General features: G+C 74.2%; 53 protein-coding genes and 1 riboswitch (1 of these 54 cut by a window edge). Of the genes, 26 read left to right on the plus strand and 27 right to left on the minus strand.

What is annotated here, in order from left to right:
- Window positions 1-135 precede the first annotated feature (135 nt).
- Window positions 136-1083 (minus strand): ROK family protein, encoded by a 948-nt coding sequence (locus J5Y04_RS17060; RefSeq protein WP_209412895.1) that lies wholly within the window; start codon window positions 1081-1083, stop codon window positions 136-138.
- 353 nt (window positions 1084-1436) lie between these two features.
- Between J5Y04_RS17060 and J5Y04_RS17065 the strand changes: the two genes are divergently transcribed.
- The gene (locus J5Y04_RS17065; RefSeq protein WP_245204951.1) at window positions 1437-2708 is read left to right on the plus strand and encodes an extracellular solute-binding protein; all 1272 of its coding nucleotides are present in this window, start codon (window positions 1437-1439) and stop codon (window positions 2706-2708) included.
- A 25-nt stretch (window positions 2709-2733) separates the two neighbouring features.
- Here J5Y04_RS17065 and J5Y04_RS17070 read toward each other — a convergent pair whose 3' ends face one another.
- Window positions 2734-3078 (minus strand): cupin domain-containing protein, encoded by a 345-nt coding sequence (locus J5Y04_RS17070; RefSeq protein ID WP_148643373.1) that lies wholly within the window; start codon window positions 3076-3078, stop codon window positions 2734-2736.
- Between the two features lie 66 nt (window positions 3079-3144).
- Between J5Y04_RS17070 and J5Y04_RS17075 the strand changes: the two genes are divergently transcribed.
- Together J5Y04_RS17075 and otsB are read left to right on the plus strand one after the other, a co-directional pair.
- Window positions 3145-3405, plus strand: coding sequence for a DUF3263 domain-containing protein (locus tag J5Y04_RS17075; protein WP_209412896.1), 261 nt, complete (start codon window positions 3145-3147; stop codon window positions 3403-3405).
- Between the two features lie 44 nt (window positions 3406-3449).
- The gene (otsB, locus tag J5Y04_RS17080; RefSeq protein ID WP_209412897.1) at window positions 3450-4292 is read left to right on the plus strand and encodes a trehalose-phosphatase; all 843 of its coding nucleotides are present in this window, start codon (window positions 3450-3452) and stop codon (window positions 4290-4292) included.
- Here otsB and J5Y04_RS17085 read toward each other — a convergent pair.
- Together J5Y04_RS17085 and J5Y04_RS17090 are read right to left on the minus strand one after the other, a co-directional pair.
- Window positions 4276-5817: a trehalose-6-phosphate synthase gene (locus J5Y04_RS17085; RefSeq protein WP_209412898.1), complete on the minus strand. Its 1542-nt coding sequence runs from the start codon at window positions 5815-5817 to the stop codon at window positions 4276-4278. The two genes, otsB and J5Y04_RS17085, sit on opposite strands and share 17 nt — an antisense overlap.
- A gap of 38 nt (window positions 5818-5855) precedes the next feature.
- Entirely contained in the window at window positions 5856-6863 is a 1008-nt protein-coding gene (locus tag J5Y04_RS17090; protein ID WP_307853157.1) for a glucosyl-3-phosphoglycerate synthase, read from the minus strand.
- Window positions 6864-7024: 161 nt separating this feature from the next.
- Window positions 7025-7160: riboswitch (SAM riboswitch) on the plus strand.
- A gap of 17 nt (window positions 7161-7177) precedes the next feature.
- Here J5Y04_RS17090 and thrC point away from each other — a divergent pair.
- From thrC to J5Y04_RS17115, 5 genes are all read left to right on the plus strand, one after another.
- Window positions 7178-8458 (plus strand): threonine synthase, encoded by a 1281-nt coding sequence (gene thrC, locus J5Y04_RS17095; protein ID WP_209412900.1) that lies wholly within the window; start codon window positions 7178-7180, stop codon window positions 8456-8458.
- 42 nt (window positions 8459-8500) lie between these two features.
- Complete coding sequence (locus tag J5Y04_RS17100; protein WP_148643367.1) at window positions 8501-8779, plus strand: ubiquitin-like small modifier protein 1; 279 nt, start codon at window positions 8501-8503, stop codon at window positions 8777-8779.
- Between the two features lie 573 nt (window positions 8780-9352).
- Window positions 9353-9556, plus strand: a complete 204-nt coding sequence (locus J5Y04_RS17105) for a cold-shock protein (RefSeq protein WP_030289665.1) — start codon at window positions 9353-9355, stop codon at window positions 9554-9556.
- Between the two features lie 324 nt (window positions 9557-9880).
- On the plus strand, window positions 9881-11503 hold the full coding sequence (groL, locus tag J5Y04_RS17110; protein WP_209412901.1) for a chaperonin GroEL: 1623 nt from the start codon (window positions 9881-9883) through the stop codon (window positions 11501-11503).
- A gap of 125 nt (window positions 11504-11628) precedes the next feature.
- Window positions 11629-11988, plus strand: a complete 360-nt coding sequence (locus J5Y04_RS17115; RefSeq protein ID WP_209412902.1) for a hypothetical protein — start codon at window positions 11629-11631, stop codon at window positions 11986-11988.
- A gap of 89 nt (window positions 11989-12077) precedes the next feature.
- On the opposite strand, the gene J5Y04_RS17120 is transcribed toward J5Y04_RS17115, so the two are convergent.
- A complete protein-coding gene (locus J5Y04_RS17120; protein ID WP_209412903.1) occupies window positions 12078-12719 on the minus strand; it encodes a hypothetical protein in 642 nt (213 codons plus the stop codon).
- Window positions 12720-12844: 125 nt separating this feature from the next.
- Here J5Y04_RS17120 and J5Y04_RS17125 point away from each other — a divergent pair, with 125 nt between their 5' ends.
- The 3 genes from J5Y04_RS17125 (at window position 12845) to J5Y04_RS17135 (ending at window position 14960) form a co-directional block, all read left to right on the plus strand.
- Window positions 12845-13192 (plus strand): PadR family transcriptional regulator, encoded by a 348-nt coding sequence (locus J5Y04_RS17125; protein ID WP_209412904.1) that lies wholly within the window; start codon window positions 12845-12847, stop codon window positions 13190-13192.
- The gene (locus J5Y04_RS17130) at window positions 13189-14121 is read left to right on the plus strand and encodes a hypothetical protein (protein ID WP_209412905.1); all 933 of its coding nucleotides are present in this window, start codon (window positions 13189-13191) and stop codon (window positions 14119-14121) included. Before J5Y04_RS17125 ends, J5Y04_RS17130 begins: the two co-directional genes overlap by 4 nt.
- Window positions 14122-14273: 152 nt before the next feature.
- On the plus strand, window positions 14274-14960 hold the full coding sequence (locus tag J5Y04_RS17135) for a copper homeostasis protein CutC (protein WP_209412906.1): 687 nt from the start codon (window positions 14274-14276) through the stop codon (window positions 14958-14960).
- A 118-nt stretch (window positions 14961-15078) separates the two neighbouring features.
- Here the strand turns inward: J5Y04_RS17135 and J5Y04_RS17140 are convergent, their stop codons facing one another.
- Together J5Y04_RS17140 and J5Y04_RS17145 are read right to left on the minus strand one after the other, a co-directional pair.
- The gene (locus J5Y04_RS17140; RefSeq protein ID WP_307853158.1) at window positions 15079-17130 is read right to left on the minus strand and encodes an ATP-binding domain-containing protein; all 2052 of its coding nucleotides are present in this window, start codon (window positions 17128-17130) and stop codon (window positions 15079-15081) included.
- A 182-nt stretch (window positions 17131-17312) separates the two neighbouring features.
- Window positions 17313-17867, minus strand: a complete 555-nt coding sequence (locus tag J5Y04_RS17145) for a hypothetical protein (protein WP_209412907.1) — start codon at window positions 17865-17867, stop codon at window positions 17313-17315.
- 132 nt (window positions 17868-17999) lie between these two features.
- On the opposite strand from J5Y04_RS17145, the gene J5Y04_RS17150 reads away from it, so the two are divergent.
- Both J5Y04_RS17150 and J5Y04_RS17155 read left to right on the plus strand, forming a co-directional pair.
- On the plus strand, window positions 18000-21944 hold the full coding sequence (locus tag J5Y04_RS17150) for a HEAT repeat domain-containing protein (protein ID WP_209412908.1): 3945 nt from the start codon (window positions 18000-18002) through the stop codon (window positions 21942-21944).
- Between the two features lie 128 nt (window positions 21945-22072).
- A complete protein-coding gene (locus tag J5Y04_RS17155) occupies window positions 22073-22273 on the plus strand; it encodes a hypothetical protein (protein ID WP_148643359.1) in 201 nt (66 codons plus the stop codon).
- Between the two features lie 13 nt (window positions 22274-22286).
- Here the strand turns inward: J5Y04_RS17155 and J5Y04_RS17160 are convergent, their stop codons facing one another.
- Both J5Y04_RS17160 and J5Y04_RS17165 read right to left on the minus strand, forming a co-directional pair.
- A complete protein-coding gene (locus J5Y04_RS17160) occupies window positions 22287-23924 on the minus strand; it encodes a DNA repair helicase XPB (protein ID WP_148643358.1) in 1638 nt (545 codons plus the stop codon).
- 97 nt (window positions 23925-24021) lie between these two features.
- Window positions 24022-24423, minus strand: a complete 402-nt coding sequence (locus J5Y04_RS17165) for a hypothetical protein (RefSeq protein WP_209412909.1) — start codon at window positions 24421-24423, stop codon at window positions 24022-24024.
- A 106-nt stretch (window positions 24424-24529) separates the two neighbouring features.
- Here J5Y04_RS17165 and J5Y04_RS17170 point away from each other — a divergent pair, with 106 nt between their 5' ends.
- Window positions 24530-24784: a hypothetical protein gene (locus J5Y04_RS17170; RefSeq protein ID WP_148643356.1), complete on the plus strand. Its 255-nt coding sequence runs from the start codon at window positions 24530-24532 to the stop codon at window positions 24782-24784.
- 8 nt (window positions 24785-24792) lie between these two features.
- On the opposite strand, the gene J5Y04_RS17175 is transcribed toward J5Y04_RS17170, so the two are convergent.
- Window positions 24793-27372: a helicase C-terminal domain-containing protein gene (locus J5Y04_RS17175; protein ID WP_209412910.1), complete on the minus strand. Its 2580-nt coding sequence runs from the start codon at window positions 27370-27372 to the stop codon at window positions 24793-24795.
- A 128-nt stretch (window positions 27373-27500) separates the two neighbouring features.
- Between J5Y04_RS17175 and J5Y04_RS17180 the strand changes: the two genes are divergently transcribed.
- Window positions 27501-28418 carry a hypothetical protein gene (locus J5Y04_RS17180; protein WP_209412911.1) on the plus strand — a complete coding sequence of 306 codons (918 nt, stop codon included), beginning with the start codon at window positions 27501-27503 and terminating at the stop codon, window positions 28416-28418.
- A 74-nt stretch (window positions 28419-28492) separates the two neighbouring features.
- Here J5Y04_RS17180 and J5Y04_RS17185 read toward each other — a convergent pair whose 3' ends face one another.
- Window positions 28493-29128, minus strand: coding sequence for an NAD(P)-dependent oxidoreductase (locus J5Y04_RS17185; protein ID WP_209412912.1), 636 nt, complete (start codon window positions 29126-29128; stop codon window positions 28493-28495).
- A 123-nt stretch (window positions 29129-29251) separates the two neighbouring features.
- Here J5Y04_RS17185 and J5Y04_RS17190 point away from each other — a divergent pair, with 123 nt between their 5' ends.
- Window positions 29252-30016, plus strand: a complete 765-nt coding sequence (locus J5Y04_RS17190; RefSeq protein WP_209412913.1) for an SDR family NAD(P)-dependent oxidoreductase — start codon at window positions 29252-29254, stop codon at window positions 30014-30016.
- A gap of 102 nt (window positions 30017-30118) precedes the next feature.
- Window positions 30119-30718, plus strand: coding sequence for a TetR/AcrR family transcriptional regulator (locus J5Y04_RS17195; RefSeq protein WP_209412914.1), 600 nt, complete (start codon window positions 30119-30121; stop codon window positions 30716-30718).
- A 36-nt stretch (window positions 30719-30754) separates the two neighbouring features.
- Here J5Y04_RS17195 and J5Y04_RS17200 read toward each other — a convergent pair whose 3' ends face one another.
- Window positions 30755-31360 (minus strand): TIGR03086 family metal-binding protein, encoded by a 606-nt coding sequence (locus J5Y04_RS17200; protein ID WP_209412915.1) that lies wholly within the window; start codon window positions 31358-31360, stop codon window positions 30755-30757.
- A 91-nt stretch (window positions 31361-31451) separates the two neighbouring features.
- Between J5Y04_RS17200 and J5Y04_RS17205 the strand changes: the two genes are divergently transcribed.
- The gene (locus J5Y04_RS17205) at window positions 31452-32246 is read left to right on the plus strand and encodes an AraC family transcriptional regulator (RefSeq protein WP_209412916.1); all 795 of its coding nucleotides are present in this window, start codon (window positions 31452-31454) and stop codon (window positions 32244-32246) included.
- Window positions 32247-32256: 10 nt separating this feature from the next.
- Here the strand turns inward: J5Y04_RS17205 and J5Y04_RS17210 are convergent, their stop codons facing one another.
- Window positions 32257-32598: a helix-turn-helix transcriptional regulator gene (locus J5Y04_RS17210; RefSeq protein WP_209412917.1), complete on the minus strand. Its 342-nt coding sequence runs from the start codon at window positions 32596-32598 to the stop codon at window positions 32257-32259.
- 166 nt (window positions 32599-32764) lie between these two features.
- Here J5Y04_RS17210 and J5Y04_RS17215 point away from each other — a divergent pair, with 166 nt between their 5' ends.
- A complete protein-coding gene (locus tag J5Y04_RS17215; RefSeq protein ID WP_209412918.1) occupies window positions 32765-33763 on the plus strand; it encodes a zinc-dependent alcohol dehydrogenase family protein in 999 nt (332 codons plus the stop codon).
- Between the two features lie 37 nt (window positions 33764-33800).
- On the opposite strand, the gene J5Y04_RS17220 is transcribed toward J5Y04_RS17215, so the two are convergent.
- The 4 genes from J5Y04_RS17220 to J5Y04_RS17235 form a co-directional block, all read right to left on the minus strand.
- Window positions 33801-34766, minus strand: a complete 966-nt coding sequence (locus J5Y04_RS17220; RefSeq protein WP_209412919.1) for an iron-siderophore ABC transporter substrate-binding protein — start codon at window positions 34764-34766, stop codon at window positions 33801-33803.
- Window positions 34767-34827: 61 nt separating this feature from the next.
- Complete coding sequence (locus J5Y04_RS17225) at window positions 34828-35649, minus strand: ABC transporter ATP-binding protein (RefSeq protein ID WP_209412920.1); 822 nt, start codon at window positions 35647-35649, stop codon at window positions 34828-34830.
- Window positions 35649-36695 (minus strand): iron chelate uptake ABC transporter family permease subunit, encoded by a 1047-nt coding sequence (locus J5Y04_RS17230; RefSeq protein ID WP_209412921.1) that lies wholly within the window; start codon window positions 36693-36695, stop codon window positions 35649-35651. Before J5Y04_RS17230 ends, J5Y04_RS17225 begins: the two co-directional genes overlap by 1 nt.
- Before the next feature lie 141 nt (window positions 36696-36836).
- Window positions 36837-37889 carry an iron ABC transporter permease gene (locus J5Y04_RS17235; protein WP_209412922.1) on the minus strand — a complete coding sequence of 351 codons (1053 nt, stop codon included), beginning with the start codon at window positions 37887-37889 and terminating at the stop codon, window positions 36837-36839.
- A 92-nt stretch (window positions 37890-37981) separates the two neighbouring features.
- Here J5Y04_RS17235 and J5Y04_RS17240 point away from each other — a divergent pair, with 92 nt between their 5' ends.
- Entirely contained in the window at window positions 37982-38614 is a 633-nt protein-coding gene (locus tag J5Y04_RS17240) for an HAD family hydrolase (protein ID WP_209412923.1), read from the plus strand.
- 75 nt (window positions 38615-38689) lie between these two features.
- Here J5Y04_RS17240 and J5Y04_RS17245 read toward each other — a convergent pair whose 3' ends face one another.
- On the minus strand, window positions 38690-38923 hold the full coding sequence (locus tag J5Y04_RS17245; protein WP_148643333.1) for a hypothetical protein: 234 nt from the start codon (window positions 38921-38923) through the stop codon (window positions 38690-38692).
- Between the two features lie 463 nt (window positions 38924-39386).
- On the opposite strand from J5Y04_RS17245, the gene J5Y04_RS43220 reads away from it, so the two are divergent.
- The gene (locus tag J5Y04_RS43220) at window positions 39387-39770 is read left to right on the plus strand and encodes a cold-shock protein (protein WP_148643332.1); all 384 of its coding nucleotides are present in this window, start codon (window positions 39387-39389) and stop codon (window positions 39768-39770) included.
- 70 nt (window positions 39771-39840) lie between these two features.
- Here the strand turns inward: J5Y04_RS43220 and J5Y04_RS17255 are convergent, their stop codons facing one another.
- From J5Y04_RS17255 to J5Y04_RS17270, 4 genes are all read right to left on the minus strand, one after another.
- Complete coding sequence (locus tag J5Y04_RS17255) at window positions 39841-40686, minus strand: 1,4-dihydroxy-6-naphthoate synthase (protein ID WP_209412924.1); 846 nt, start codon at window positions 40684-40686, stop codon at window positions 39841-39843.
- Window positions 40679-41425, minus strand: a complete 747-nt coding sequence (locus tag J5Y04_RS17260) for a futalosine hydrolase (RefSeq protein WP_209412925.1) — start codon at window positions 41423-41425, stop codon at window positions 40679-40681. The genes J5Y04_RS17255 and J5Y04_RS17260 overlap by 8 nt, the downstream gene beginning before the upstream one ends.
- Window positions 41426-41435: 10 nt before the next feature.
- Entirely contained in the window at window positions 41436-41969 is a 534-nt protein-coding gene (locus J5Y04_RS17265) for a hypothetical protein (RefSeq protein ID WP_209412926.1), read from the minus strand.
- Between the two features lie 117 nt (window positions 41970-42086).
- Window positions 42087-43763 (minus strand): MFS transporter, encoded by a 1677-nt coding sequence (locus J5Y04_RS17270; protein ID WP_307853159.1) that lies wholly within the window; start codon window positions 43761-43763, stop codon window positions 42087-42089.
- A gap of 297 nt (window positions 43764-44060) precedes the next feature.
- On the opposite strand from J5Y04_RS17270, the gene J5Y04_RS17275 reads away from it, so the two are divergent.
- Window positions 44061-44942, plus strand: a complete 882-nt coding sequence (locus J5Y04_RS17275; protein WP_148644826.1) for a DUF3027 domain-containing protein — start codon at window positions 44061-44063, stop codon at window positions 44940-44942.
- A 52-nt stretch (window positions 44943-44994) separates the two neighbouring features.
- Here the strand turns inward: J5Y04_RS17275 and J5Y04_RS17280 are convergent, their stop codons facing one another.
- Window positions 44995-45372 carry a hypothetical protein gene (locus J5Y04_RS17280; protein ID WP_209412927.1) on the minus strand — a complete coding sequence of 126 codons (378 nt, stop codon included), beginning with the start codon at window positions 45370-45372 and terminating at the stop codon, window positions 44995-44997.
- A gap of 154 nt (window positions 45373-45526) precedes the next feature.
- Here J5Y04_RS17280 and J5Y04_RS17285 point away from each other — a divergent pair, with 154 nt between their 5' ends.
- The gene (locus J5Y04_RS17285; protein WP_307853160.1) at window positions 45527-48832 is read left to right on the plus strand and encodes a sacsin N-terminal ATP-binding-like domain-containing protein; all 3306 of its coding nucleotides are present in this window, start codon (window positions 45527-45529) and stop codon (window positions 48830-48832) included.
- A gap of 54 nt (window positions 48833-48886) precedes the next feature.
- Here the strand turns inward: J5Y04_RS17285 and J5Y04_RS17290 are convergent, their stop codons facing one another.
- The 3 genes from J5Y04_RS17290 to J5Y04_RS17300 are packed head-to-tail and all read right to left on the minus strand — an operon-like array spanning window position 48887 to window position 52035.
- Window positions 48887-49111, minus strand: coding sequence for a hypothetical protein (locus J5Y04_RS17290; RefSeq protein WP_209412928.1), 225 nt, complete (start codon window positions 49109-49111; stop codon window positions 48887-48889).
- 19 nt (window positions 49112-49130) lie between these two features.
- Window positions 49131-51656, minus strand: coding sequence for an HAD-IC family P-type ATPase (locus tag J5Y04_RS17295; protein WP_209412929.1), 2526 nt, complete (start codon window positions 51654-51656; stop codon window positions 49131-49133).
- Window positions 51657-51708: 52 nt separating this feature from the next.
- The gene (locus tag J5Y04_RS17300) at window positions 51709-52035 is read right to left on the minus strand and encodes a DUF2530 domain-containing protein (protein WP_209412930.1); all 327 of its coding nucleotides are present in this window, start codon (window positions 52033-52035) and stop codon (window positions 51709-51711) included.
- A gap of 245 nt (window positions 52036-52280) precedes the next feature.
- Between J5Y04_RS17300 and J5Y04_RS17305 the strand changes: the two genes are divergently transcribed.
- From J5Y04_RS17305 to J5Y04_RS17315, 3 genes are all read left to right on the plus strand, one after another.
- Window positions 52281-53741, plus strand: a complete 1461-nt coding sequence (locus J5Y04_RS17305) for an NCS2 family permease (RefSeq protein WP_148643324.1) — start codon at window positions 52281-52283, stop codon at window positions 53739-53741.
- 116 nt (window positions 53742-53857) lie between these two features.
- The gene (locus J5Y04_RS17310; protein WP_209412931.1) at window positions 53858-54058 is read left to right on the plus strand and encodes a type II toxin-antitoxin system VapB family antitoxin; all 201 of its coding nucleotides are present in this window, start codon (window positions 53858-53860) and stop codon (window positions 54056-54058) included.
- Window positions 54055-54474: a PIN domain nuclease gene (locus J5Y04_RS17315; RefSeq protein WP_209412932.1), complete on the plus strand. Its 420-nt coding sequence runs from the start codon at window positions 54055-54057 to the stop codon at window positions 54472-54474. The genes J5Y04_RS17310 and J5Y04_RS17315 overlap by 4 nt, the downstream gene beginning before the upstream one ends.
- A gap of 172 nt (window positions 54475-54646) precedes the next feature.
- On the opposite strand, the gene J5Y04_RS17320 is transcribed toward J5Y04_RS17315, so the two are convergent.
- A protein-coding gene (locus J5Y04_RS17320) for a SitI3 family protein (protein ID WP_209412933.1) crosses the window boundary here: on the minus strand, window positions 54647-54670 show its 3' portion. 471 nt of this gene lie beyond the right edge of the window; only the last 24 of its 495 coding nucleotides appear in the window; its start codon lies beyond the right edge, outside the window; its stop codon occupies window positions 54647-54649.

Below are 54670 nucleotides of genomic sequence, written 5' to 3' on the forward strand. Positions count from 1 at the left end.
TGGCGCCGCCGAGGCCGGCGATCCGGGTGCCCTCGACCGAGAGGCGGTCGCCGTCGACGACACCGCCGGGCAGGACCAGCCGGGCGCCGGACAGGGCGGTACCCCGCGGCGAGGCCGCTGATTGAATCCGCGCGGTCACGCGGTCACCTCCAAGGAGAGCAGATCCCAGGCGAGCAGGCCCGCGCCCAGGGAAGCGGCGGTGTCTTTGAGCATGGCCGGTACGACCTCGGGGGGCATCTGGAAGGTCAGCCGCTCGGCGACGGCCGCGCGCAGGGGTGTGAAGAGGGTGTCGCCGGCCTCGGCCAGGCCACCGCCGACGATCACCGTGGACGGGTCGAGCAGGCTCTGGGCGAGCACGATGCCGTCGGCGAGGGCGTCCACCGCGTGCTGCCAGACCGCGATCGCGCGCGGGTCCCCGGCGTCCACCGCGACGGCGCAGGATGCCGCGTCGGCGTCGGGGTCCCCACTGCCCTCGGCCCAGGCACGGGAGACGGCCGAGGCGGAGGCGAGGGTCTCCAGGCAGCCCCGGGCGCCGCAGCCGCACTGCGGGCCGCCCGGCCGGACCACGACGTGGCCGATCTCGCCGCCGTAGCCGTGGGCCCCGGCCTCGATCCGGCCGTCGATGCCGATGGCGCCGGCGATGCCGGTGCCCAGCGCGATGAACAGGAAGCGTCCGACCCCCCGGCCGGCGCCGAGGCGGCCCTCGGCGAGGCCGCCCGAGCGCACGTCGTGGCCGAGGGCGACCGGCATCGCGACACCGCCCGGGCCGGCCAGGCGCTCGCCCAGCAGCTTGCGCAGCGGCAGGTCCCGCCAGCCGAGGTTGGCGGAGAAGACCGCGATGCCGTTCTTCTCGTCGATCGTCCCCGGGACGGCGACGCCCGCCGCCAGCGGGGCGACGCCGAAACGGCTGCGGCCCTCGTCCGCCAGGTCGGCGGCGAAGTCGAGGATGGCGGCGACGACGGCGTCCGTGCCGTGCTCCCGCCCGGTCGGTCGGCGTGCTTCGAACAGCACGGAGCCGTCCTGGGCGAGCAGCGCGGCCTTCATGCCGGTGCCGCCTACATCGAGTGCGATGACGTGCTTCACGGAGGACAGTTTCCCTTGGCTGGGTCGGAGAGGTCTAGTCCAGTTGTCGGATTGGTCTGGTCCAAAGTGGGTGAGCTTTGTCGCAGAACCTTGTGGAGTGCGGCATTTTGCGCTCGTCGCCGCCGGTTCCCCGGCCCCCGGCCCCCGGACCCGTTCCGGGCGGAATCGGGGCGGATCGGCGTCGCTCCATTGCGCATCGTGCAACGACCTCCGCACTTCGATAACTACCCGCCGGGTACGGCCCGGAGGTCTGGACCACTCTGCAGGGCTTTTGGCAGTGTGGCGCTCCCTCCTGCCGGATTCCACCCGTCCGGCTGCTTTCCTCTTCTTCACCCTCGAAGGCGGTACCCGCGTTGAACAGGCGCGCCCAGGCCCCCACCCGGCTGCTCGGCACCGCGCTGGCCGGAGCGCTGCTGCTCACCGGCTGCAGCGGCCAGGACGACAAGACGGTCACCCTCAAGCTGGTCGCGGCCGACTACGGCGAGGACAGCGCGACCAGCTCCAGGCAGTACTGGGACGACGTCGCGCGCCGCTTCGAGTCCGGCAACCCGGGCATCAAGGTCGACGTCGAGGTCGTCGGCTGGACCGACATCGGCAAGCGGGTCGCCGACCTGGTGGCCGGCGGCAGGTCGCCCGACCTGGTGCAGACCGGCGGCTTCGCCGACCAGGTCGCCGCGGACCGGCTCTACCCGGCCGCGGACGTGCTCTCGCTGGACACCCAGGCCAACATGATGGAGTCGTTCAGCCACGCAGGGCAGGTGCTCGGCACCCAGTACGGCATCCCGTTCGTCTCCTCCTCGCGGGTGCTCTTCTACAACAAGGCGGTCTTCCGGCAGGCCGGGATCAGCCAGCCGCCGGCCACCTGGAACGAGCTGCGGCAGGCCGCCGAGAAGATCAAGGCCAAGGTGCCGGGCGTGGTGCCGTACGGGCTGCCGCTCGGGCCGGAGGAGGCGCCGGCCGAGTCGATGCTCTGGACGCTGAGCGGCGGCGGCAGCCTCTCCGACGACGTCGGCAACTACACCATCGACAGCACCCAGAACCAGGCCACCTTCGGCTGGCTGAAGACCAACCTGGTGGACACCAGGTTGACGTACCCGGAGCCGGGCAGGATGAACCGGACGCCGGTGTTCACCGACTTCACGGCGGGCAAGGTCGCGATGCTGAACGGGCACCCGACGCTGCTGCGGATGGCCGCCAACGCGAAGGTCGACTTCGGGACGGCGCCGATCCCCAGGAAGGACGGCCTGGCGAAGGCCGGCAGCCTCGGCGTGGCCGACTGGATGATGGCGTTCAAGGCCAACGGCCACAGGAACGAGATCCGCAAGTTCCTGAGCTTCGTGTACGCGAAGGACAACCAGCTCAAGTTTGACGAGGCGTACAACCTGCTGCCGGTCACCCAGGACGCCTTCACGGAGATGACCGGGGACGGCAGGCACGAGGACCTGAAGCAGTTCGCGGCCGGGCTGACCAACGCCAGCTTCTACCCGTTCGGGGACCCGGCCTGGGTCGAGGTCAGCAACCGGATCAAGGCCGGGATCGGCGGTGCGGTGACCGGGGACGCCAAGCAGGTGCTGGAGGGGCTGCAGGACGCCGCGGTGAAGGAGGCGGCCCGGGTCCGCAAGTGAACCCGGGGCCGCCGCGGGCGTTGCGTCAGAGGCTGATCGCGTAGGCCTTGCGCAGGGTCTCGTGGACCGTCCAGGTGGTGCGGTCCCCGGCGCGCAGGACCGCGCAGTCGCCCGGGCCGACGTGCAGGGTCGGGCCGCCGTCGATCTCGATGGTGGCCCGGCCGCTCAGCACCACGAACAGCTCGTCCGCCTCGACGTCGGTGACGACGCCCGGGGTGATCTGCCAGATGCCGCGGAGCTGGCGGCCGTCGGGGGACTCTGAGAGCACCCGGCCGGACACCTCGGGGGAGCCGGAGACGATCTGGGCCGGGTCCAGCGGGTCGGGGTCGAGGTCGGCGGTGGGGATGTGCAGCGCGAAGCTTTCGGTCATGGACCGACGCTAATCGGGGAGCGGGCGTCGTGCGGGGCTCAGAGTGTGTCGGGTGTGCGGGGCAGAATGACACTCCGTAGTGGTGGGCGGAGGTGGAGCGTGGGCGAGCTGAGCGAGCGGGACGTGGCGGTGCTGGAGCTCGAAGGGCGCCAGTGGCGTACGGCGGGGGCCAAGGAACGGGCCGTCCGGGAGGAGCTGGGGCTCTCCAGCACGCGGTACTACCAGCTGCTGAACGCCTTGCTGGACCGGCCGGAGGCACTGGCCCACGCGCCGGTGCTGGTGAACCGGCTGAGGCGGGTCCGGGAGGCCCGCCGGGGGGCCCGGTAGCCCGGCGGGTGCTTCCGCGGGCGCGGGTGGGTATGGGTCCCGGCATGGGGCTTGAGGAGAGTTTGCAGCTGAGGACGGACGCCGGACGCCAGGGGCTGGAGGCGGTCCTCGCCTCGCCGCGGGACGCCGTGGTGGCGCTGGACTTCGACGGGACGCTGGCACCGATCGTGGCCGACCCCGGCCGGGCGCGGGCGCACCCCGGGGTGGCGGGGGCGCTGCGCGCGCTGACGCCGCGGGTGGGGGCGACGGTGGTGGTCACCGGCAGGCCCGCCGGGCTGGCCGTCGAGTACGGGGGGTTCGACGGCATCGACGGCGTGGTGGTGCTGGGGCACTACGGGGCCGAGCGCTGGGAGGACGGCGTGGTGACGGCGCCCCCGGTGCACCCCGGGGTGGCCGCGGTACGGGCCGTGCTGGACGAGGTGCTGGCGGGGGCCGGAGCGCCGGCCGGGACGTGGGTGGAGGACAAGGGGCGCTCGCTCGCGGTGCACATGCGGCGGACGGCGGCGCCGGAGGAGACGATGGAGCTGCTGCGCCCGCCGGTGGAGGCGCTGGCCGCGGAGCACGGGCTGATGGTGGAGCCCGGCCGGCTGGTGCTGGAGCTGCGGCCGCCGGGGGTCGACAAGGGCGCCGCGCTGAGCGGGTTCCTGCGGGAGCGGGGCGCGCGGTCGGTGCTCTACGCGGGGGACGACCTGGGCGACGTGGCGGCCTTCGCGGCGGTGGAGAAGCTGCGCGGGGAGGGCGTCGCCGGGCTGCTGGTGTGCAGCGGCGCGGTGGGGGACGCGCCGGTGAGGGAGCTCGCCGACCGGGCCGACCTGGTGGTCGGGGGCCCGGCCGGCGTGGTGGAGCTGCTGGAGCGGCTGGGGGCGGAGCTCAGCCGGCCTCGTTGACCGGGCGGGGTCCGGGGCCGGGGCCGGGGTCGGCGGTGTCGCCGCCGGCGTCCAGGGCGTGCAGGGCGTGCAGCTGGTCGAGGAACCACTGCTGTGGCGGCAACGCTGTCGAGGCGGCGGCGAGGCGCTTCGTGCGGTCGGCGCGCTCCCCGGCGGGCATGGTGAGCGCGCTGTGCAGGGCCTCCGCGGTGGCGATGACGTCGTACGGGTTGACCGTCAGGGCGTCGTCGGCCAGCTCGGCGTACGCGCCGGCCTCGCGGGACAGGACGAGGGCGCAGCCCCGGTCGGAGACCACCGGCACCTCCTTGGCGACCAGGTTCATGCCGTCGCGGATCGGGTTGACCAGGGCGACGTCGGCCAGCCGGTAGGCGGCGAGCGAGCGCGGGAAGTCGTCGTCGACGTGCAGGATCAGCGGCTGCCAGGAGGGCGTGGCGAACTCGGCGTTGATCTCGGCGGCGAGCTGCTGGACCTGGGCGGTGTAGTCGCGGTACTCGGCGAGGTCGGTCCGGGACGGGTACGCGAAGGCGATGTGGACGACGCGGTCCAGCCACTCGGGGCGGGTCCGCAGGAGGTGCCGGTAGGCCTGGAAGCCGCGGACGATGTTCTTGCTCAGCTCGGTGCGGTCGACCCGGACGACGGTGCGGCGGTCGCCGACGGCCTCGCGCAGGGTGGCGAGGCGTTCGTCGACGTCGGGGCGGTGGGCGCGTTCGCGCAGGAAGTCGGCGTCGGCGCCGAGGGCGTGGACGCCGAGCCGGGTGGTGCGCCCCCGGAGGGTGACGGTGAGCGCGGTGCGGTCGACGGTGGCGCCGAGGAGCTGCTCGCAGCAGTCGGCGAAGGCCAGCGCCCAGCGGCGGGTGAGGAAACCGGCCCGGTCGGCGCCGAGGATGCCGGTGAGGACGGCCTCGGCGACGTCGTCGGGCAGCAGCCGGAAGTACTCGGGCGGGGCCCAGGGGGTGTGCGAGAAGTGGCCGATCCGCAGGTCGGGCCGGGCGGCGCGGAGCAGGGCCGGGGTCAGCGAGAGGTGGTAGTCCTGGACCAGGACGGCCGCCCCGGGGGCGGCCTCGGCGGCCAGGGCGTCGGCGAAGGCGGCGTTGTAGGCCGTGTAGGCCTGCCATTCGGTGCGGAACCCGGCGTCGAAGGAGGGTGCGGTCGGGGTGGCGTAGAGCAGGTGGTGGACGAACCAGAGGGTCGAGTTGGCCACGCCGTTGTAGGCGCGGGCGAAGGTCGCGGGGTCCATGTCCAGCATTCGGACGGCCTGTCCGCCGACGTCGTGGCCGGCCCGGTCGAGGCGGCCGTCCGGTGCCTCCCGGGCCGCCCGGCGGTCGGCGTCGCCGAGGGCCGCGCAGACCCAGACGGCGTCGGGGTCGTCGATGGCGGAGAGCCCGGAGACCAGGCCTCCGCCGCCGCGCCGGAGGGTCAGCGTGCCGTCGTCCGCGGTGCCGAACGACACCGGTCCCCGGTTGGAGGCCACCAGGACGGGGGCGGTGCCGGTCTGACTCGAACGCTCGGTCGTGAGATCGCCCATGGTTGCTACGTTGCCGGGGGCCCGGGACCGCAAACCCCTCAGTGGCGGCTCACGTACTCGGGGACGGTGTGCATCGGCGGCCGTTCGAGGGCGGTGACCGGGTGGGTGTGGGCGGTGAACGCGCGGGTCTGCGGGTCGCGGGTGAACTGGGTGAGCAGCGGGTGCACCAGGTCGGCGGAGGCCTTGAGCCGGTGCGTGCGGTCGAGCCGTTCCAGCGCCGTCCGGTAGATGGTGGCGGCCATCCGTCCGAGCGCCTGGCCGTCCTGGTGGCGGTGGTGGCGGACGCCGACGTCGACCTGGGCGAGGGCGTCCAGGCCGGCGGTCTCCAGGGCGTCGACCAGCAGGCCGAGTTCGACGCCGTAGCCGGTGGGGAACGGGAGCCGTTCGAGCAGGGAGCGGCGGGCCGCGTACTCGCCGCCCAGGGGCTGGACGAAACCGGCCAGTTCCGGCCAGTGCAGGTTGAGCAGCGGGCGGGCGACCAGCTCGGTGACCCGGCCGCCGCCGGCCGGCACGACGGCCCCGTCGGTTTCGAGCGGGCGGTCGTACATGGCCTTGACCAGCTGGATGTCCGGCTCGGTGAGCAGCGGGCCGACGATGCCGGAGACGAAGGCCGGGTCGAACTCGCGCAGGTCGGCGTCGACGAAGCAGACGATCTCGCCACTGGTGGCCAGCAGCGAGCGCCAGAGCACCTCGCCCTTGCCGGGGGCGGCGGGCAGCCGCGGGAGGATCTCGTCGCGCTGGACCACCCGGGCGCCGGCCTCGGCGGCCACGGCGGCGGTGCGGTCGGCGGAGCCGGAGTCGACCACGACCAGTTCGTCGACCAGCGGCAGGCGTTCCATCAGCTCGCGGCGGATGGTGCGGACGATGTCGCCGACGGTGGCCTCCTCGTCCAGGGCGGGGAGGACGACGCTGACGGTGCCCGCCCGCCCGGCCGCCTGCTTGGCGTCCAGCAGGGTGCGCACCGGACGGTCGGCCGCGCTCCACGACCGGCGGCGCAGCCAGGACGCCGCCTGTGGGAGGAGCTCGGTGGTCGGGTCGGCGGGCACGGGTCTCTCCTCGGCAGGGGGCGGACGGGACGGGCTGGGACGCGTCATCTCGCGTGGCGGACGGTCCCGTTCAGTGTTGGCGCCTTCGGATACAGTCTTCGTACAGCGGTCGGACCTTCGCACGCCGGGGTCGCCGCTGAGCAAGACCAACAACTTCACAGAGCTCATCCAGAGGGACTGAGGGAACGGCCCGTTGACGTCCCGGCAACCTTCTCGCGCGGCTGTCGTCGACAGGCCCCGGCGGGACAGGTGCCAATTCCGGCCTGTGGCGCGTCCGCGTCACGGGGAAGATGAGGAGAGAGGCCTCCGCCATCATGGCTATCGACACCGTCGCACCCGCAACCGTTGACCTCGGCCCCGCCGCCGCCCTGTCCTGTCGCGAGTGCGGTACCCGCTTCCCGCTCGGTCCGAGCTTCGCCTGCCTGGAGTGCTTCGGGCCGCTGGAGATCGCCTACGACTTCGGCAGCGAGGGCGCGGAGGAGCTGCGCAAGCGGATCGAGGCCGGTCCCGCGTCGATCTGGCGTTACGCACCGCTGCTGCCCGTCCCGGCGGACGTGGCCGGCAAGCCGAACCTCAACCCCGGCTGGACCCCGCTGGTGAAGGCGGACAACCTGGGCCGCGAGCTCGGGTTCACCGCCCAGCTGCACATCAAGGACGACTCGGGCAACCCGACGCACTCGTTCAAGGACCGCGTGGTCGCCTGTGCGATCGAGGCGGCGCGGGCGTTCGGCTTCACCACGCTCTCCTGCTCCTCGACCGGCAACCTGGCCGGCGCGGTGGGCGCCGCGGCCGCCCGGGCCGGTTTCAAGTCCTGCGTGTTCATCCCGCACGACCTGGAGCAGGGCAAGGTCGTGATGGCGGGTGTCTACGGTGGCGAGCTGGTCGGCATCGAGGGCAACTACGACGACGTGAACCGCTTCTGCTCGGAGCTGATCGGCGACCCGGCCGGCGAGGGCTGGGGCTTCGTCAACGTCAACCTGCGCCCGTACTACGGCGAGGGCTCCAAGACGCTGGCGTACGAGATCTGCGAGCAGCTGGGCTGGCGCCTGCCGGAGCAGATCGTGATCCCGATCGCCTCGGGCTCGCAGCTGACCAAGATCGACAAGGGGCTGCAGGAACTGATCAGGCTCGGCCTGGTCGAGGACCGGCCGTACCGGATCTTCGGCGCCCAGGCGGAGGGGTGCTCGCCGGTGTCGGCGGCGTTCAAGGCCGGCCACGACGTGATCCGGCCGGTCAAGCCGGACACCATCGCCAAGTCGCTGGCGATCGGCAACCCGGCCGACGGCCCGTACGTGCTGGACATCGCCCGCCGCACCGGCGGCGCCGTCGAGGACGTGACGGACGCCGAGGTGGTGGCCGCGATCAAGCTGCTGGCCCGGACCGAGGGCGTCTTCGCCGAGACCGCGGGCGGGGTGACCGTCGGCGTGCTGAAGAAGCTGGTCGAGACCGGTCAGCTGGACCCGGCGAAGGAGACCGTCGCGATCAACACCGGCGACGGCCTGAAGACGCTGGACGCCGTCTCCGACGCCGGGATGACCGCCGTCATCCGCCCGACGCTGGCCTCGTTCCGCGACGCCGGCCTCGCCTCCGCCTGACTCCCTCCACCCCTGCCGTCACCCCGCCGCAAGGAGACCCCCATGAGCGCCAACGTCCGCATCCCGACCATCCTGCGCACCTACACCGGCGGCGCCGCCGAGGTGGCCGCCGAGGGTGCCACCCTGGGCGAGGTCATCGCCGACCTGGAGAAGAACCACGCCGGGATCGCCGCCCGGGTCCTGGACGACACCGGCAAGCTCCGCCGTTTCGTCAACGTCTACGTCAATGACGACGACGTGCGGTTCGCGGAGGGCCTGGCCACCGAGATCAAGGACGGCGCGAGCGTTTCGATCATTCCCGCGGTGGCCGGGGGCTGCTGAGCCGCGCCATTGCCGGACCGGCCGTCCGCGTGTACGGGAATCCGTACGCGCGGGCGGCCGACGCTTTTCCCGGCGCATTCCGGCGGGAATGTTTCCCGGCCGGTCGGAGTAGAGTGTCGCTGGACCGGGAAGAGGGCTCCCCCTCCCCCTCGCACCGGTCGTCGCCCCTGTAGCGCCCCGTACCGCCGGTGTCTGTCCGGCCGCTGAGACCGGCGCAGGGCCCGCGGCCGTGAAACATGTCAGGCCGATGTCAGAATTCTTGAGGGCATTTGGGTAATTCGTCCGCTATGTCCGGCGCGAAATGCGAGGGTTTCTGACCTTTTGGCCCGTCCTGTCCCTTGACGGGCCGGGGGAATTCCCGGCTGCTGACCCTGTTGCAGAGGGCGTCGATCCGGATACATTCAGCCGCGGTCGACGCAATCGCCCCTTCGCCGGACGCCGTCCGGTGATCCCGGTGGGGATTGTGGCGTGCACGGCTGCGCCCAGGGGGGGTTCCCCGGGCCGGCCTCAACAGACCCGCGCCCGCGACCTGCGGGCGCGTGAAGGGCCAGCACAGCACTAGGGGAGTTCGGAATGGCTCAGGGCACCGTCAAGTGGTTCAACGCGGAGAAGGGCTACGGCTTCATCGCGGTCGACGGTGGTGCGGACGTCTTCGTCCACTACAGCGCGATCCAGATGGACGGCTACCGCACCCTTGAGGAGGGCCAGCGGGTCGAGTTCGAGATCTCTCAGGGGCAGAAGGGCCCGCAGGCGGACATGGTCCGCGCGGCGGTCTGACCTTTCCGGCACCCAGGAGTTCGGCTCGGCCCATCGGCTGGTGCGCCTCTTGCTTCGCGGCGGGCCCGTGCGACACACGTCGTACGGGCCCGCCGCCGTGTCCGGCGGGTGGCCGGTACGGCTCGCGGGTTGCCCGTTGGGCTTGCACTCGACCACCGAGAGTGCTAATCATTGGCGTTAGCACTCACAGCGTGAGAGTGACAGCGGACCGGGTCGGTGAGGCCCCCGGGAGCGGTAGGGGAAAGGACCCCCGCACACCAGGGCCGTCCGTCGCGGGCACCCCTTGGTCCGAGCAGTCGACCGTGTCCCGGAGGACCACTTCTGATGGCCAAGATCATCGCCTTTGATGAGGAAGCTCGCCGCGGCCTTGAGCGTGGCATGAACCAGCTCGCCGACGCAGTGAAGGTCACGCTCGGCCCCAAGGGCCGCAACGTCGTGCTGGAGAAGAAGTGGGGCGCCCCCACGATCACCAACGACGGTGTCTCCATCGCCAAGGAGATCGAGCTCGAGGACCCGTACGAGAAGATCGGCGCGGAGCTCGTCAAGGAGGTCGCCAAGAAGACCGACGACGTCGCGGGTGACGGCACCACCACCGCCACCGTGCTCGCCCAGGCGCTCGTCCGCGAGGGTCTGCGCAACGTCGCCGCCGGCGCCAACCCGATGGCCCTGAAGCGCGGTATCGAGAAGGCCGTCGCCGCCGTCTCGGACCAGCTGCTGGCCCAGGCCAAGGACGTGGAGACCAAGGAGCAGATCGCCTCCACCGCCTCCATCTCGGCCGCCGACACCCAGATCGGCGAGCTCATCGCCGAGGCCATGGACAAGGTCGGCAAGGAAGGCGTCATCACCGTCGAGGAGAGCAACACCTTCGGCCTGGAGCTCGAGCTCACCGAGGGCATGCGCTTCGACAAGGGCTACATCTCCGCCTACTTCGCCACCGACCTGGAGCGCATGGAGGCGACGTTCGAGGACCCGTACATCCTCATCGCCAACTCCAAGATCGGCTCGGTCAAGGACCTGCTCCCGCTGCTGGAGAAGGTCATGCAGAGCGGCAAGCCGCTCGTCATCATCGCCGAGGACGTCGAGGGCGAGGCCCTGTCGACCCTGGTCGTGAACAAGATCCGCGGCACCTTCAAGTCCGTCGCCGTCAAGGCCCCGGGCTTCGGCGACCGCCGCAAGGCCATGCTCGGCGACATCGCCATCCTCACCGGTGGCACCGTGATCTCCGAGGAGGTCGGCCTCAAGCTGGAGAACGCCGGCATCGACCTGCTGGGCACCGCCCGCAAGGTGGTCATCACCAAGGACGAGACCACCATCGTCGACGGTGGCGGCGACAGCGACCAGGTCGCCGGCCGCGTGAACCAGATCCGCGCCGAGATCGAGAACAGCGACTCGGACTACGACCGCGAGAAGCTCCAGGAGCGCCTCGCCAAGCTGGCCGGCGGCGTGGCCGTCATCAAGGCCGGTGCGGCCACCGAGGTGGAGCTCAAGGAGCGCAAGCACCGCATCGAGGACGCCGTCCGCAACGCCAAGGCCGCCGTCGAGGAGGGCATCGTCGCCGGTGGTGGCGTCGCCCTGCTGCAGGCCGGTGTCGCGTTCGACAAGCTGGAGCTGGAGGGCGACGAGGCCACCGGTGCCAACATCGTCCGCGTGGCCCTGGAGGCCCCGATCAAGCAGATCGCGACCAACGCCGGCCTCGAGGGTGGCGTCGTGGTGGAGAAGGTGCGCAACCTCCCCGCCGGTCACGGCCTGAACGCGGCCACCAACACCTACGTCGACCTGATCGCCGAGGGCATCATCGACCCGGCCAAGGTCACCCGTTCCGCGCTGCAGAACGCCGCCTCCATCGCGGCGCTCTTCCTCACCACCGAGGCCGTCATCGCCGACAAGCCGGAGAAGGCCGCCGCGGCCGCCGGCGGCGGCATGCCGGGCGGTGACATGGACTTCTGATCCCCTCCGGGATCGGTTGGTCTTCGTCCGCACGGGCGGTCCCCTTCGGGGGGCCGCCCGTGCGGCGTTTCCCCGGGGGCCGGCGGGACTGCCGATCGGGGCGGCTCCTTTGGGACAATGGACGGATGGCTTCCGCTGATGACATCGAGACCGCCCTGCACAACGCGCGGGCGCTGATCCTGGCCGACCTGACCGCGAAGGACGTGGCGGACGCCGCCGTGGTGTCGCTGGTCGAGACGGCCGTGACCCACCGCCGCTGGTGGCTGGAGCAGTGGCCGGAGGGCACCGAGTACGTGCTCGGGCTGGTCGCCCAGGACGTCCAGGACGCGCTGTTGGAGGCGTACGGCCGCTGGCCGCTCTGCGCCGCGTGCGCGGCCGAGGGGGACCCGCACGCGCTCAGCGTCGAGCCCGAACTGGGGCCGGAGCCGCACTGGGTCTGCGGCAAGGAGGGCGCGGTCGTGGCGCCCGTCGGGCGGCTCTCCTGACGCGGCCTTCGAGCGGCCCGGTCCTTGCGCAGCCGCTTTGGGCGGCCGGCCTTCGGGCGGGCCGCCCGGGGGCCCGGCCTCCGGGCCTCTCAGCCTTCGAGGCGGCCGAGTTCGGCGGCCAGGTTGGCGCGGGCGGGGGCGTCGAAGCGCGCGTGGGCGGTGGGGGTGCGGTAGAGCGCGGGGAGCGCGAGCAGCTGACGCAGGACGGCGGCGCGGCCGGCCCTGAAGTCCGGCTCCGGCACGAAGGCGTACTCCTCGCGGACGGCGGCCGCGTACGCCGCGTACGCCTCGGGGGAGCCGCCGAGGACGGCGAGGTCCGCGTCGCAGAGCACCTCGCCGTCGCGGTCGCCCGGTTCGGGGTGGTGGGTGACGGTGAGCCGGACCAGCCGGGCGACCTCGGCGGTCTGCTGCTCCGGCAGGCCCGCCCCGGTGAGCGCCAGGACGGCGAGGGCGGCGCTGCGCTCCTCGTTCTCGGAGCGGTCGGGGCGGTAGACGGCGTCGTGGAACCAGACGGCGAGGCGGACGGTGTCCGCGGACTCGGCGTGCTCCGCCAGCGCGTCCACCTGGTCCAGCACCGCCCGCAGGTGGTCGGCGGTGTGGTAGCGGCGCTGCGGCTCGGTCCAGCGGCGCAGCAGCTCCCGCCCGGCCGGCTCGGGGTCGGTGTCCGTGCCGCAGCGGTGCAGCAGGGCGGTCCAGGCGGTGAGCAGGTCGTCGGTCGGCATGGAAGCCATTGTGGTGGCCGGGCGTGCCGGGAGTCCGCCGGGGGTCCACCTGGTCCCGGCCCGGGAGGAGTCCGCCGGGTCCCGGGCGGGGTTTCCGCTGGACCTATAGGTAGTTTGACGATATATGTAGTTCCATGACCGAACGCTCCATGCAGGAGCCCACGCTGCTTCTGCTCACCGCACTGGCCGACGCTCCCAGGCACGGCTACGCGCTGATCCAGGAGGTCTCCGCGATCTCCGGCGGCCGGGTCGCGATGCGCACCGGCACGCTCTACGGCGCCCTCGACCGGCTGCTCCAGCAGGGCCTGATCGAGGTCGCGGCCGAGGAGGTGGTGGACGGCCGGGCCCGGCGCACGTACGCGCTGACCGCCGCCGGCCGGACCTCCCTGGCCACCGAGGCGGAGCGGCTGCGCGCCGTCGCCACCGAGGCGGAACGCCGCCTCTCCGTGTTTCGCCCGAGGACCAGGGGGACCTTCGCATGACGATGACCACGCCGACGGTGGCGGTGAAGGCGGCGCTCCGGTTCTACCCGGCACGCTACCGCCGTGAGCGCGGGGACGAGCTGGCCGCCGTCTTCTCCGACACCACGGCCGAGGCCGGGGCGCCCGCCGTCGTCCGGGAGGCGCTGGACCTCGCCGCGTACGGGCTGCGGGTGCGCACCCGGCTGACCGCCTTCTCCGCCGGCGGGCGGCTGCTGGCGCTGGCCGCGCCGGTGATCGCCGGGGCGATCGCGGGGGCCGGGCTGTACCCGTGGGTCAGCGACACGGACCTGCTCGCCTGGCGGCTCGGGCACACCTCGTCGGTGATCACGCTGGTGGCCGCCTTCGCGCAGCCGGTGGCGTCGCTGCTGCTGGCCCTCGCCGCGTTCCTGGGACGCTGGGCGGAGGCGCGGGTGATCGCGGTGGCGGTGATGGCCGCCGGGCTGCTCGGCATGAAGGACGCCTTCGCGGTGGACCGGGTCGACGCGTGGTGGATCCTGGCGGTCGGCTCCTCGGCGATGCCGTTCGTGCTGGCCGGCCTGCTGGTGATCGCGGCGCCGCGCGAGCTGCTGGCCGAGCCGACCTGGCGCACGCGCGCCGTGGTGCCGGCGTCGATGGTCGGCGGCTGGTCCTTCTTCGCCCTCCAGGGCGGCTTCGACTCCCACTACATGCTGAACGGCCCGCGCTCGGTCGCGCTGGTGGTCCCTCCGCTGTTCCTGGTGCTGACGGCGCTGCGCGGCCGGCTGGTGCCGGCGGCGATCGGGCTCGCGGTGCTGCCGCTGACCGTCACCTTCAGCATGTTCACGCTCTGGCAGACGGCCGGCGGCCTCTGGTACCTGCTGCCGATCTCCGCCGTGGCGGTGGTGCTGATGGTGGCGCCGCTGATGATCGGGAGCCGGGGCGGGGCCGGCGGTGCCCGCGGTCTCGCCTGACCGGTCGCGCACCGATGGCCGCACCGATGGCCGCGCCGATCACAGCACCGATCGTCTGACCGGTCACCGGGGCGGGCCCCCGGCGTGGGCTCCCGGCCGAGCGACCGCCGGGGGGCTCGCCGGGGGCTCCCGGATGTGGCAGGCTATCCGATATGTCTAGACCAATTTTCGAAGTCATCGCGCTGACGCCCCAGGACGCCCAGGCCGCCGAGTCGGGCGGCGCCGACCGGCTCGAACTGGTCACGGACATGGCCGCCGACGGACTCACCCCGTCGGTCGCGGACTTCGCCGCGATCCGTGCCGCGGTGAACCTCCCGCTGCGCGTCATGCTGCGCATCCGGGACGGCTTCGCGCCCGGCGACCTGGACGAGCTGCGGGCCCGTGCCGCCGCGCTGCGGGCCGAGGGGGCGGACGAGTTCGTCTTCGGCTTCCTGGACGCCGACGGCGCCGTGGACCTGGCCGCCACCGGCGCCGTCGCCGAGGCGGTGGCCGGCTGCCGCTGGACCTTCCACCGGGCGGTCGACCACAGCGCCGACCGCGGCGCCGTCCGCGCGGCCGTCGGCGCGCTGCCCGGGCTGGACACCTTCCTCACCTCCGGTGCGGCCGGCGGAGTGGACGCGGGCCGCGAGGTGCTGGAGGCCGAGCTGGCCAAGGCCGGTGAGCCCGGCTACGGCCAGCGGATCCTGATCGGCGGCGGGCTGCGGGCCGATCACCTGCCGGGCCTGCGGGCGGCCGGCTTCGACGCCTTCCACGTCGGCGGGGCGGTCCGCGCCGACGGGTGGGGCTCGCCGGTGGACGCCGGCAAGGTCGCCGAGTGGCGTGCCCTGATCGATGGCTGAGCGTGGAAGCGCCGACGGCTGAGCGATCGGCGGCCGTCGGCTCGGTGGGAGGGGGACCGGCCGACGCCGGTCCCCCTCCCGCTTTCCGCTCCGGCTCCCGCCGCCCCCGTCCGGCCGCTCAGTCCAGCTGCCCGGGCACCGGCTCGGCGTGCAGCACGGCCAGCCCGGAGACGGCGCGGGTGAGGGCCACGTACAGGCGGCGCAGGCCGGTCCGCTCGTCCGGTTCGCCGGCGACGACGGCGGCCGGCTCGTCCAGGACCACGTAGTCGTACTCCAGACCCTTGGCCAGCGAGGCCGGGACGAGGGTCAGCCGGGCCTGCGCACTGGTCTCGGTGCCGGGGGAGAGGTACGCCAGGCCGGCCGCGGTGAGCGCCTCGGCGAGCAGCGGGATGCGCGCGTCCGCGGCGATCAGCCCGGTCGAGCCCTCGTGCTCCAGCGCCCGGTGGCAGGCCTCGACGACCGCCTTCTCCAGTCCGTCCTCCGGGACGCGGGTGACCGTCAGCGAGCCGGGCGCCTCGCGGACCGAGGTCGCCGGGGCGAGGCCGGGGGCGATCGAGGGCAGCAGCCGGGAGGCGTAGGCGATGACCTCCTCGGGGACGCGGAAGCCCTTGGTCAGCTCCTCGACGTGGGCGGCCGGCTTGCCCAGGTGGTGCAGGGCGTCCGCCCAACTCGCCGTCGCCCACGGGGTGGTGCCCTGCGCGAGGTCGCCGAGGACGGTCGCCGAGCCGGTGGTGCAGCGGCGGCCGACCGCGCGGTACTGCATCGGCGAGAGGTCCTGCGCCTCGTCCAGCACCACGTGCCCGAGCGACGGCGTGCGCTGGACCAGGTCGGCCGTCTCGTCCACCAGGACGGCGTCGGCCTGGGTCCAGCGGGCGGTCTTCACGGAGCGGCCGGGCTTGGGCCAGAGCACGGCCCGCTGCTCCTCGGGGGTGAGGACGCCGTCCGCGCACGCGGCGAGGAACTCCGGGTCGGAGAGCAGCCGCAGCACCAGCCTGGCCGGCTCGACCAGCGGCCAGCACTCCTTGACCACCGCCTTGACCGCGGGGTTGCGGGCCACCGCGTCCTGCACCCGGTCGTCCGGCGCCTCGCCGCCCTGCTCCATCTTCAGCAGCACGGCGTGCGCGATGCGCTGCGGCAGCGCGTCGCGCGCGGCGCCGTAGCGGATCTCGCGGCCCTTCAGCTCCTCGACGATCTCGACGAGTTCGTACGCCGGGACGCGCCAGCGCCGGGAGCCGCGGACCACCACGCAGGGCTCGGTGGGCAGCGTGATGCCGGCCCGGACCGCCCGGCGCAGCACCTCGGCCATCCGGGCGTCGCCCTTCAGCCGGGCCGCCTCGGCGCTGTCCTCGCCCTTCACCTCGACGTGCGCGACCAGCTGCTGCACGGTGGCCTGCGCCACGTCCAGCTCGCCGAGGGCGGGCAGCACCTGCTCGATGTAGGAGAGGAAGGCGTTGTTCGGCCCGATCACCAGGGTGCCGGTCCGCGCGAGCCGCTCGCGGTGCGCGTACAGCAGGTACGCCACGCGGTGCAGGCCGACGGCGGTCTTCCCGGTGCCGGGTGCGCCCTGGACGCAGACGGTGCCGGTGATGTCAGCGCGGACGATCTCGTCCTGCTCGGGCTGGATGGTGGCGACGATGTCGCGCATCGGGCCGACGCGGGGCTTCTCGATCTCGGCGGCGAGCAGGGCCGAGGCGGAGTCCGACTCGGCCGGGTCGCAGAGGTGCTCGTCCTCGTACGCGGTGAGCTCGCCGCCGGTGTAGCCGAAGCGGCGCCGGCGTTCGACGTCCATCGGCTCGGTCCGGCTGGCGCGGTAGAACGGCTGGGATACCGGCGCGCGCCAGTCGATCACCATCGGGTCGCCGTCGGCGTCGTGGACGTGCCGGCGGCCGATGTAGAAGCTCTCCCCGCCGGAGCCCTCGGAGAGCTCCTCGCTGATCGCGTGCAGGTAGTCCAGGCGGCCGAAGAAGAGCGGGGTGTGCGAGAGGTCGGCCAGGGCGGCGATCCTGGCCTCGATCTGGTTCTGCAGCACGAGGGCGGTGACCCAGGTGCCGGTCACGTCGCTGATGTCGAGCGACTGGACGTCCTCCCGCATGGCGCGCAGCGCGGCCCGGGAGGAGGCCAGGTGGTCGCGTTCGCGCTGGAGGGGGTCGGTGGTGGGGGTGGCGGGCACAGCGAACCTTCCCGGCTGCCCCGGAGACGGGCGCAGCGGATCGTTGGAGCTCACGGTGGACACGGCCGACCGGTTGCCGTGCGGTCGACGCCTCCCCCGGCTGCCTGCGGGACTTCAGCAGGTACCACAGTTCGGGAGGGGGCAGACGGACGATCCTAGACCGCCTGCGGCTCCGGTGCCATTCAGCCCGTGCCGTACGGCCTCAGGTCGGCGTACCTGACCACCTGGAACGCCAGCACGCCCAGCCCGGCGAACTCGGCCACCGACGTGGCGGTCTGCCACCCCGCGTTCCCGTCGTGGGCCCAGAACAGGACGATCGCGGTGGCCGAGGAGAGGCAGAACACCAGCAGGTTGGCCGCCAGTTGCAGGTACTTGCGGCTGGTCCGCCGCTCGTCCCTCAGGTGTGAGGCCTCCCAGCCGAACACCGTCGTGTCGCCCGGGAGGACCGCGGCGAGGCGCGGGGCCAGGTCGCCGCGGATGTACCGGCCGATGGAGGAGATCTTGTGGTCGTTGATCAGGTACGTCCAGCCGAGCAGGAAGGTCACCGGGGGCAGCAGCAGGAGCCGTTCCGGGTGCCCGCCGGACTGCAGGGTCGCCGCCAGGACGGCGGCCAGCGACGCGAGCGTGGCGTAGATGAGGTTGTCCCGGAACCCGATCCGCTGCTTCTGCTCGTCCTTGATGGACGTGTACTCCGCGAGCAGCACCTGTACGGCGACGCTCTGCTCCTGAGGCGACACTGTCCCTCCCCCTGTGACGTCGACGGACGGCCATCTTGCCCGACCGGGCGTGGGCCGGTCCAGGCTGGGAGGCCTCCGGCCGGGGCCGCGGATCCGGCCCGGAAGTCCCTGCGGCATGGCTAACATGACGCCATGTCAGGATGGGCGGCCTACCGTGCGCGGGTGGCGAAGAAGCGGGTTGCCGGCTACATCCCGCCGACCTTCCACCTCACGGAGGCCGACGGCGAGGAGCAGGAGCAGGAGTACGAGGGCGAGGAGCCGGAGGGCGACGGGGAGCAGGAGGAGCAGGAGGAGCAGACCGAGGTCGCGCAGCGGCCGTACCGGTGGCTCCTCGACCAGTTGGCCGGGTTCCCGCCACGGACCTACCTGGTCGACGGGGTGGCCGGCAGCGGGAAGAGCTCGCTCGTCACCCACATGGCGATGGACCTGCTCGCCGACGAAGTGGCCTGTGTCCAGGTCAACCGGGACACCCTGGCCCACGGCTTCAAACACCTCGGTGACCCGCTGGACTTCGGCAGGGCGCAGTGCCCGCCGGACATCGACGAGCCCCTCTGGAAGGCGAGGTTCAAGCAGCGCAGGGGCGTCTTCCTGATCGACGCCGTCAACGAGCTGGAACGCGAGCTGAACCCGAAGGAGATGCGCTTCGTCCGCCTCCTGCTGGACGGTTCGCACCGCTACCCGGTGCTGGCGACCTCGCGGACCGAGCCGGAGCGGCTGGGGTCGGCGGGGCTGCGCTCGATCAAGCGGCTCACGATCGCCCCGCTGACCGAGGGGGAGTCCGGCGGCTACCTGCGGGCGCGCGGGCTCGAACCCGACGCTGCCCTGAAGGAGATCCGGGCCGCGGGCCTGGACGGCGCGATCTGGAACCCCCTGCTGCTGTCGCTGCTGGCGGGTCTGCTGCAGACCGAGGGCGACGACCGCTCGGCCCCGCTGCCCCGCTCGCGGGCCGAGCTGCTGCGCCGGACCGTCCACCGGAACCCGGCGGGGAACCACGCCGACCCCGCGGCGGACCGGCTCAGGGGCCAGGGCCTGCACCTGGAGTCCGTGCTCTGCGCCGCGGCGCTGGTGGTGGCGGGCAAGGAGGGCGAGAGCGGCTTCCGGCGCAACGACCTCAGGGCCGTCCTCGACCGGGTCTGGGACGACCGGACCGGGCTGGACGGGCTCATCGAGGAGTTCCTGAACACGCAGATGGTGGCGGTCGAGACCACCGAGCACCACCAGGAGCAGTCCTACCGGCTGCTCCACCAGTCGATCGTCGACTTCGGGCTGGCCCTGGGATGGCAGAACAGCAGCCTGCCGCCGCTCGCCTTCGACCTCGACCAGTGCGTCGGCGACTGGCTGGGCCTCCAGGAGGACACCGGGCGGGCGACGGAGGCCGTGCTGGCCCGCCGGGAGGACCTGCGGCCCAGCGTGCTGCTCGACGTCCTGGTCGCCAACCGCGGCCGGCTCTCCGACGAGTCGCGGGCGAGCATCTGGCGGGCCCTCGGCGAGCACTTCTGCGGAGACCGCAGACACCGGGACGACCTGGCGACGTCGCTCGGACGGGTGCCCTTCCACGTCGTGAAGGAGGGGGTGGACTACGGGCTGCTGGAGGACCTGAAGGAGCGGGACCCGCTGATGGTGCGCGGCGTCCTCGAATCCCTGTGGAACGAGACGCTGACGCCGGAACACCTCCAGCAGCTGCGTCGGCGCAAGCTGCGGCAGGAGAAGGACCAACACCGGGCACAGGCCGAGGCCGGCGCCGCGGGCGAACCCTCCGAAGCCCTGGTGGCCACCCGGATGGCGCGCCTGGCGGACGACCCGTCGTCCGCCAACCGGGGCAGGACGGCCCTGTGGCTGGCCCGCAACCGCCCCGTCGAGGCACTGGCGCCCCTGGCGGCCGCCCTGATCACCGACCCCGTGCCGACCGTCCGGGGCGCCGCGGCGAAGGCGCTCGGCCTGATCGGGGACCCGACGGTGGTTCCGGCCCTGAAGGCGACCGTGACGGGTGACGCGGACCCGGTGGTGCGCGGCACCGCGGCCAACACCCTGGGCAAGCTCGGGGACCGGACCACGGTGCCGACCCTGCAGACGGTGCTGGAGAAGGACGACGACCCCGTGGTGCGCGCCTCGGCGGCCACCGCGCTGGGGAGGATCGGGGACCGCTCCGGGGTGACGGCCCTGCAGGCGGCGCTGAAGGGCGACCCCGACTCCGTGGTGCGCGGCTCGGCGGCCAATGCGCTGGGGTTCCTCGGGGACCGGTCCACGGCCCCGGCGCTGCGTGCCGTGGTGGAGGGGGACGAGGACCCCGTGGTGCGCGGCTCCGCGGCCACCGCGCTGGGGCGGCTGGGGGACCGGTCGGCGGTCGCGGTGCTCGGCGCGGCGGCGCAGCGCGATCCCGACGAGGGGGTGCGCGGATCCGCCGTGCACGCCCTGGGGCGGCTCGGCGACGGGTCGGCGGCCCCGGTGCTGGGCGCCGTGATGGAGGCCGACACCAACTCCTGGGTCCGGGGCGCCGCCGCCAACGCGCTGGGCGGGCTCGGGGACGCCTCGGTGCTCCCCGGGCTGCGCAGGGTCGTCGAGGACCCGGCCGAGGACTTCACCACCCGCGGCTCCGCCGTGTGGTCGATCGGCGCGCTCGCCACCGAGCCCCAGCTCTGGCTCATCCCCTTCGCCGAGTCCGCCCGCAACTACATCGGGTCCGACGTGTCGTCGGCGCGGAAGTTCCGCGGGACGATCGTCAACCTCCTGGCCCGGCAGGCCGCCCACGAGGACGTCCGGCACTGGCTCAACCGGGTCGCCCGGCTCGACTCCGACCCGCTGAACCGGACGGAGGCCGTCCGGGGCCTCGCCCAGGCCAACGTCATCAGCAGCGAGCTGATCCGGTTCCTGATAGATCCGGAGAAGCCCCGGAGCGACAAGCGCAAGCGGGACACCGACAACGGCGTGCTGGGCAGCGCGGGGGCGGCCGCGCTCTGGATGTACGGCTACAACGAGAAGCTCGCCGACCACCTCCTGCCCTCCGTGGCCCGGCTGCTGACCGACGAGGCCACCTGGAGCGGCACCGTCAACGCGGTGCTCTCACCGCTCGCCGTGCTGCCCCTGGACGTGTCCCGGCGGATCATCCGGGTGCTGGAGGAGACGGCCGCGGAGTGCGGGGGCCGCCCGTTCCTGGAACGCCGGCTGGTGCCCTACGCGCGGCTCAACGAATGGCGCCAGGCCGTGCGCGGCGACATGGAACGGCTCAGAGAGAGACCCGAGGAGATCATGGCAGGCTTTCGGCCCGGACCGGCCGCGGCGGAGCCGGCGGACCCGTCCGCCGGGGAGTTCGACGTCGCCGTCCTCACCGCGATCCAGGTGGAGTTCCGTGCACTGCTGGACGAGGTGAAGCAGCGGGGGATCCCGGTGACGAAGGTGCAGAAGGGCAGCAGGTACTACCGCACCTTCACCCTGCCGGGGAGCCAGGGGCCCGTCCGGGTCGTCGCGGCCAAGGCCACCGACAAGGGCGGCCAGGCGGCGGCCGCCCTCACCCAGGCGGTGATGGCGGACTACGACTGCTCGCTGCTGCTGCTGGTCGGCGTCGCCGGCGGTTTCGCCGAACGCGGCGTGCGGCTCCACGACGTCCTCTTCGGGAAGGTCGTCCACAACTACGACCCCGAGCGCCTCCAGGCCGACGGGGCGGGCAACCGCCAGCAGGCCTACCGGACGGACGAGCAGCTGCTCCGGCTGGTGCAGGACCTCCACGTGGACGGCGACCTGGACGACGCGCTCGACGGGCACCGCCTGCACGTGAAGGACTACGCCAGCGGGGAGAAGGTGGTCGCCTGGGAGGACGCGCCGCTGCGCCGGGCCATGCTCGCCATGTCCACCGACGTGTACGGCATGGAGACCGAGGCCCACGGGGTCCTGCACGCCGTGTACGAGGGGGACAAGGCGGGCGCCTACGTCAACGCGGGCATCGTCAAGTGCATCAGCGACCTCGGGGACGAGGCCATGCGGGAGGACAAGGAGACCAAGCAGGAGCAGGCCGCCGGGATCGCGGCCCGGGTCGCCCTGGACGTGCTCTCCCACTTCTACCGACCCGTAGGGGAGGGGTAGGGGACGGGGGAGGGGACCTCTAGGGGACGGGGAGGGGCCTGCGTACACCCGGAGGACGACCTGGGGCACGTCCGGTACGGCCTTTGGGGTGATGTGCCCGGCCCGCTCGGGAGCCTACCGTTGAAGGCATGAGCACCGTACACGTCACGGCGCCGCGAGTGCCGAACCAGAAGTCCGCCCCTGCCCGCCCCGCGGGCGCCACCGCCACCGCGGCCACCGGCCCCGGCCGGCGCCGCAGCCCACTGAAGACCGCCGTCCGCAACGTCGGCATCGCCCTCGACACCGCCGCGCGCGTGGTCTTCCTCGGGCGCGACGGCGTCAAGTACTGAGCGTTGCCGGGGGTTACAACACGTCGTCCGCGTCGATGATGCGGTACGCGTAGCCCTGCTCGGCCAGGAAGCGCTGCCGGTGGGCGGCGAAGTCCTGGTCGACGGTGTCGCGGGCCACCACCGAGTAGAAGTGCGCCGCGTGGCCGTCCGCCTTCGGGCGCAGCACGCGGCCCAGGCGCTGGGCCTCCTCCTGGCGGGAGCCGAAGGTGCCGGAGACCTGGATGGCGACGGTCGCCTCCGGCAGGTCGATGGAGAAGTTGGCGACCTTGGAGACCACCAGGACGCTGATCTCCTTGGTCCGGAAGGCCTCGAACAGCTTCTCGCGCTGGGCGTTGCTGGTCTCGCCCTTGATCACCGGCGCGTCCAGGGCCTCGCCGAGCTCGTCCAGCTGGTCGATGTACTGCCCGATGATCAGCGTCTGGTCCTTCTCGTGCTTCTTGACCAGCGCCTCCACCACCCGCCGCTTGGTGGCGGTGGTGGCGCAGAAGCGGTACCGCTCCTCGGGCTCGGCGGTCGCGTAGGCGAGCCGCTCGGAGTCGGTGAGGGTGACCCGGACCTCGCAGCAGTCGGCGGGCGCGATGTAGCCCTGCGCCTCGATCTCCTTCCACGGGGCGTCGAAGCGCTTGGGGCCGATGAGCGAGAAGACGTCGCCCTCGCGGCCGTCCTCGCGGACCAGGGTGGCGGTCAGGCCGAGCCGGCGGCGGGCCTGGAGGTCGGCGGTGAACTTGAACACCGGCGCGGGCAGCAGGTGCACCTCGTCGTAGACCACCAGGCCCCAGTTGCGGGCGTCGAACAGCTCCAGGTGGGCGTAGACGCCCTTCCGCTTGGTCGTCATCACCTGGTAGGTGGCGATGGTGACCGGGCGGATCTCCTTCTTCGTCCCGCTGTACTCGCCGATCTCGTCCTCGGTCAGCGAGGTGCGCTTGACCAGTTCGTGCTTCCACTGCCGGGCCGAGACGGTGTTGGTGACCAGGATGAGCGTGGTCGACTTGGCCTCGGCCATGGCGGCGGCGCCGACCAGCGTCTTGCCGGCGCCGCAGGGCAGCACCACGACGCCCGAGCCGCCGTGCCAGAAGCCCTCGACGGCCTGCGCCTGGTACGGGCGCAGCTGCCAGCCGTTCTGGTCCAGCTCGATCGGGTGCGCCTCGCCGTCCACGTAGCCGGCGAAGTCCTCGGCGGGCCAGCCGAGTTTGAGCAGCACCTGCTTGATCTGGCCGCGCTCGGACGGGTGGACGACGACGGTGTCCGGGTCCACCCGGGCGCCGACCAGCGGGACGATCTTCTTGGAGCGCAGCACCTCCTCCAGCACCGGGCGGTCCGTGGTGGTGAGCACCAGGCCGTGGGTGGGGTGCTTGGAGAGCCTGAGCCGCCCGTAGCGCGCCATGGTGTCGGCCACGTCGACCAGCAGCGCGTGCGGGACGGGGTAGCGGGAGTACGTCACCAGGGCGTCGACCACCTGCTCGGCGTCGTGCCCGGCGGCGCGCGCGTTCCACAGCCCGAGCGGGGTCACCCGGTAGGTGTGCACGTGCTCGGGCGCGCGCTCCAGTTCGGCGAACGGCGCGATGGCGCGGCGGCAGTCGGAGGCCTTGGGGTGGTCGATCTCCAGGAGAAGAGTTTTGTCGCTCTGGACGATGAGCGGTCCGTCGTTCACGCGGGGGAGCCCTCCACTGGCTGACAGGTCTGTCGGGACGCAGACCCTCCAGTGTCGCGCATCCGGCGGGGAAGGCGGGAGGCCGCCCGGGCGGGGGCTACTTCCACTCGAACACCTTGGCGCTGTTCTTGCCGTCGGCGGTGGAGTCGAACTCGAAGACGCCGGCGATGCCGTTCAGGCGGGAGAACTGCGGGGACGCGGTGGTGAAGAAGACCGAGCCGCGGAACGAGACGCCGCCGCCCTCGGTGAAGTGGCCGACGCCGCTGCCGTGCCAGGTGATGGTCTGGCCGTCGGCGGTCATGTCGACGCCCTGGCCCTCACCGAACAGCGTGCCGTCGGCGTGGAGTTCCGACTCGTAGGTGGCGAACTCCGTGACCGGGGTGCCGAGGACCTCTCCCGTGCCCTGGAACGAGACCTCGACCACCGGGCCCTCGCCGCCGGCGAGCACCCGCCGGACGGTGTCCTGGCTCCGAATCTCCGCTATCCGATCGCCGAGCATGGTGACTCCTTCCGCAAACCCCCCTCTCCTCCGGACTACGCCGGGCCGGCGGGGTCGTCAACCGCAGGGCTGTGACCAGTGCGGGCGTCGCTCGTTAGAGCAGGTCATGAACAAGTCGAAGCGTGCCCTCACCGCTCTCGCCCTCCTCGGTTCGGCCTTCGCCGCGACCGCCTCCTCCGCCGGTTCCGCCCACGCCCTCGCGGGCGTCGGCGAGGGCCCGGGCGGGCTGCTCGCGTCCCCCGCCTTCCTGATCGCCGACCTGGCCGGGGCTCCCGAACTGCCGGTCGGCAAGGACCAGATCGGCACGCTGGCGGACAAGGCGGTCAAGGAGAAGGTGAAGGAGGCCCAGCAGGGCCACTGATCCTGCGGTCACTCCTCCAGTTCGGCGACGCCGGTGATCCGGTGCAGGGCGAAGGTGCGCAGCTCGTCGGCGTGGTGGTCGAAGGCGGTGACGAAGCCGCCCTCGACCTTGACCGGGTCGATGATCCGCTGGCTGGAGAGCCCCTCGGCGTTGAGGTAGCCGATCCACATCCGCTCGCCGAGCAACACGGCCGTCTGCAGTGCGGCGAGGGTCTCGGCGGCCGGGGTGCGCGGGAGTTGGCGCGGGTCGGGGGTGTGCTCGCGGCGGACGGCGGTGGCGGCGCGGTCACCCGCCCGGATGGCCTTGATGGCGGCGGCGAGCAGGGTGTCGTCGGGCGTGGGCGGGCCGTCCGGGACGGGGACGGGGGCCGCGCGCGGCGGGGTGCGGTGGCTGTCCGGCCGGGTGATCAGCACGTCGCCCTCGGCGGATTCGGCGGCGGGCGCGTAGCCCATGCCGCGCAGGGCCGCGAGCAGCACGTCCGGCGCGGCCTGGGCGGCGAGGACGGTGGGGGCGAGCAGGCGCAGCCGCAGGTCGACGGAGCGGCGGTCGGCCAGGACCTCGTTCAGCAGCGCCGGGTCGTCGCAGCGCAGGTAGGAGGAGGCGGCGCCGACCCGCAGGATGCCGTGCCGGCGGGCGACGTCGTCGATCAGGTAGGCGAGCGGCTGCGGGACGGGCGTGCGCGAGTGCTGTTCCAGGAAGGCCTGGAGGTCGGCGGCGGTGCGGCCGGCGTCGAGGGCCCGGCGGACGGACGCGGTGGTGAACCGGTAGACGGTGGCGCCGCCCTTGGACTCGATGTCGGCGCAGAGCGCGAGCGCCTGGGCGAGCGGGGTGAGCAGGGGGCCGGGGGCGATCGCGGTGAGGTCCGGCTGGAGGATCACGTGGTCCAGTGGCTGCGGCAGCAGCGGGGCCAGCACCTCGGCAGGGTCGGCCTCGGCGGTGAGCAGCGCGCGGGCGTGGGAGGCGAGGGCGCCGCGGCCGGTGACGCCGAGCAGTTCGGCCTCGGCGAGGGTCCACGCCGTGAGGTCGTCGCGCAGGTCGTGGGTCTGCCCGGCGGGCTCCTGCCCCGCGTGGGCCTGGCCGGTGTGGGTCTGGCCGGCGGGACCCGGGCCGGTGGCGGGGGCCTGGCCGGTGACCGGGCCGCCGCGCAGCGGGCGCTGCCAGCGCAGGGTGGGCAGCAGTTCGCCGGCGGTGGCGGCGGTGCCGGGCGGCAGTTCGGCGAGCAGGGCGAGGGCCGCGCGGCGGACCGACGGGGCCAGGGTGCGGTCCAGCTCGGGGCCGAGCGCGGCCCGTGCCTTGCCCTTGCCGTCCGGGGAGCCGGTGAGGGCGGCGACGCGGGTGGCGGTGAGCCAGCCGCCGGCCAGCACCGCCCAGCGGTCGGCGGTGTCCTGCTGGAGCCAGCCGTCGTAGGCCGGGGTGGGCGCCCAGCGCTCGTCGGCCTCACCGTCGGGGGCCAGCAGGCCGCAGGTGTAGGCGAGTTCGAGCCAGAAGGCGGTCTGCTGCTCGGTGGTCTCCAGGGCCTGCGCGGTGCGCTTGAGGTCGCGGACGCCGAGGCCGCCGGCGCGCAGGGTGGGCGGGGGGTTGAGGCCCCAGAGGTCGAGCACCTCCTCGACGATCCGGACGGCGGTGTGCGCCTGGCCGGCGGCGGCCTTGTCCACAACCTGTGGATCGCGCGGGGCGGCGGCCGGGGCCGGCTCCGGCTGGACCGGCTCGACCACGCGGTGGGTGCGGCCGCCGCGCAGGTGCAGGGCGAGTTCGCGGGGCAGGACGACGCTGCCGGGGCTGCTGGGCAGCAGCAGGCCGCGGGCCAGCAGCCACTCGACCGGGCTCTGCGCGTCCTCGGCGGTGACCGGCCGGGTGGCGTCCGGGACGGTGCCGGTGGGCGGGCCCCAGACCAGCCGGTCCAGCAGCCGCAGCGCCGGTTCGGGCGCGGTGGCGAGCAGGGCGTCGCAGCGGGCGCGGTCGCCGAGCAGCGCGGTGAGCGCGGCGACGGCCGTCACCGGGTCCGGGGTGGCGGGCTGCCCGGCCGAGGCGAGCAACTGCTGGAGCCGGGCCGGGGACATGCCGACGGTGGCGTCGGCCAGGGTCGGGCCGAGGCCGGTGCGGCCGGGGTTGGCGGCGGTGGGCGCGAGCGCCTCGCGGGCCGCGATGACCAGGCGCAGCCCGTTCTCCGGCCCCCAGAGCAGCGCGCGGTCGCGCAGGGTGGCGAGCGCGCGCGGGAGGGCGGCGGTGACGGCGGCCCGGTCCGCGGTGGTCAGCGGGGTGGCGCCGGGGTGGGGCTTGACCCTGGCCGGGCCGGTGAGGAGCGCCTTCACGGTGGCCGGGGAGGCGCCGTCCGGTGCGGCGGCCAGCGCCTCGGCGACCTGGAGGGTGAAGCGGTCCAGCCGCTCCAGGGCGCGCAGTGCGGAGGCGCGGGAGGAGAGCCGGGCGGCGAGCTGGGTGAGGTCACCGGGCACGGGGTTGAGCAGGTCGGGGCGGGACCGGAGCAGGGTGGCGAGGTCGTCGTCCGCGCGGCTGCGGAGCTCGTCGGCGAGGGTGCGCGGGCCGGCGGGCGCCTTGCCGGTGCGTTGGGGGCCCTGCTGTGTGGTCATTCGACCTAGGTTAGTCGGGAGGGGGCACGGTGGGGACCGGTCGGCGTGGCCCCGGTCGGGGTGGGTACCGTCTGACCGGCGGCCCCACGACGGCCGCTGCGGCACGGGCGAGGCGGGGTGTGGGGCGAATGTCGGACGGCGAGTGGTGGCGCAAGCGGGGGCCGTGGAGCGGGCCGCCGGGGGGCGGTGACGGCGGCGCGGGCTCGGAGGGCGAGGACAGTGTGTACGCCGACGGGGCGTCCGCGGTGCCGCCGCGGCCCGCCGATCCGCCGTCCGCGCCGCCGTCCGCCGGGCCGGTCACCGGACCGCCTGCCGGCCCGCCGTCCGGACGTCGGCCTTCGCCGGCCGCGGACGACCCGGGCTCGCCCTGGGTGCCGCAGCCGATCGCGGACGCGGACGCCGATCCGGACGCCGTGCCGGCTCCCTTCACGGCCGTGAACGCGGGCGACTGGTCCCTCGTGTCGCTGGACTTCTCGGACGGACCTGGCCCGGCCGACAAGCCGATCCCCGAGCAGCGGACCGCCGCCGAGGACGCCCCTGCGCAGACCCCGCCCGCCGCCCCGGCCGCCGCGCAGGACAAGGGCAGGAAGCGGAGGAAGGGCCGGGCGGCGCCCCCGCCGCAGGCCGCCACGCCCGATGCGGCGCCCGACGCCGGCGCCGCGGCCGGTGCGAAACCGTCCGCGATGGCCGGCCGCCGCCCCTCCCCGCTCCTGCTGCTGGCCGCGGTGACGCTGCTCGGCGGCGCCGTCAGCAGCCAGCTCGTGGTGATGCTGGTCGGCTGGGGGCTCGGCTACCTGTCCAGCCGGCTCACCGACTTCACCCGCAAGGTCGGCATCCTCGGCATTCCCCTGATGACGATGAGCGCCACCACCGTCTGGTTCTGGGGCAGGGCCCAGGGCCGCTGGGGCGAGGCGCTCCAGCCGGGCCAGCAGGCGGGCCAGGTCGCCTGGTCGGCCGCGCCCGGCGTGCTGCGCGTGGCCGCGGTGCTGTCGGCGCTGTTCCTGCTGGCCGTGGCGTTCAAGCGGCGGGCCCGCCCGGAGGGGTGAGCCCGTCCGGCCGCAGTGGCGTGCCCGACCGGAGCGGCGGGCCCGCCCGGAGGGGTGAGCCGCGGGCCCGGCCGTCAGTCGTCGGCGATGGTGACCCGGCGGCGGAAGGTCTCGGGTGCGCCGAGGTGCCCCACGATCCAGGCCGCGATGGTGGCCCGGGTGGCGGTGCCCGCCCCGGGGAGCGGGCGGTCGTACGAGACGCGGGGGCCGGCGGCGGGCGGCCCGTCCTTGAGCATCGGGGCGCGGACGACGGTCCAGGCCGTGTCGGAGTCCTCCAGGACCGCCTCCATCCGGGCCAGGTCGCGGTGGATCTCCCGGTAGAGCCGGTCGACCACCAGCCGGGACACCACCCGCTGGGCGAACGGCAGATGGCCGGTCTCCAGCCCCGCCGAGCCCATCACCACCAGGTGCTGCGGCCCGCCGGCCCGCGCGGCGGCCACCAGCTCCCGTGCGCCGTCCGAGAAGACCGTGGTGGCGGCCCGGCCGGTGGTGCCGAGCGTCGAGACCACCGCGTCCTGGCCGGTCAGCGGCTCGCGCAGGGAGCCGGGCCGGTGGACGTCGGCCTGCACGATGTGCGGCGTGCCGTGCGCGAACTCCGGTAGCCGGGAGGGCGTGCGGGCAACGGCCGTGACGGTGTGCCCGGCGGCCAGGGCGAGGTCGACGACCAGGCGGCCGGTGCGGCCGGCGGCGCCGACGACGGCGAGTTTCATCGCGTTCCTCCTTGCGGGCGGCCCCGAGGTCCGCTCGGGGGTCTGCCCTTGCCGATTCATTCAGACAGGCTGTATGACTGAATCCAGTGAACCACACAGTTCGGCTCAAGGGAGTGATGGGACATGCGAGTTCAGTACCCCGACCTGTCCGGCAAGGTCGTCGTGATCACCGGCGGCAGCCGCGGCATCGGCGCCGAGACCGCCCGCTCGTTCGCCCGGCAGGGTGCGGCCGTCGCCGTCCTCGGCCGGGACGGGACGGCCCTGGCCGCCGTCGAGGGCGAGCTGCGCGAGCTGGGTGCCAAGGCGCTCGGCCTGGTCGCCGACTGCACCGACGCCGCCGCGCTCGCCCGGGCCGCCGACCGGATCGAGGAGGGGCTCGGCCCGGTCGATGTCCTCGCCGCCTTCGCCGGCGGGGACGGCTACCCGGTGCCGACCGTCCGGGAGACCGAGGAGCACTGGCGCGCCGTGCTGGAGGCCAACCTCACGGCCACCTTCCTCACCGTCCAGGCGTTCCTGCCGGGTCTGCTGGAACGCGGCGCCGGCTCGGTGGTCACCATGGCCTCCACGGCCGGCCGGCTGCCCAGCGGCTCCTCCGCCGCGTACGCGGCCGCCAAGGCGGGGGTGCTGATGTACACCCGCCACCTCGCCCTGGAGCTGGCGGGCGAGGGCGTCCGGGTCAACGCGATCGCGCCCGGCGCCGTCCGGACCGAGCGGACGGCCGCCGTCATGCCGCCCGAGGTGCAGGCGGCCGTCGCCGCGGCCCACCCGCTCGGCCGGCTCGGCGAACCGGCCGACATCGCGGCGGCCACGCTCTTCCTGGCGTCCACCGCGTCCTCGTGGATCACCGGCCAGACGCTGGACGTCAGCGGCGGCCGGGTCATCGTCTGACGCCCCCGCCCGGGGCGCCGGCCCATCGGGGATACTGCCTGTTCACGAGAGGTCCGACCGCCGTTGCACCGGCGGCGGGACGAGCGAGTGGAGGCGAGCGCGATGAGCCCCCGGTCCTACCGGATGGGACAGCGGCAGGCGGACGTGGACGAGACGCGCGCGCGGATCGTCGCGGCCGCGCGGGGGCAGCTGGCCGGGACGGGCACGCTCTCGCTGGACGCGGTCGCCAAGCGGGCGGACGTCGCCCGGGCCACCGTCTACTACCAGTTCGGATCGAAGACGGGCCTGTTGGAGGCCGTCTGCGACGCGCTCGCGGCCGAGGGCGGGATGGCGCGGCTCGCCGAGGCGTTCACGCTGCCCGGGCCCTGGCCGGCGGTGGACCGTTTCGTCGAGGTGATGGGCGGCTTCTGGGCGGTGGACCGGGTCTGCACCCGCCGGCTGCGCGCGCTCGCCGCACTGGACGAGGAGGTGGGCCGGGTCATCGCCGCACGCGACGCCCGCCGCCGCGAGGGCGCCCGGGTGCTGGCCGCCCGGCTCGACGGCGTACCGCAGGACGCGGCCGCGCTGCTGTTCGTCCTCACCGGCTTCGAGACCTTCGACGCGCTGGCCGGCGAGACGGCCGGCCCCGACGGTGACCTGCGGACGGCGGTCCCGGCCGTCACCCGGCTGGTCCGGAGCGCGCTGGGCGGGCCTGCGGCCTGACGGGTCGCAGGCCCGCGCGGGCGTCGGGGGCGGGGCTCAGGCGGACGCGGCCGCCGGGGCCGGGGCCCACTGCGGGTCGCGGCCCGACGCGGCCAGCGCGCGGTCGAGCGGCGAGGCCTCGGCGGGCACGGCGACGGGGCCGGCGAACCCGTCGTACTGGCGGAAGAGCGCGGCGAACTCCTCGACGATCCCGAGGACCGCCCCGGCCAGTTCGTCCCCGGCCCCGGTCCGCTGGCCGGTCGCGCGGGCGACGTCCCACCCGTGCAGCACCAGCTCCAGGACCAGCATCCGGGCGATGGCGGCCGCGGGCATCGGCGACCCGCCCAGGTTCACGTCGCCCTCCCAGACCGCCGGGTCGGCCCAGGCCGCGACGGCCCGCTCCAACTGGGCGGCGTAGGCGTCGGCCCAGGCGGGGTCGGCGGTGAAGTCGCGCTCGACGAGGTCCTGCGGCAGGTCCTTGCGCAGGGCCCGGTGCTCCAGGCCGTGCGAGGTGTAGAGCACCCAGTGGTTGACCAGCGCCCGGGTGTCGAACCCGGTGCAGGGGGTGGGTCCGTCCAGCTGCTCCGGGCGGACGCCGCGGGCGATGCGCGCGGCCTCCGCGGCGGCCTGAGCCATGAGGGGGTGGAGTGCATGACCGTTCATGGCCCGATCCTGCGCGGGGTGGCGGCGCCGGGTCTTGAAGAAACGCGACGACGGGGCCCCTGCTGTCGGCGGCACGTCCTAGCCTGGCGGCATGAACGGTCCTGATCTCGGCCGCGGGGTGCTCCACCCCGGACGGGCGGCGGGCGTGGTCCACCTGGACCGGTACGGGCCCGCTCCCGGGCTGGCGCGCCTGGTCGAGTTCTACTGGCTGGTCCGGTGGGACCGCCGCGGGCTGCCCGCGCACGAGCAGAAGGTGCTCGCCCACCCCAACGTCCATCTGGTGTTCGAGGCCCCGCGGGCGCGCGTCTACGGCGTCGACCGGTCGCTGTTCGTGCGCCGGCTGGAGGGCGCGGGGCACGTGCTGGGGGTCAAGTTCCGGCCGGGCGGATTCCGCCCGTTCACCGACCGCCCGGTGGCCGGGCTCGCCGACCGGTCGGTGCCGGCGGCAGGGGTCTTCGGGGCTGCCGTCGACCTGCTCAACGAGGAGGTGCTGTCCGGAGCCGCGGAGCCGGCCGCACTGGTGGACGCCTTCCTGCTCGCCCGGCTGCCCGCCCCGGTGGCGGACCGTCAGGCGGAGCTTGCCGCCGCGATGGTCGAGCGCGTCACCGGCTCGCCGGACCTGCGCCGCGTGGACGAGCTGGCCGCCGAGTTCGGCGTCACCGTCCGCCAGGTGCAGCGACTCTTCGCCGAGTACGTCGGCGCGGCGCCCAAGTGGGTGCTGCGGCGGGCCCGGCTGCACGAGGCCGCCCAGCGCGCCGACCGGGGGGCGGACGTGGACTGGGCCGCGCTGGCCGCCGAGCTCGGATACGCCGACCAGGCCCACTTCACCCGCGACTTCACGGCGGCGGTGGGCCTCTCGCCGGCCCGCTACGCCGGGGGCCGGTGACCGGGGCGGCTCAGCCCCGCTCGTGCGCGTCCATCAGCGCGCGCAGCAGCCCGGGGAAGGCCTCCTCGAACTCCTCCCGGCGCAGCGCGTTCATCCGCGAGGTACCGACGTAGTACTGCCGGATGAGCCCGGCCTCGCGCAGCACGTGGAAGTGGTGGGTGGCGGTGGACTTGCTGACCGGCAGCTCGATCGTGCCGCAGGCGAGGTCCTCGCCGGCGGCGTACAGCCCGCCGACGATCAGGCGGCGCACCGGGTCGACCACGGCCTCCAGGACCTGCTGGAGGGTGACCTCCCGGAGGTCGGGGTGGGGCGGGGTGCGGTCCTGCTGTCCGCTGCGCCGTGTGGTCGCCATCTCGCTCCGATCTCCGGGGGCTTGTCGTACGGGGGTGGTCAGAGTATGGCCTGCATCAAAGTACGACAGTCATCGAAGTTTGACAGCTGACGTACTTTCAGGTTCAGTGATCTGCGGCGGCCGACGGTTCCCGGGCCGCCGTCAGCGATCGGAAGGGGCGGGCGCGATGGCCAGGACGGTGCGGTTCCACGAACACGGCGGGCCGGAGGTGCTGCGGCTGGAGGACGCGGAGGTCGGCACGCCCGGCCCCGGCGAGCTGCTGATCCGGGTGGACGCGATCGGGCTCAACCGGGCCGAGGTGCTGTTCCGCAGCGGCGTCTACATCGAGCCGGTCCGGGAGTTCCCCGCCCGGCTCGGCTCCGAGGCCGCGGGTGTGGTCGAGGTGGTCGGTCCGGACGTGACCGGCTTCGAGCCCGGGCAGGCGGTCAGTGTGGTGCCCGCGTTCTCGATGAACGACTACGGCGTCTACGCCGAGCACGCGATCGTTCCGGCGGCGGCGGTGGTCCACCGTCCCGAGGGGCTCGACGCGGTGGCGGGCGCCGCGGTCTGGATGCCGTACCTGACCGCCTACGGCGCACTGGTCGACGTGGGCGGCATGCGCGCCGGGGACACCGTGGTGATCACGGCGGCCTCCAGCAGCGTGGGCCTGGCCGCGATCCAACTCGCCCACCGGGTGGGGGCGGTGCCCATCGCCACCACCCGGACGCAGGCCAAGCGGGACGCCCTGCTCAAGGCGGGCGCGGCCGCGGTGATCGTCACCGAGGAGGAGGACGTCGTCGGGCGGGTGCGCGAACTGACCGGGGGGCGGGGTGCCGAGTTCGTCTTCGACGCCGTGGCCGGCCGCGGCGTGCTCGACCTGGCCAAGGTGGTCGCCCCCGGCGGCACCCTGTTCCTGTACGGCGCCCTGAGCGGCGAGCCGACGCCCTACCCGGGCTTCGAACTCGGCATGCCGGCGCTGAACATGCGCACGTACACGCTGCACGAGATCACCAGGGACGGCGAACGGCTGCGCCGGGCGGAGGCGTTCGTCGCCTCGGGGCTGCGCAGCGGGGCGTTCACGCCGGTGGTGGACAGGGTCTTCGGCCTGGCCGAGATCGCGGAGGCGCACCGGTACATGGAGGCGGGCAACCAGCTGGGCAAGATCGTGGTGACCGTCGACCACTGAGGGTCCGGCCGGGGCGGTCCTGCCCGGGCCGCCCCGCTCACGCCCCCAGGAAGCGCTGCAGCTCCGCCAGGACGTAGTTGGCGGCCGTGTAGCCGTTGCCCTGGAACCAGAGCTGGTCGTCCACCTCGAAGGCCCGGTGCGCCTTGACCGCCCCGAGGGACTGCCAGGCCGGGGTGGCCAGGACGGCGGCGGTGCCGGCCGGGTCGCCGTAGGTGGCGTACACCAGCAGGTCGCCGTCGGCCTTGGCGAGCTGGTCGACGGGGATCTCGAAGTCGGACTGGTCGACGTTCTGCGCGTCCGGCCGGCCGAGCTGTACGTCGGCCAGGACGGTGCCGGGGAAGGTCTGCCTGCCGTACAGCCGGATGCCGCCCTGGACGAACCGCACCAGGCTGACCTTCCGGCCCGAGGCCCTGGCGCCGGACAGCGCCTGGACCACCTGGGAGACGTGCCGCTGGTAGGACGAGACGAACGCCGCCGCCGCCTCCTGGCGGCTGAGCGCCTGGGCGTGCACCTGGAAGTTGGCCTTCCAGGGGGCGCCGGTGGTCTGCGTGAGCACCGTGGGGGCGATCCCGCGGAGCTGGTCGTACCGGGCGCCGTCGCTGGTCTGGTTGGAGAGGACGAGGTCCGGCCGGACGGCGCGGAGGACCGCCAGGTCCGGTGAGCCGATCGACCCCACCCGGGTGATCCCGCTGAGCCGGGACAGGGGCCAGTAGTCGGGGAAGCCGGAGTCCAGCGGCGCCAGGGCCGCCCCGACCGGGGTGATGCCGAGGGTGAGGGCCGAGTCGAGCTCCCCCGTGTCCAGCGTGACCACCCGCATCGGCGCGCCCGGGACGACCACCGGCCCCGTCGCGGTGTTCACGGTGACGTTGGGTACCGCTTCCGGGCTCGGGGTCACGGTGCCCGTCGCGGCGTCGGCGGGCGGGGCGGCGTGCCGTACGGCGCAGCCGCCGAGGGCGGCGGCGCCGAGCCCCGCGAGCAGGGCGCGGCGGGCGATCGGGGGCATCGGCGGTCCTCGGTGGATGGGCACACGGGCGCGGGCGCGTCGATTATGTCCGAATTGCCCGCTAGGCGTCCGCCTTCACCGCCCACGGCGCGCCCGGGACGACCAGCGGGGTGCCGGTCACCGGGTCCGGGACGACCACCGAGGACAGCCCGAAGACCTCCCGCACCAGCTCCGCCGTCACGACCTCGCCCGGCGGGCCCTGGGCGACGATCCGCCCGTCGCGCATGGCCACCAGGTGGTCCGCGTACCGGGCCGCCTGGTTGAGGTCGTGCAGGACGGCGACCACCGTCCTCCCGCGCTCGACGTTGAGCCGCCGGACGAGGTCCAGCACCTCCACCTGGTGGGCGATGTCCAGGAAGGTGGTCGGCTCGTCCAGCAGCAGGATGTCCGTCCCCTGGGCGAGCGCCATCGCGATCCAGGCCCGCTGGCGCTGGCCGCCCGACAGCTCGTCGACGCTGCGCTCGGCCAGCTCGGCCGTGGAGGTGCGCTCCAGCGCCTCCGCCACCGCCTGCTCGTCCTCGGCCGACCACTGCTGCCACCAGCTCTGGTGCGGCTGGCGGCCGCGCGAGACCAGGTCCGCCACCGAGATGCCCTCGGGCGCGGTGGGGGACTGCGGCAGCAGGCCGATCCGCTGGGCGATCCGCTTGGTGGGGACGCGGGCCAGTTCGGCGCCGTCCAGCAGCACCGCGCCGCGCACCGGCTTCAGCAGCCGGCCGAGGGCGCGCAGCAGCGTCGACTTGCCGCAGGCGTTCGGGCCGACGATCACCGTCACCCGGCCGTCCGGGACGACGAGGTCCAGCCCCTCGACGACCGTGCGCGCCTCGTAGGCGAGGGTCAGGCCGCGGGCTTCGAGACGGTGGCCGGGCACCGGGGGAACGGTCATCAGGAGCCTCCACGGCGGGATCGGATCAGCAGCCACATCAGGTACGGCGCGCCGACCAGCCCGGTCACCACGCCGACCGGCAGCTCGGTGGGCGCGAGCAGCCGCCGGGCCAGCAGGTCGGCCAGGACGACGACCAGCGCGCCGGTCAGGGCCGAACAGAGCAGCGGGACCTGCGCCGAGCGGGCCAGCCGCAGCGCGATCTGCGGGGCCATCAGCGCGACGAAGTCCACCGGACCGGCCGCGCCCGCGGCGCAGGAGGCCAGCACGATGCCGAGCAGCGCCATGCCGAGCCGGATCCGGTCCAGCCGCAGCCCGAGGCCGACGGCGGTGGCGTCGTCGAAGGAGATCGACCGCTGCGCCCGCGCCGCCCAGAGCGCGACCGGCGCGGCGGCCGGCAGCACCCAGGCGAGCCATCCGGCCTGGTCGTAGCCGGAGCCGTTGAGGCTGCCGGTCATCCACACCTTCGCCGCCTGCGCCTGGAAACCGTCCCCCTTGGTGAGGAAGACGGAGGTGAGCGAGGAGAGCGCGACCGAGACGCCGATGCCGATCAGCACGAACCGCTGGGCGTGCAGTCCGCGCCGCCAGGCCAGCAGGTACACCAGCAGGCCGGCCGCCAGGCCGCCGGCCACCGCCGCGTACGGCACCTGCCCGGCGGAGCCGACCACGCCGTACGCCATCAGGCCGACCACGGTGGCGGTGGCGCCCCAGGAGACGCCGACCACGTCGGGGCTGGCCAGCGGATTGCGGGCGACGGTCTGGATCAGCGCGCCGGCCAGGCCGAGCGCTGATCCGACCAGCAGGCCGACCACCACCCGGGGCAGCCGGAACTCGCCGACCACCAGCTCGTGCGGGCTGGGCCGCCCGAGCAGGACCTTCACCACCTCGCCGGGGGAGACCGTGGACTCGCCCAGGCAGAGCGAGGCGACGACGGTGGCGGCGAGCACCAGCGCCAGGCAGCAGGCCGCCACGGCGGAACGCCGGTGCAGCAGGAACGACGCGCGCCCGGCGCGCAGCACGGTGTACCCGCGCAGAGCCACGGCGCTCATGCGCCCACCTCGCTGCGCTCGGCAGACGCTTCGCTCAACGCGCACCCCTCGACGGTTCGCTCGCTGCGCTCGCTCATGCGCCCACCTCGCTGCGCTCGGCAGACGCTTCGCTCAACGCGCACCCCTCGACGGCTCGCTCGCTCACGCCGCCACCACCTTCCGACGCCGGACCAGTGCGACCAGGACCGGCACCCCGACCAGTGCGGTCATCACACCGGCGGGGACCTCCGACGGCGGGAAGAGCACCCGGCCGAACGCGTCCGCGAGCAGCAGCAGCGCCGGGCCGAGCACCGCGGAGAACGTCAGCACCCAGCGGTGGTCCGCGCCGGCCACCGCGCGGGCGGCGTGCGGGACGGCCAGGCCGACGAAGGCGATCGGGCCGGCCGCGGCGACCGCCGAACCGGTCAGCACCGTGGCGCCGAGCGCGCCGACCGCCCGGACGACGCCGGTCCTGGCACCGAGGCCCTTGGCGGTGTCGTCACCGAGCGCCAGCGCGTCCAGCCCGCGCGCCACCGCGAACACCAGCACCGTGCCGACCAGCAGGAACGGCAGCAGCTGCCAGGCCACGTCGGCGGTGCGGCCGGAGAGCGAGCCGACGTGCCAGAACCGGAACTGGTCCATGGCGGCGGCGTCGGTGGTGAGCACCAGGGTGTTGAGCGAGGCGATGAACGCGGACATCGCCGAGCCGGCCAGCGCCAGCTTGACCGGCGTGGCCCCGCCCCGGCCGCGCCCGGCCAGCCCGTACACCAGCACGGTGGCGATGACGGCCCCGGCGAAGCCGAACCAGACGTAGCCGGTGAGGGTGGAGATGCCGAAGCCGGAGATGGCCAGCACCACGCCGGCCGCCGCGCCCTGGCTGACGCCGAGGATGCCGGGGTCGGCGATCGGGTTGCGGGTGATGCCCTGCATCACGGCGCCGGCCAGGCCGAGCGCCGCGCCGACCGCGAGGCCGACCACCGTGCGCGGCACCCGCAGTTCGCGGACGACGACGGCGTTGGTGGTGTCGCCGCCGTGCAGCAGGGCGTCCAGGGTCTCGCCGAACGGGATGGTGCGGCTGCCGACCGCCAGGCTCAGCAGGACGGCCGTGGCGAGCAGGACGAGGGCGGCGACGAGCCACAGTATTCGGCGGCGCAGCAGCCGCCGCTTGCCGGGAGCGGTGGCCGGCCTCGCGGCCGGCGCGGTGGTGTCGGTCATGGCTCTCTCTCGCAGATAGCTGAGGCAAACCTAAGTTCCCTGGAGAAGCCGGGGCAAATCGCCTGTGCACCTTCGTTGGATAGCCTGACGACATGCCCACCACCCCGGTTTCCCCGCTCACCGTCGGCTTCGACCTCGACATGACCCTGCTGGACACCCGGCCCGGGATCCGGGCCACCTACGCCGCCCTCTCCGCCGAGACCGGCGCGTACATCGACGCCGACCTGGTGGTCACCCGGCTCGGGCCGCCGCTCGCGGACGAGATGGGCAACTGGTTCCCGGCCGATCGGCTCCAGGCGGCCGTCGACCGCTACCGCGAGCTGTACCGGGACCACGCCTTCGCCCCCACCGTCGCCCTGCCCGGCGCGCACGCCGCCGTCGAGGCGGTCCGCGCCCAGGGCGGCCGGGTCGCGGTGATCACCGGCAAGTACGAGCCGAACGCCCGGCTGCACCTGGAGCACGCGGGCCTGCACGCGGACGCGCTGGTGGGCGACCTCTGGGCGGAGACCAAGGGCGACGCGCTGCGCGAGCACGGCGCGAGCGTCTACGTCGGCGACCACCTCGGGGACATCCGCGGCGCCAAGCACGCGGACGCCGTCGCGGTGGGCGTGGCCACCGGCCCGTACAGCGCGGAGGAGCTGCTGGCGGCGGGCGCGGACGTGGTGCTGGCCGACCTCACCGGGTTCCCGGCCTGGCTGGCCGGTCACCTGGCAGGCCGGGCCTAGGAGCCGGGCAGCCCAGGAGTCGGGAAGCCGGGAAGTCGGGGAGCCGGAAGTCGGGCAGCCCAGGAGTCCGGAAGCCTAGGAGCCGCGGACCCGGCGGCGCTGGGCGCGGGCGGAGAGCAGCAGCCCGGTCAGGGCCAGCAGGAAGCCCAGCGGCATCATCATGCTCAGCCAGTACGCGGCCGTAGGCAGCGGCGTGAGGTGCAGGAACAGCGGGACGAAGGTGACGAGCGTGGCGAGCGCGCCGAGCCCGAAGACGATCGCTCCGGCCTTGACGTAGGCGTCGCCGTGGTCGGCGCTCTGGCTGCTCACTGGGCTTGCTCCTCTGCGGGCCTGGGGGAGTCGGTCTGCCGCCCCAGTCTCGCAGAGCGCCCGGGCGGCGACCGCGCCGGACCGCTTCGCAGGCGAGCGGTCCGGTCACGTTGCGCAGTTTCCCGGGCGCTGGGAGTTTTGATCCCTGCTGAGCGGGGGTATGCAGGCTGTGCCGAGGGGTGCGACAGGTGCGCCCCGTCTCCTCAGACCGGGGGTGTGAGCCAGTGGAAAGCGCCGAGTCGCGCCCCGGCCATGCCAGTACCGGGTCGCCCGTGGCCGCGAGAGCCCCGTACGGATCCTTCGCGGAACGCGGATGAGGCAGTGACGGACCGTTAGTCTGCTCCCTACAGCGTGCTGACCATGGGCGCCCCGCGGGCGCCGAGTCGAGGTCGGCCCGCCCTCCCACCCAGTGATCCCCGGCCAGGGCCGGGATCCCTCACACCCACATCGAGGACTGTTCGAGATGCCCACCGGCCAGGTCAAGTGGTTCAACGAGACGAAGGGCTTCGGCTTCCTGTCGCGCGACGACGGCGGCGACGTCTTCGTCCACACCAAGGCGCTGCCCGCCGGTGTCACCGTGCTCAAGCCGGGCCAGCGGGTCGAGTTCGGCGTGGTCGCGGGCCACCGCGGCGACCAGGCGATGGCCGTGCAGCTGCTGGACGCGCTGCCGTCGGTGGCGGCCGCCCAGCGCAAGACCCCGGACGACATGGCGGCGCTCGTCCAGGACTTGATCACGATGATGGACTCGGTGCTGCCGGGGCTCCAGCACGGCCGTTACCCGGCCAAGCCGGCCGGCCAGAAGCTGGCCGTGCTGCTGCGCGCGGTGGCGGACCAGTTCGACGTGTAGTCCGCGGGCGGGCCCGCCGCGCTCGGACGGGCGGGCCCCGGACGCCGTGCGGCGCGGAACGCCGCGGGGCTCAGAACGCGAGCGCACCCGGGTCGAGCGGGGGCACCAGCCCCTCGGCGGCGGCCCGGGTGAGCAGCGCCCGGACGGCGCCGTAGCCCTCCTCGCCGAGGTCCGCGGTGAACTCGTTGACGTACAGCCCGATGTGCTGGTCGGCGACGTCCGGGTCCATCTCCTGGGCGTTCGCCAGCACGTACGCGCGGCTGGCCGACGGGTCCGCCCAGGCCTGCCGGACGGAGGCGCGGATGGCGTCGGCGATCGCGTGCAGCCGCTCGGTGCCGAGCGAGCGCTTGGCGATGATCGCGCCGAGCGGGATCGGCAGGCCGGTCTCCTGCTCCCAGGCCTCGCCCATGTCGGCGAGGCGGTGCAGTCCGTACTGCTGGTAGGTGAAGCGGGCCTCGTGGATCACCAGGCCGGCGTCCACCCGGCCGTCCCGGACGGCGGGCATGATCTCGTGGAACGGCAGCACGACGATCTCGCCGAACCCGCCGGGCACGGCCTTCGCGGCCCAGAGCCGGAACAGCAGGTAGGCGGTGGACCGCTCGGACGGGACGGCGACGGTCCGGCCGGTGAGGTCGCCGCCGGTGTCCGGGCGGGTGAGCACCAGCGGGCCGCAGCCGCGGCCGAGCGCGCCGCCGCAGGGCAGCAGGGCGTACTCGTCCAGGACCCAGGGCAGGGCCGCGTAGCTGACCTTGAGGACGTCCAGCCCGCCCTGCTCGGCCAGGCCGTTGGTGACGTCGATGTCCGCGAAGGTGACCTCGGGGGCGTCCGCGCCGGGCACCAGGCCGTGCGTCCAGGCGTGGAAGACGAAGGTGTCGTTCGGGCAGGGCGAGTGGGCGATGCCCAGCTGTTCAGCCACGGCGGGCCTCCTTCAGGAACTCCGGGTAGGGCAGCGCGGCGAAGGCCCGTTCCAGCGCGCCCAGCGCCTCGCCGATCCGCCAGGCGGCCCGGTCGCGCGGGCCCACCGGGTTGGAGACGGTGCGCAGTTCGAAGGCCGGCACGCCGTGCCGGGCGGCGGCCTCGGCCACCCCGAACCCCTCCATCGCCTCGGCCACCGCGCCGGGGTGGCGGGCGGTCAGCGCGGCGGCGCGTCCGGTGCTGCCGGTCACCGTGGAGACGGTCAGGACGGTGCCTGTGACGGCGCCCAGGGCGGCTGCGGCGAGCGCCACGGCGGCCGGGGCGGGGGTGTGCCGGACGGTCCCGAAACCCAGCTCGGTGACGTCCGCGAAGCCGTCGGGGGTCTCGGCCCCGAGGTCGGCGGCGACGATCGCCTCGGCGAGCACCGTCGAGCCGACCGGGGCCTGCGGGGCGAAGCCGCCGCCGATGCCGGCCGAGACCACGAGGTCGTAGCGGTGCGCGCAGAGCGCGGCGGACGCGGCGGCAGCGGCGGCGGCCGGGCCGACCCCGCCCGCCAGCACGTCCACCGTCACGCCCGAGGGGTGCGCGGCGCGGTGCAGTTCACCGCCGGGCAGCGGCAGGGCCCGCACCGGCCCGCCGAGGCCGCGCAGGACGGCCTCCGCCTCGGCGGCCACCGCGACGACGACGAGCAGCCGGCCCCGCTCGGGGGCCGGCTGCTCACCGGTGTGTCGCTCGGTCACCGGGTGACCGTCAGGCGTCCTGGGTGTCCAGCTCGAAGTACCAGACGCCGTAGATCGCGTCGGGCTGCTTCGGGTCGGACTCGACCACGGTGACCAGGGTCTTGCCCGAGGCGTTGAGCGCCCGGGAGGCCGCGACGGAGCCGGAGTACGTGGAACCCTTGGCCGCCGGGGCCAGGATGAACCGGCCGCCGGAGGCCTGGCCGCCGCCGTTGGTGTTGGCCCACCAGCCGCGGTCGGCCACGTCCGGGGTCACGCCCACGCCGATCCGGTCACTGGCGACCACGTCGGACTTGGGGAGCTTGCCCTCGTCCAGGGCCTTGCTGGCCTTGTCCTGGCACTCGCTCTGCTGGTCCTCGGTGAGCGGCTTGCCGTCGTTGAAGCAGAACGGCTCGACCTCCATCGAGGAACGGCCGACGGTGAGGGTCGCGCGGTGGCTGACGGGCTCGTCCCTGCCGGACGCGACGGCGACGGAGGTGCCGACCGTGGCCGCGCCGATCACGACGACGGCGCCGAGGGCGGCGATGACACGGGTGCTGAGGCTCATGCGTCAGAGGCTACCGGGCTTTGCCGATCACGCTACGCGGGGGTGGGCAACCGCGTGTTGTGGCAGGAGAACGACGGCCCGGGACGACCGCCCCGCCCTGCCCCGCCGGGGAGGGCCTCAGGCCACCCGAGGTGCGGCGGCGCGGCGCCCCAACCCCACCCGGAACAGCGAACGGACCGTCCAGAGCAGCACCACGCCCAGGACCCCGGCCGCCACCGAGAGGCCGAGCACGCCGTTCAGCGGCAGCAGGATGCCGACCGCGCCCCCGGCCACCCAGCACAACTGGAGCAGCGTCTCCGAACGGGCGAAGGCGGACGTCCGCACCGACTCCGGGACGTCCCGCTGGATCAGCGCGTCCAGCGCCAGCTTGCCCAGCGAGGCCGCCACCCCGGACACCGCGGCGACCAGGACCACCGTCACCGCGCCGTACCAGAGCGCGGCGGCCGCCGTGGTGCAGGTGGCCAGCAGCAGCATCGCGGTGACCGTCGCCTCCGAGCCCCGGGTGCGCAGCCAGGAGCCGAGCACCGAGCCCAGCGCGTTGCCCGTGCCGGCCGCGAGGGCGACGAGGCCGAGCGCGAGGGTCGGCTGTAGCCCGCCGATCGGCTCGTCACGGAGCAGGAACGCCAGGAACATCACCAGGAAGCCGACCAGCCAGCGCAGTGCCGACATCGCCCGCAGCGCCAGGATCACCGACGGTCCGACGGTGCGCAGCGACGCCTTCGGCGCCTTGGCCGCCTGCGTGGTCCCGGTCCCGGTCCCGGCGCCGCTGCCGGGTTCGGCTCCGGCGGGGACGGCCGCGGCCTCGCCGTGCACCTCCGCGTGCAGGACGGCCCGCTGCTCGCCCTTGGCGGAGTCCACCGCGTGCGGCAGGTGGAAGGCCATCAGGGTGCCGACGACGAAGACCAGGAAGGCGCCGCGCAGCGGCCACCCCGGCCCGATCAGGTGCAGCAGCCCGCCCACCCCGGCCGCCACCATGGTGGCCAGCAGCCCGGCCAGGGTGACCCGGGAGTTCGCCTTCACGAGTGAAAGCCGGCTCGGCAGCAGCCGGGGCACCACGACGCTGCGCACCACCCCGTAGGCCTTGGACGCCACCAGGACGCCCAGCGCCTCCGGGTAGAGCGCCAGCCCGCCGCCGACCACGGTGCCCGCCATCGTCCACGCCAGCACCGCACGGGCCAGCATCGACGTCGCCATCGCGGCCCGGCGGCCGTGCGGGAGGCGGTCCAGCAGCGGGCCGATCACCGGGGCCAGCACGGCGAACGGGGCCATCGTGATCAGCAGGTAGAGCGCCACCCGGCCGCGGGCCTCGCCGGTGGGGACGGAGAAGAAGATGGTGGAGGCCAGCGCGACGGTGATCAGCATGTCGCCGAACGAGTTCAGCGCGTGCAGCTCGATCAGTTTGGCGAGGCCGGACTCGCCGGCGCCCTCGGCGGAGGTCGCCTTGCGGATGCGGCGGCCGGTGCCGTGGACGACCTTTCCGGTGCGGGAGCCGGCGGCGGAGGCGGTGCGGACGAGGAAGTGCCGACGCGGCTCCTCCTCCTCGTCGAGGGCGTCGAGCGCGTCGACGGCGTCGAGCGGGCCGGAGGAATCCGGGGAGTCCGCGGCCGCGGCCGGGTGCTTGTCGAGGTCCACGTGCCCGGCGGAATCCCGGGGCGTCGCGGAGGTGTCCACCGGCTGCGGTTCGCCCGCAGCGAGGACCGGAGGCTGCTGTCGCGGCACGGCGTTCGCCTCGTCGGGACTGCCGTCGGCCTGCGAGGCGCGCAGTGCATGCTGCGACGGGTTTTCGTCCGCCACAAGCCCATCCTGCCCCAGAATCGTGACGACGACGCGGGATTCCGCTTCGCTCGGCGCGGCCGTTCCGGCGCCGGCCGCCGCCCCGGACTGTGCCGGGTGGCCGACCGGCGGGTAGCCTGCCCAGGGTCCGCCCGACGATCGGCCGGGCGCCGGCCGGAGCTGACGGGCGGCGCGGCCGGTACCCGAGGCGGCCCGTGGTCGCGCAGAATGGACGAGGGAAACCGAGCCGCGACGGAACAGGCAACACGCCGTGGGCAACAGAAGAACTGGGAGAGAATCGACGCCGTGAGTGCTGCGATGCGAAGCCGTACCCCCGACCGGCTCTGTGCCGAGGCCGTCGAACTCGCCCGGCAGGCGGCAGACGAGGCCGTCGGAGCAGAGACCGTCGGTGCGCACCTCGGAGTCCAGGCGGACGCCGACCGCGTCGTCACCCACACCTTCGAGTGCCTGGACGCCGCCTACCGGGGCTGGAACTGGGCCGTCACCGTGGCCCGCGCCCCGCGCGCAAAGAACGTCACGCTGGACGAGGTCGTGCTGCTGCCCGGCCCCGACGCCGTGCTCGCCCCGCAGTGGGTGCCGTGGAGCGAGCGGCTGCGCCCCGGCGACATGGGCCCGGGCGACCTGCTGCCCACCGACGCCGACGACCTGCGCCTGGAGCCGGGCTGGTCCGGCGAGGACGAGCCGGCGCCGAACTCCGCGGTGGCGCTGGCCGCCGAGGAGGACGTGGTCGTCAGCGACCCGCACATCCAGCCGGCCCCGGTCCGTGCGCAGATCGGCGCCGTCGCCGAGGAGCTCGGCATGGGCCGCAGCCGGGTGCTCTCGCGGCTCGGCCTGCACCTGGCGGCGGACCGCTGGGAGAAGGCGCACGGCCCGCAGACGCCGATGGCGCAGTCGGCCCCGGCCTCGTGCAACAGCTGCGGCTTCCTGATCCCGATCGGCGGCTCGCTCGGCCAGGCGTTCGGTGTCTGCGGCAACGAGTTCGGCCCGGCCGACGGCCAGATCGTCTCCTTCGCGTACGGCTGCGGCGGTCACTCCGAGGCGGCGGTCATCCCGGCCCCGCCGGCGCCGTCCGAGCTGATCCTGGACGAGCTGGTGGTCGAGCCGCTCCAGCTGCACCCCGACCGCACCTCCGGCTCGGTCGAGCCGGACGCCCCGGCCGAGGAGCTCGGCCACTCCTGAGCGATCCGCCGCCGGCCCGCCCCGTCACGTCGAGGGGGCGGGCCGGCGGCGTTCAGCGGCGGCCGAACAGCCCGCGCCTCGGCGGCGCGGCCTCCCGCGGCGGGTTCGGCGGGGCGGGCGGCGGGGCCTCCTCCTCGGCGTGCACCAGCTCGCCGACGGAGACCCGGAAGTGACGCTTCCAGCCGCGGTAGTGGAGCTGGACCAGGAAGCCGCCGTCGGGGAGCCGGAAGACCCGCCGGGCCGGTGTCCCGGCCGGCTCCCCGCTCTCGCGCGGGAGGTACGTGCGGGCCGTCTCCTCCGCCAGCTCGACCGCCTGCTCCCGGCCGAGCGGCGCCTCCTGGGGCGGGGCCAGCTGCCAGCGGTAGTAGACGGAGTCGCCGTAGTCCCGCCTGTCGCGTTCGATCAGGACGTACCACGAACGGTCGGACACCTGTGGACGGTCGGACGCCATCGGATTCCCCCCTCGCCGGGCCATCGGAGCGGCCCCAGGATAGGCGCGGCCCCACCCCGGTCCGCCGGGGGTGCCCGGGCGGGGGAGAATGCCCCCCGTACGAAGTACAGGGCGGCGGAAGGCGGCAGGTCCAGTGGAACCTCGGATCATCGGCAGCGGCACGGACGAGCACCTCGCGGACCACTTCGGCAGCGCCGGGCTGCGCCGCCGGGTGCTGGACGCCTGGGCCGCCTCCCCGGCCCGGTTCCGGGAGGACGCCAACGCCGAGGAGGAGCTCGCCCTCGGCGGCTACCGCGACCGCCTCGTCGTCGAGTTGGCGCAGAACGCCGCCGACGCGGCGGCCCGCGCCGGCGGCGGTCCGGGCCGGCTGCGGCTCACCCTCGCGGACGGCGTGCTGGCGGCCGCCAACACCGGCGCGCCGCTGGACCACGCCGCCGTCGAGTCGCTCTCCACCCTGCGCGCCTCCTCGAAGCGGGCCGACGAGCAGCCCACCGTCGGCCGCTTCGGCGTCGGCTTCGCCGCCGTCCTCGCCGTCACCGACGAGCCGGCCGTGCTCGGCTCCGCCGGCGGCGTGCGCTGGTCGCTCGGCGAGGCCCGCGCGCTGGCCGAGGCGCAGCCGGCGCTCGCCGACGAACTGCGCCGCCGGGACGGCCACGTGCCGCTGCTGCGGCTGCCGTTCGCCGCCGAGGGCCCGGCGCCCGACGGCTACGACACGGTGGTCGTGCTGCCGCTGCGCGACGCCGCCGCCGAGGACCTCACCCGCCGCCTGCTGGCCGGCATCGACGACGCGCTCCTGCTCACCCTCCCCGGCCTCGCCGAGGTCGTGGTGGAGACCCCGGACGGCACCCGCACACTGACCCGGTCCGCCGCCGAGCCGCGCCCGGACGGCGTCACCGAGGTCACCGTCACCGACGACGCGGGCGGGCGGCTGCGGCAGACCGTCTGGCAGACCGCCGGCGCCTCCGGCTCGCTGGACCCCGCGCTGCTCGCCGACCGCCCCACCGAGGAGCGCGCCCGCCCGTACTGGACGGTGACCTGGGCCGTCCCGGTCGGCGCCGACGGCGCCCCGCAGAAGCCCGGGATCGCCCCGGTCCTGCACGCGCCGACGCCGAGCGACGAGCCGCTCGGCCTGCCGGCGCTGCTGATCGCCTCCTACCCGCTGGACTCCACCCGCCGGCACGTCGCCCCCGGCCCGCTCGCCGACTTCCTGACCGGGCGCGCCGCCGACAGCTACGCCGATCTGCTGCGCGCCCGCGGCGGCGACCTCGGCTCGCTCGGCCTGGTGCCCGGCCCGCTCGGCCAGGGCGCGCTGGACAACGCGCTGCGCGCCGCGATCCTCTCCCGGCTGCCCGGCACGCCGTTCCTGCCGCACCCGGCGCCGGTCGAGCAGGGCACGCCGGCGCTGCGGCCGCGGGACGCCACGCTGCTGGAGGGCGCGGACGGCTCGGTGGTCGAGGCGCTTTCGCCGGTCTTCCCCGGGCTGCTGCCGGCCGGTCTGGAGCGCCGCAGCGAGCTGCGGGTGCTGGGCGTGCGCCGGGTGCCGCTGGCCGACGTGGTCGACCAGCTCGGCGGTCTGGACCGCGAGCCGGCCTGGTGGCGCAACCTCTACGCGGCGCTCGGCGCGGCCGACCCGGAGGCGCTCGGCGCGCTGCCGGTGCCGCTGGCCGACGGACGGACGGTCACCGGCCCGCGCCGCGTCCTGCTGCCCTCCGACGACGCCGACTGGGCGGCCTTCCCCGGCTACCCGGAGTCGCTGGCCGGTGCGCTGGCCCTGCTCGACCTGCGCCTCGCCCACCCGGAGGCCGCGCACCCGCTGCTGGCCAAGCTCGGCGCCGGCACCGCCACCCCGGCCGGCGTCCTGGACACCCCCGAGGTGCGGGCCGCCGTCGCCCGCTCCTACGAGCTGGCCGAGGACGACCTGGACGCCGCGGCCGACCTCGCCGAGTCCGTCCTCGGCCTGGTGAAGGCGGCCGCCCCGGCGGTCGGCGAGCACCCGTGGCTGGCCCGGCTGGCGCTGCTGGACGACGAGGGCGAGCCGGCCCGCGCCGGTGAGCTGATCCTGCCCGGCAGCCCGCTGGCCGGGCTGGCCCGGGAGGACGACGCCGGCTGGCTGGACGACGAACTCGTGGACCGCTGGGGCCCCGAAGTCCTCGCCGCGGCAGGAGTGCTGGCGGACTTCGTGCTGGTCCGCGCCGAGGACGTGGTGCTCGACCCGGACGACCTGGAGCGGCTCGACCCGACCGTCCCCGCCGACCGCGCCGCCGGCGGCCGCCCCACCGGGCTGCTGGACGAGGCGCCGGACGGCCTCGCGGAGTGGGCCGAGGACGCCCTGGAGGCGCTGCACGCCGACGACGCCGACGCGGTCGGCGTGCCGCCGGTCGCGGCCGAGCTGCTCGCCGTCCGCGACCTCGACCTGGTGGACGACGACGCCTGGCCCGAGGCGCTGGCCGCGCTGGCCCGCCCGCCGTACCGGGACGCCGTCGTCCTGCCCGTCCGCGCCCTGCTGCCGGACGGCTCCTACGCGGACCTGCCGCCGTACACCGCCTGGTGGCTGCGTGACCACCCGGTGCTGGACGGCCGCGAGCCGGCCGGCCTGCGCGCGGCCGGTGCCGACCCGCTGCTGCGCGGCCTCTACGACGAGGCCCGCACGACGCTGGACGAGCAGTTCCTGCACGCGCTGGGCGTCCGCACCACGCTGACCGCACTGCTGGCCGAGCCGCACGGGCCGGACGAGGTGCTGGACCGGCTCACCGATCCGGCCTCCGAGGTCGGCCACCGCCAGCTGCACGGCATCCACAGCGCGTTGGCCCGGGTGGAGGCGGAGCGGATCGATCCGCTGGACGTCGTCCGGGCGCTGCCGCCGCTGGACCCGGAGACCGGTCGCCGCCCGGCGCACACGGTGATCGTGGACGCCACCGAGGCGGTCGTCGCCGACGCCCCCGACCTGGTCCAGCTCCTGCACCCGTACCCGCTGCTGCCGGTCGCCCCGGCACTGGCCGCGGACCTCGCCGAGCGGCTGCACGTCTCGCTGGCCAGCGAGGTGGCCGGCGGCCGGGTGCTCTCCGAGGGCCGGCTGCACCGGGTCCCCGCCGTGGTGCGGGAGCTGCTGCCCGGCTGCCCGGTGGCGTACGAGGAGCACGAGGAGCTGCTGGTGGTCGGCCCCGACGGCAACGAGGCCGCGGTGGACTGGCGGTGGGACTCGGCGGCGGACACGCCGGAGGCACCGTACGACCCGGATGCGGCCGAGGAGGCGGACGAGGACGACGAGTTCGAGCTGCCGCCGGCGCCGGGGCTGCTGCACGCCGCCACCCCGGAGGGCCTGGCCGCCGGCCTGGCCTGGTCGGTCGGGCAGTGGCACCGGCGGTTCGAGGTGCTGGCCGCGCTCACCGAGCCGGACCGCGCCTACGAGCTCTCCGCGGCACGGGACTTCGAGGGCTAGACCGGCCCGGCCGCTCCGCCCGCGTACCCGCTCCGCCCGCGTACCCGCTCCGGCTCAGGGGCGGGTGCGCGCGGACGCGGTCAGACGGAGGTAGAGCGTGAGCGTGACCGCCACCCAGAGGGCCAGCAGTGCGGCCAGTGCGGCCTTCCGCAGCAGCGGCCCGGCCTCGATCCCGGCGAACGTCACCACCCCGTAGCCGGCCAGCGCCGTCAGGCCGGCCGCCACGAGCCCGCCCAGGAAGGCGGTGAACGCCTCCAAGTCCCCACCCCTGCGTGCCATCCGGCCACCCCCTCCGGGGTCAATCATCCATCTTGCGCCGCATGATCCGCCAGACCACCTCCAGCACCAGCCCGGCGGTCACCGCGATCGCGACGCCGATCCACGGGTCCCGGGTGCCGGAGAGGGAGAGCTCGAAGAAGTCCGACAGCCACGGCACGGTCAGCACCAGCGCGAACGCCCCGCACATCGTCCCGATCAGCAGCAGCCGCCACCAGTTGTACGGCCGGGCCACGATCGCCAGCACCCAGATCGCCACCAGGAACAGCGTCAGGGTGGCCACGCTGGTGTCCGCCTCCAGGTCGGTGGCGTGGTTGGCCCGGGCCAGCGCGTAGGCGGTGAAGGTCGCGGTGCCGGCGATGATCCCGCCGGGGATCGCCAGCCGCAGCACCCGGCGGACGAAGCCGGTGCGGGCGCGCTCGTTGTTGGGCGCCAGCGCCAGGAAGAAGGCCGGTACGCCGATGGTGAGGGTGGAGAGCACCGTCGAGTGCCGGGGCAGGAACGGGTACGGCGAGTGGGTGAAGATCACCAGCAGGGCGAGCAGCACCGAGTAGACCGTCTTCACCAGGAAGAGCCCGGCCACCCGCTCGATGTTGCCGATCACCCGGCGGCCCTCGGCGACCACCGAGGGCAGGGTGGCGAAGGAGTCGTTCAGCAGGACGATCTGGGCGACGGCCTTGGTCGCGTCGCTGCCGGTGCCCATCGCCACGCCGATGTCGGCGTCCTTGAGCGCCAGCACGTCGTTGACGCCGTCGCCGGTCATCGCCACGGTGTGCCCGCGCGACTGCATCGCGCCGACCAGCTCGCGCTTCTGCTGCGGGGTGACCCGGCCGAACACGGTGGTGCGTTCCGCGGCGTCGGCGAACCGCTCCGGCTCGGCGGGCAGCGTCCGGGCGTCCAGCGGGTGGTCGGCGCCGGGCAGGCCGAGGTGGGCGGCGACCGCGCCGACCGAGACGGCCGCGTCGCCGGAGATCACCTTCGCCTGGACCTGCTGCCCCTCGAAGTAGCGCAGGGTGTCGGCGGCGTCCTCGCGAAGCCGCTGCTGGAGCACCACCAGGGCGAGCGGCTGGAGGTCGGCGGCCGGGTCCGGGGCGTCCAGCGGGACGGGCGTGCGGCCGAGCAGCAGCACCCGCAGGCCCTTGGCGCCCAGCTCGTCCACCTCGTCCAGGGCCGGGTGCCCGGCGGGCAGCAGCACGTCGGGCGCGCCGAGCAGCCAGCTGGCCTCGCCGCCCTGCGGCTCCAGCAGCTGCACGCCGCTCCACTTGCGGGCGGACGAGAACGGCATCGCCTCGATCACCCGCCAGCCGCCGCCACCGCCGTCGCTGCCGGTGCCGTAGGCGTCGATGACGGCCTGCATCGACGGGTTGGGGCGGGCGTCGGCTCCGGCCATCACGCCGAGCGCCTGTTTGACGGTCGCCGGGTCGGCCGGGGCGTGCCGGGCCGGCGGGGCGCCCGGGCGCAGGTGGCCGTCGGCCCCGGCGACCTCCGGCAGGGTGCGCAGCTCGACCACGTCCATGCCGCCCTCGGTGAGGGTGCCGGTCTTGTCCAGGCAGACGATGTCCACCCGGGCCAGCCCCTCGATCGCGGGCAGCTCCTGCACCAGGCACTGCTTGCGGCCGAGCCGGACCACGCCGATCGCGAAGGCGACCGAGGTCAGCAGGACCAGCCCCTCCGGGACCATCGGCACGATGCCGGCCACCATCCGGCGGACCGCCTCCTGCCAGTCCCGCCCCTCCACCGCCAGCTGGCTGATGATCAGGCCGATGGCGGTCGGGACGAGCAGCCAGGTGATGAACCGCAGGATGGTGTTGATGCCGCTGCGCAGCTCCGACCTGACCAGGGTGAACCGGCTCGCCTCCTCGGCCAGCTGCGCCGCGTAGGCCTCGCGGCCGACCTTGGTGGCGGTGAACGCGCCGGCGCCGGCCACCACGAAGCTGCCGGACATCACCTGGTCGCCGGGCTGCTTGAGGACGGGGTCGGGCTCGCCGGTGAGCAGCGACTCGTCGATCTCCAGGCCGTCCGCCTCGGTGACCTCGCCGTCGACGATCACCTTGTCGCCGATGCCGAGCAGCACCGTGTCGTCCAGCACGATCGCGCCGGTGGCGATCTGCTGGACGGTGCCGTCCCGGCGGACCTGCGGTCTGGCCTCGCCGATCAGTGCGAGGCTGTCGAGGGTCTTCTTGGCCCGCAGTTCCTGGACGATGCCGATCGCGGTGTTGGCGACGATGACCAGGCCGAAGAGGCCGTCCTGGATCGGGCCGACGATCAGGATGATGCCGAACATCACGCCGATGATCGCGTTGAACCGGGTGAAGACGTTGGCCCGGACGATCTCCCGGGTGGAGCGGCTGGACCGCACCGGGACGTCGTTGACGTCCCCGCGGGCGACCCGCTCGGCCACCTCGGCGGTGGTGAGGCCGCCGCGCCGCCCGGGCAGCAGTCCGAGCGGGTGGGCGCCGTCGGGCTCCCGGGTGCCGCCGCCGTCGCGGCCGCTGTCACGCTCCCGGTCGCCGGGCGTCTCTTCCGCGGGCTGCGCAGGCTGCGTCATGGCACCGACTCTACGGGCGCCTTATGTCCGATGCGTGCTACTAAAGGACTATTCAGTCCGACCGGGTGGCCGGGTCGGCGCCGTTCCCGGTCGCGCCGTTGCCGGGTGCGCCTTCACCGGGGGTCTGCGCCTCGGCCGCGGCCCGGCTGCGGGCGATCGCGTCCCGGCGGGCGCGGCAGTACCAGAGGCCGATCAGGCCCAGGCCGGCGCCGGACAGGCAGATCCACGGCCAGCTGCCGTGGCCGTGTTCGGAGAGGGCGCCCTGGAAGGGGAGGAGCGCCAGGAAGGCGATGAACCACAGCACCGTGCCTCCGCCGACGATGGCGACGTCGTTGGCCTCCAAGGGCGGGGGCGAGGGGTGCAGCGGGGTCTTCGGCATGGGCCCTAGCGTACGGCGCCGGGGCTCCGCGTCCGACTTTCGGCCGCCGTTGTCCGGTGCCGTTCGTCCCCGCTCGTTCTACGCGCGAAGATAGCGCGTGTGCGATCGGGGAATTCATACTGGGCGTTCCGGTTGGCCGCGCCATGCCCAGGACGCCTGAGTTCGTGCCCGTCCCACCGGGCCCGTCCGGCCACCGTCGCTCCGGGCGATCACCCTCTCCTCAGCCCCCACCAGAGGACGCACGCATGCCTGTGGCCCAGCCGACCACCGAGTCGCCCGAGCCCACCTCCACCGCGCCGAAGCCCCCCGCCGGCGCCCTGGACCGCTACTTCCGGATCACCGAGCGCGGCTCCACCCTGCCGCGTGAGGTCCGCGGTGGCATCGCCACCTTCTTCACCATGGCCTACATCCTGGTGCTCAACCCGATCATCCTGGCCAGCGCCACGGACATGACCGGCAGCCACCTGGACAGCGCGCAGCTGGTCACCGCCACCGCCCTCACCGCCGGGCTCACCACCCTGCTGATGGGCGTGATCGGCAACGTCCCGATCGGCCTCGCCGCCGGCCTCGGCGTCAACACCATCGTCGCCCTCCAGCTCGCCCCCAAGATGACCTGGCCGGACGCCATGGGCATGGTGGTGCTGGCCGGCTTCGCGATCATGATCCTGGTCGCCACCGGCCTGCGCGAGCGCGTCATGAACGCCGTCCCGCTCGGCCTGCGCAAGGCCATCGCGATCGGCATCGGCCTGTTCATCAGCCTCGTCGGCCTGGTGGACTCCGGCTTCGTCAGCCGCATCCCGGACGCCGCCCACACCACCGTCCCGCTCCAGCTCGGCGGCAACGGCCACCTGCTCGGCTGGCCGGTCCTGGTCTTCGTGCTCGGCCTGCTGCTCACCCTGGTCCTGATCGTCCGCAAGGTCCCCGGCGCGATCCTCATCTCCATCGTGGTGATGACCGGCCTCGCCGCGGTGATCGACAAGCTCGCCGACATCCCCGCCCTCAACTGGGGCCTCACCGTCCCGGCCTGGCCCGGCAACCCGGTGGCCGCCCCCGACTTCGGCCTGGTCGGCAAGGTCAGCCTGTTCGGCGGCTTCGAGAAGGTCGGCGTGCTGACCGGCGTGCTCTTCGTCTTCACGGTGCTCATGTCGTGCTTCTTCGACGCGATGGGCACCATCCTCGGCGTCGCCGACGAGGCCCACCTGCTGGACGAGAAGGGCGACCTGCCCGGCATCAACAAGATCCTGATGGTCGACGGCATCGCCACGGCCGCGGGCGGCGCCACCTCCTCCTCCGCCAACACCTGCTTCGTCGAGTCCACCGCCGGCGTCGGCGAGGGCGCCCGCACCGGGTTCGCCTCGATCGTCACCGGCCTGCTCTTCGTGGTGGCCCTCTTCCTGACCCCGCTCGCCACCATGGTCCCCGCCCAGGCCGCCACCCCGGCCCTGGTCGCGGTCGGCTTCCTGATCCTGGCCAACTCGGTCAAGGAGATCGACTGGGCCGACCACACCATCGCGATCCCGGCGTTCCTGACCATCGTGATGATGCCGTTCACCTACTCCATCACCAACGGAATCGGCTTCGGCTTCATCGCCTTCTGCGTCCTGCGCCTCGCCGCGGGCCGCGGCCGCGAGGTCCCCGCCGCGATGTACGTGGTGGCCGCCGTCTTCGCCTTCTACTACCTGATGCCGGCCCTCGGCCTGCTCTGACCGCCTTCGGTTCACCCACGGCCCCGTGCTCCTCCTGGAGCGCGGGGCCGGTTTGATATCGAGAGGTCGTCAACGCTGATATCGTTTTCTTGTTGTCGCCTGTAGGAGGAGTGGCCATGGCGCGGACTGTGATCGACCTCGACGACGACCTTCTGGCCGAGGCTCAGCGGCTGTTCGGCACGACCACCAAGGTCGCCACGGTCAATGCGGCGTTGCTGGAGGCCGTGAAGCTGGCCCGCCGGATAGAGCTTGCCGATGCCATCGCGAGCGGGGAGTTCGACCTCCTCGACGAGCAGGGCAAGTCGGCTGCGGCGTGACCCGGGAGCGTTACCTGATCGACAAGTCGGCCTTGGCGCGCTGGGGGAAGCCGACGGTGCGGCCGGTTCTCGACGATCTCTCGCAGCGCGCTCTCCTGGCGGTGAGCGCGGCGGTCGAGATGGAGGTTCTGCACAGCGCCCGAAGCGCGGCGGAGGCGGACCGGCTGAGCCACCTGCTCAGGGGGTTCGACTACCTGCCGTGCACGGACGAGGTCTGGGACCGGGCGAAGGACGTCCAGCGTCGTGCTCTGTTCCGGGGCAACCATCGCGCTCTGTCGATGGCCGACATGCTGATCGCCGCCACGGCCGAGCGGCACGGGGTCACGGTCCTGCACTACGACGGCGACTACGACATGATCGCGTCCATCACCGGGCAGCCCACCCGCTGGGTCGTGGCGGCAGGCTCGGCCGACTGAGCTCCCGCCCGAGCCGATGACGGCCTCACCGACCGAACCGGTCGTGGCTCCTTCGCCTTCTCCTACCTGATGCCGGCCCTCGGCCTGCTCTGCCCGGGTGTCCTGCGGCGTACGGGAACGGGCCCGCCCCCTCGGCAGGGGGCGGGCCCGTTCGTGTGCGGCGGGGGCGGGCTCAGTCGTCCTCGGGGAAGGCGAA

Origin of the sequence: Kitasatospora sp. RG8 (assembly GCF_017813315.1) — a bacterium.
GTDB lineage: Bacteria > Actinomycetota > Actinomycetes > Streptomycetales > Streptomycetaceae > Kitasatospora.

Bases quoted from the DNA above. Each gene is read 5' to 3' on its own strand.
- J5Y04_RS17070 (WP_148643373.1), bottom strand. From the start codon at position 3,078: ATGACCGAAAGCTTCGCGCTGCACATCCCCACCGCCGACCTCGACCCC.
- J5Y04_RS17075 (WP_209412896.1), top strand. From the start codon at position 3,145: ATGACACTCCGTAGTGGTGGGCGGAGGTGGAGCGTGGGCGAGCTGAGC.
- otsB (WP_209412897.1), top strand. From the start codon at position 3,450: ATGGGGCTTGAGGAGAGTTTGCAGCTGAGGACGGACGCCGGACGCCAG.
- J5Y04_RS17085 (WP_209412898.1), bottom strand. From the start codon at position 5,817: ATGGGCGATCTCACGACCGAGCGTTCGAGTCAGACCGGCACCGCCCCC.
- thrC (WP_209412900.1), top strand. From the start codon at position 7,178: ATGGCTATCGACACCGTCGCACCCGCAACCGTTGACCTCGGCCCCGCC.
- J5Y04_RS17100 (WP_148643367.1), top strand. From the start codon at position 8,501: ATGAGCGCCAACGTCCGCATCCCGACCATCCTGCGCACCTACACCGGC.
- J5Y04_RS17105 (WP_030289665.1), top strand. From the start codon at position 9,353: ATGGCTCAGGGCACCGTCAAGTGGTTCAACGCGGAGAAGGGCTACGGC.
- groL (WP_209412901.1), top strand. From the start codon at position 9,881: ATGGCCAAGATCATCGCCTTTGATGAGGAAGCTCGCCGCGGCCTTGAG.
- J5Y04_RS17115 (WP_209412902.1), top strand. From the start codon at position 11,629: ATGGCTTCCGCTGATGACATCGAGACCGCCCTGCACAACGCGCGGGCG.
- J5Y04_RS17120 (WP_209412903.1), bottom strand. From the start codon at position 12,719: ATGGCTTCCATGCCGACCGACGACCTGCTCACCGCCTGGACCGCCCTG.
- J5Y04_RS17125 (WP_209412904.1), top strand. From the start codon at position 12,845: ATGACCGAACGCTCCATGCAGGAGCCCACGCTGCTTCTGCTCACCGCA.
- J5Y04_RS17130 (WP_209412905.1), top strand. From the start codon at position 13,189: ATGACGATGACCACGCCGACGGTGGCGGTGAAGGCGGCGCTCCGGTTC.
- J5Y04_RS17135 (WP_209412906.1), top strand. From the start codon at position 14,274: ATGTCTAGACCAATTTTCGAAGTCATCGCGCTGACGCCCCAGGACGCC.
- J5Y04_RS17150 (WP_209412908.1), top strand. From the start codon at position 18,000: ATGTCAGGATGGGCGGCCTACCGTGCGCGGGTGGCGAAGAAGCGGGTT.
- J5Y04_RS17155 (WP_148643359.1), top strand. From the start codon at position 22,073: ATGAGCACCGTACACGTCACGGCGCCGCGAGTGCCGAACCAGAAGTCC.
- J5Y04_RS17165 (WP_209412909.1), bottom strand. From the start codon at position 24,423: ATGCTCGGCGATCGGATAGCGGAGATTCGGAGCCAGGACACCGTCCGG.
- J5Y04_RS17170 (WP_148643356.1), top strand. From the start codon at position 24,530: ATGAACAAGTCGAAGCGTGCCCTCACCGCTCTCGCCCTCCTCGGTTCG.
- J5Y04_RS17175 (WP_209412910.1), bottom strand. From the start codon at position 27,372: ATGACCACACAGCAGGGCCCCCAACGCACCGGCAAGGCGCCCGCCGGC.
- J5Y04_RS17180 (WP_209412911.1), top strand. From the start codon at position 27,501: ATGTCGGACGGCGAGTGGTGGCGCAAGCGGGGGCCGTGGAGCGGGCCG.
- J5Y04_RS17185 (WP_209412912.1), bottom strand. From the start codon at position 29,128: ATGAAACTCGCCGTCGTCGGCGCCGCCGGCCGCACCGGCCGCCTGGTC.
- J5Y04_RS17190 (WP_209412913.1), top strand. From the start codon at position 29,252: ATGCGAGTTCAGTACCCCGACCTGTCCGGCAAGGTCGTCGTGATCACC.
- J5Y04_RS17195 (WP_209412914.1), top strand. From the start codon at position 30,119: ATGAGCCCCCGGTCCTACCGGATGGGACAGCGGCAGGCGGACGTGGAC.
- J5Y04_RS17200 (WP_209412915.1), bottom strand. From the start codon at position 31,360: ATGAACGGTCATGCACTCCACCCCCTCATGGCTCAGGCCGCCGCGGAG.
- J5Y04_RS17205 (WP_209412916.1), top strand. From the start codon at position 31,452: ATGAACGGTCCTGATCTCGGCCGCGGGGTGCTCCACCCCGGACGGGCG.
- J5Y04_RS17210 (WP_209412917.1), bottom strand. From the start codon at position 32,598: ATGGCGACCACACGGCGCAGCGGACAGCAGGACCGCACCCCGCCCCAC.
- J5Y04_RS17215 (WP_209412918.1), top strand. From the start codon at position 32,765: ATGGCCAGGACGGTGCGGTTCCACGAACACGGCGGGCCGGAGGTGCTG.
- J5Y04_RS17220 (WP_209412919.1), bottom strand. From the start codon at position 34,766: ATGCCCCCGATCGCCCGCCGCGCCCTGCTCGCGGGGCTCGGCGCCGCC.
- J5Y04_RS17225 (WP_209412920.1), bottom strand. From the start codon at position 35,649: ATGACCGTTCCCCCGGTGCCCGGCCACCGTCTCGAAGCCCGCGGCCTG.
- J5Y04_RS17230 (WP_209412921.1), bottom strand. From the start codon at position 36,695: ATGAGCGCCGTGGCTCTGCGCGGGTACACCGTGCTGCGCGCCGGGCGC.
- J5Y04_RS17235 (WP_209412922.1), bottom strand. From the start codon at position 37,889: ATGACCGACACCACCGCGCCGGCCGCGAGGCCGGCCACCGCTCCCGGC.
- J5Y04_RS17240 (WP_209412923.1), top strand. From the start codon at position 37,982: ATGCCCACCACCCCGGTTTCCCCGCTCACCGTCGGCTTCGACCTCGAC.
- J5Y04_RS43220 (WP_148643332.1), top strand. From the start codon at position 39,387: ATGCCCACCGGCCAGGTCAAGTGGTTCAACGAGACGAAGGGCTTCGGC.
- J5Y04_RS17265 (WP_209412926.1), bottom strand. From the start codon at position 41,969: ATGAGCCTCAGCACCCGTGTCATCGCCGCCCTCGGCGCCGTCGTCGTG.
- J5Y04_RS17275 (WP_148644826.1), top strand. From the start codon at position 44,061: ATGCGAAGCCGTACCCCCGACCGGCTCTGTGCCGAGGCCGTCGAACTC.
- J5Y04_RS17290 (WP_209412928.1), bottom strand. From the start codon at position 49,111: ATGGCACGCAGGGGTGGGGACTTGGAGGCGTTCACCGCCTTCCTGGGC.
- J5Y04_RS17295 (WP_209412929.1), bottom strand. From the start codon at position 51,656: ATGACGCAGCCTGCGCAGCCCGCGGAAGAGACGCCCGGCGACCGGGAG.
- J5Y04_RS17300 (WP_209412930.1), bottom strand. From the start codon at position 52,035: ATGCCGAAGACCCCGCTGCACCCCTCGCCCCCGCCCTTGGAGGCCAAC.
- J5Y04_RS17305 (WP_148643324.1), top strand. From the start codon at position 52,281: ATGCCTGTGGCCCAGCCGACCACCGAGTCGCCCGAGCCCACCTCCACC.
- J5Y04_RS17310 (WP_209412931.1), top strand. From the start codon at position 53,858: ATGGCGCGGACTGTGATCGACCTCGACGACGACCTTCTGGCCGAGGCT.